Below are 57,054 nucleotides of genomic sequence, written 5' to 3'. Positions count from 1 at the left end.
CTTCGAGGTCGATAGCCTCCAGCGCTGGCAACGAGATCGCCGTGTATCCGTTCTGTGGATCAGTTATGCTCCAGTAGCCGCTGGCGATGCGCGTCAACCCTGTCAACAACCAGTTTCCGAGTAGGCGGAATCGTGGCATCTCTTTGCGGAGTTCCGAGTTCGAAAGACGGTCGCCTTTCGTGTACTCGGCGTCTCCAGCCACGATCGGGTCGAGAAACCGAGTCATTATATCGGGATCCATCTGTCCGTCCGCATCGACGGTAACGGTGATGTCCGTTCCGTCCTCGCGGGCCGCGAGATACCCCGTTTTGATCGCCGCACCGGCCCCTCGGTTCACCGCGTGCTGAATGGCGACGACGCCACTGACGGTGTCGTCACTCTCCCCTGCACGGGGTGCACGCTCGATGGTTGCGTGTGCTCTAATTTCGTCCCACGTACCGTCGGTCGAGGCGTCGTCAACAGCGTAGATACGATCCACGAAGTCGGGGAGCGAGTCGAGAACATCGCCGACGAACCCTTCTTCGTTGTACGCGGGCACGACGACGCCTATCGTGTGCCCTTCGTACATCTACACCCTCCGGTAAGCGAATCCGGCGTCGAATACTTTCTCGGCGTTGAACGCGCCAGTTACGTCGATGAAGACTGGGTCGTCGTTCATCCGGTCAGCCATGTCCTCCAAGTCGAAATCGTAGAAATCCTGATGCGGCGTGGCGAGGACGATGCCGTCGTATCCGTCGAAGGAGAAATCGTCGTCCTCCTCCACGGAGATGCCGAACTTCTCACGCATGAGTTCGTTGTCACCGTGTGGATCGTAACCGACGGTCTCGATGTCGAACTCCTGGAGTTGACGAATGATGCCGTCCACTTTGGACGTGCGGATGTCGGCCACGTCCGGCTTGTAGGTCAGCCCGAGGATGAGGACACGACTGTCTCGAAGCGTCTTTCCTGCCCGATTCAGCTCCTTTATCATCATGTTAGAGAGGTGGGCAGGCATGGCTTCGTTGACGTCACGGCTCTGCTGGATGAGTTTGGGCGAGAATCCAGACTGCTTGGAACGATGGATGAAGAAGTACGGATCGACGGGGATGCAGTGACCACCGACCAGTCCTGGGCGGTAGTCGTGGAAGTTCCACTTCGTCCCCGACGCTTCGAGGACTGAACGCGTGTCGATGTCCATATCCATGCTGTCGAAGGCCATCGCCAGCTCGTTCACGAGCGCGATATTCAGGTCACGCTGGACGTTTTCTACCACTTTGCTCGCTTCCGCGACTTCCATGGAGTCCGCTTTGTGAACGCCCGCGTCGATGACGGTCGCGTACAGTTCGGCGATATCGTCACGAACCTCGTCGTTCATTCCGCCCACGACTTTCACGACGTCGCGGAGACCGTGCTCCGGGTCGCCGGGCGTTGCGCGCTCCGGCGAGTAGCCGACGAAGAAGTCCACACCGCAGGTCAGTCCGGACGCTTCTTCGATTGCGGGAACGAGGACTTCACGGGTCGCTCCCGGGAAGACCGTCGATTCGAGAATGACGGTCGTGTCGGGGGAGATGTGTTCGCCCACAGTTTTGCCGGCAGCCACCACGAAGTCGAGGCTGGGTTGGTCGTTTTTGTCGACCGGCGTCGGAACCGCGATCATCACGTAATCCGCACGGGTGATCTCATCGGGATCGTTCGTGTACGTGATTTCGCTCTCAGCGATCGCCTCGTCTCCGAGGTCTCCCGTGGTGTCAGTGCCGCCGCGAAGGGTTTCGACTTTGCTGTCGTCAATGTCGAAGCCGACGACGCTGTACCCTTCTTGGTCGAATCCGACTGCCAACGGGAGTCCAACGTAGCCGAGACCGACGACACAGATCGTCGCTTCCCGGGCCTCTGTTACGTCGCTCTCATCACTTCCAGCGTAGTCCGGCTGGCTGTCGATGTCTCCTATCGTCGAGTTCATGGGTGATTGTCCTCCATTCGAGTGCTCCCCGGTATCGACTGATACCAGAGCGACCGGCAGCGAGGGAAAGCGGAGGTTGAGTTTCCTTCGATTCTCCGGTCGGACTTTCCTCGTTAAAATCCATCAAACCCTGTGGGCTTTATTATACACTGACTAATGGCCTCATGCCCGAAAATGGCGGTTTTTCAGTAGGAAGATATGCGGTGAGAGGGGAGATAACACACCACAATCCGCAGATAGATAATATCCACAACCAGTCACGCACGCGTAATAGCAAATAGATAAGCCACCCCCGAGTCAGCCGATCTTCGTGACTGACGGGTCCGATATGTTATGAAAATACATGCGGGTGGGTAATCGCAAGACTGCGGGATTATGAACTCGATACAACGGTTTGAATGGTAAACGAACAAGAACGAACAGTACGGGAAAGTGGGTGCAACATCCGGGAGCAGCTTCTCCGTTTATTACCTCCCCCAGGAACGGACATGTATGAGCGCAACGACACAACAGGTCGAAGAACAATCTAGCTCCATGGATACGACATCGTCCGTAGAGCTGAGCGAGGATCAAATCTACCATCTCCTACAGAACGAACGACGTCGTTACGTCCTTCGATATCTACACGGCTCGAACGGACAGGAATCGATGCGCGACATCGCGGAACAGGTCGCGGCATGGGAAAACGACAGCACCGTTCAGGCGATCACGTCCAGTGAACGCCAGCGCGTGTACATCCCGCTTTACCAGTCCCATCTGCCGAAACTCGACGAAGAGGGTATCATCGAGTACGACCAGAGTCGCGGGACCGTCGAAAAAACGGACATGGCCGACGTGTTGTACGACTACCTCGAACCGACCGTAGTTGCGGCGGATGACGACGAAGATGGGAGTGATGACGAGCAAACTCGCTGGGAACATTACTACCTCGGCGCATCCGGCATCGGCGTAACTCTGCTCGCCGGAGCGACACTCGGTCTGTCCCCGTTCGCGATACTCCCATCCAGTTCGGTCGGACTGGCGATCCTCGGCATGTTTTGGGCGTTAACAGTTGGACAGCGACTCGCGTGACGATCGACCAAACGACCGAGAGATAGGGGATGTTTTGCTGATTAGTTTTTTACTAATACAACTCATGTTTTCGTTTAGTTACACCTGTGAATTCGTCAGATCACCATGAACCGACGAATCTCGGTCGTAACCTACTAGTAAGGCAGGCTAAATACAAAAGGTATAAGCAGTAGAAATCCAACCCCAAAGGAAAAATACTCAGCGCGGAAATACCAAACATAGAACGGTTCACCTTACGAAACCGGAAGCCAGACTTCACACCAACATGACAAACAGGCAACTAGCCATCTTCTCCGTCTGCCTGCTACTCCTCGCCGCCGTCGCGCCGACCGCGTCCGCCGGTGCAACACCGGGAGGTAATCAATTCGTTATTCAGAGCGTTACGTACGCGGGTGCGGGCGTTGCCAAAGCCGGGGGCAACATGACGTATTTGTGGCGGTCAGCACCACACAACGAAACAGTAACAGTGTATACGGGGAACCGTTCCGGAACGCACGAGGTGTGTACGAATTTCCGTACGACGGGGAACGACACGACGAATTTGACGGGCACGAAGACGTGTCGGGAGGTATCCTTCTCCCCTAACAGCGTCCAACAAATCAATTTCAGCTTCGGGAGTATTTCGACGAACGCGAGCGGGCGACAGAACGCTGTTGCGACGGTCAAAGACGGAGAGAAGGTCATCGCACAGCAAACGGTTTCCGTCTATCTCATGGTGAAGACAGGCGATGACGATGGGGACGACCTGACCAACGAGAAGGAGATCAAGCTCGGAACGAACGTTACGAGCAAGGATACCGACAAGGACGGGCTCGAAGACGGCGAAGAAGTGAACAACTACGGGACGAACGCGACGAAAGCGGATACGGACGGGGATGGACTCCGCGACAGACAAGAGATAAGCATCGGTTCGAATCCGACTCAGGAGGATACCGACGCGGACGGGTTGTCCGATAAGCGCGAATACGAACTCGGAACGAACGTCAGTAACGCCGATACCGACGGTGATGGATTGACCGACGTTTCGGAAGTGAACGGCACGACCAGACCCACGATGGCGGACAGCGATAAGGACGGACTGAACGACAGCGTGGAGGTCGCAGGTGCCACGGATCCGATGAAACCCGATACCGACGGGGATGGGTTGGAAGATGGAAAAGAGAGGAAACTCGGGACCGATCCGACGAAAGTAGATACCGATGGGGACGGACTGGCTGACGGAAAGGAGAAAGAACTCGGGACGGATCCGTTGAAGCGAGATACCGACGGCGATGGACTGAGTGATGGATTCGAACACAGCTTCGGGACGAACCCGAACAGTCGCGTTCTCACTGGCGGCCTGTACCTCGTCTTCTTGAGTTTACTCGTCGGGATGGCGCTGTTGGTTCAGCGGAACGGAACCGAATGGCTACCGACGCTATTCGGGGGCGAGAGCAATCGGGACGGAGAGCCCAAACCCGAGCCACACCTACAGGATGGAAAAGTGACGACAGACGCTGATCGCGTCTTAAAACTCCTGCGAGAGAACGGAGGTCGGCTTCCACAGGGGGAAATCATCGAGCGGACGGGGTGGTCGAAATCGAAGGTAAGTCGCCTCCTTTCGAAGATGGAAGACAGAAAACAGGTGAGTAAGATAAACATCGGCCGGAAGAACATCGTCATCCTCTACGGACAGGAACCTGGAAAAACGAATAGCACGTCAGAAAAACCGCAGTAGAGACTGTTGAAACCGCTATTCAACGGGTAGTTCGGCGCCAAAATATCAAAATATACGACATTATAAAGACACATCTAAACAGAGTAGAACTGTATCAAAATCAAATACATTCGGTTTACATTCCTGCTAAGATACCCCCTTAATCAGTCTATAGTAATGGGGGTAGGGAGAAATGTCGAAGACAAGAGCCAGTCGTTTCCAGCAGTTGGGACGGCGGGGCCTATAGGACACACCCATGAACTACCTTGACACAATAGACGGACGTGCGACAGTTCGTTCTGGCTTGCTTCACGATACGACGGGGCGTGCCAGCTCGGAACGACAGTACGAGCAGTCCACAAGAAAAACGGAGGAGACGTAGGATGTGTGGAATTATCGCCCGTATTGGCGAAGGGGATGCGATTACGAAGCTCGTTACGGGACTCGAAAACCTCGAATATCGAGGCTACGATTCGGCCGGGGTCGCCGTCCAGAACGGGTCAGGGATATCGGTCTACAAGCGTTCGGGCCAGATCTCCGAACTGAAAGACAGCATCGTCGGGAGCGTCCCGAAGGGGAACATCGGAATCGGTCACACCCGATGGAGCACGCACGGACCACCGACCGACGAGAACGCTCACCCCCACACGAGCGAGACGGAAAACGTCGCCGTGGTTCACAACGGTATCATCGAGAACTACAACGAGCTCAAAGAGTGGCTCAAGGGAGAAGGCTACGAGTTCACGAGTGATACCGATACCGAGGTCATTCCACACCTCTTCGAATACTATCTCGAGGACGCGTCGAGCATCGAAGACGCGTTCCGCCAAACCATTCGCGACCTCGAAGGCAGCTACGCGGTCGCAGCGATCGTCGATGGCGTTCACGCCATCTACGCGGCCCGACAGGGATCGCCGCTCATCCTCGGGCTGGATAACAACGAGTACTACCTCGCCAGCGACGTGCCCGCGTTCCTCGACCACACTGACCGGGTCGTCTACTTCGAGGACGGCGACGTCGCCATCCTCGAACCGAACGGCGTGACGATGACCGACCTCGACGGGAACATGGTCACTCGTGACGTGGAACGGATCGACTGGGACCCTGAGGACGCCGGCAAAGGTGGCTACGAGCATTACATGCTCAAAGAGATCAACACCCAACCGAACGCACTCGCCAACACCATCGAAGGACGAGTGGAGGACGGGGAAATCAGCCTCGAAGACTTCCCGGACGGGACGTTCGCCGATGTAGACGATGTTCAGTTCGTCGCTTGCGGGACGTCGTATCACGCCGCGCTGTACGGACAGCAACTCCTCAATCAGTGTGGAATCCGTGCACAGGCGTTCCGAGCGAGCGAATACGTCGATTCGTCGGCCAGCACCATCACGGAGGACACGTTGGTCGTCGCCGTTACCCAGAGCGGGGAAACAGCAGACACCCTCAGCGCCCTGCGAGGTGCGAAGGAGAAGGGTGCACGAACCGTCACCGTAACGAACGTGATGGGTTCGACGGCGGCCCGTGAGTCCGACGACGCGCTGTTCATCCGAGCCGGACCGGAGATCGGTGTGGCCGCCACCAAGACGTTCTCTTCGCAAGCGGTCATGCTCTCGCTCCTCTCGCTACGGCTTGCCAAGGACATGGAAACGGCAACCCCACCGAAGGATCAAGCTGACCTTCTCCGCGACTTGGAGAAACTGCCCGAGCACGTTCAGGAAGTGCTCGACACCACGAACGCCAAACGGATCGCCAGCCGATACACCGGCAGCGAGGCGTTCTTCTTCATCGGTCGAGGGCTGAACAACGCCGTCGCAAAAGAAGGGGCACTGAAGTTCAAGGAGATCACTTACGAGCACGCCGAAGGGTTCGCCTCCGGGGAGCTGAAGCACGGACCGCTCGCACTCGTAACGCCGGATACTCCCGTATTCGCGCTGTTCAACGGCGAGAAGGACAAGAAGACGCTGCAGAACGCCAAGGAAGCACAAGCACGCGGCGCACCCATCGTCTCGGTCGCGTGTGCAGGCCACGATTCGGAGAAAATCTCCGATGCATTCCTCGAAATCCCCAAGACCCACACCGTCTGGGCGGGACTGCTGGCGAACATCCAGTTGCAGCTAGTGTCCTACTACGCGGCGAAGAATTTGGGTCGCCCGATAGACAAACCGCGAAATCTGGCGAAAAGCGTTACCGTCGAGTAATCGACGAAGGTAGTGTCATGGAACGCGGTCTATTTTTTGCGGATACGAACGGGAACGTGTTTGGAGTCGATACGCGTGAAACAGAGCGAGCAGTGCGAACGCCGCGATAGTTACGTACGCAACCGAGAGGACGAACGTACTATCGACGACCCATGCACCAACCACCCCGCACACGCTGAGAATTGCGAGCCAAAGATACCGAACGCTCCAGTCGGTCGTAGACATCGTCCGGAGGTCACACGGGAAGAATATTATTATCAGGTGAGTAAACGCGTGGCTAGTCGCCACATAAACGGACGAATTCGACGGTGAAAAAGAACAAACAGACAGATATGTGGAAATGCCTGAAAGTAGCAATATCGGCCGAGCCAAAACTTATTACTAGCATCGCTGAATAGTAACAAACGTCCCGTCGTCGCCGTGGCAGACGTCGGCAGGGACAGCTGTCATCCACTTTCATCCACATCCTTCTGCGCATCGAAGTTGAGAGCGACGGCTGCGGGGGAGGATCGGTCGATGTCGTCGTGAAGGAGGTACATTTCGTCTGTCGCGTTGGGATTATTACCCACTCGCGCAAGCGTCACTCCGCGTACTCAGCCACGAAGGCGTCGGCCGTCTCGAACACCTCGTCGGCGGCGTCCGGGTCGCGGGCCTCGGCGGCGATGCGAACCAGCGGTTCGGTGCCGCTGGCGCGGATGAGGAACCAGCCCTCGTCCAGTGATACGCGCACACCGTCGATGGTCGTAGCGTCGTCATAGCGCTCGGTGACGGCGGCCGAGAGGGATTCCATCAGACCGACCTTGTCCTCGACGTGGACGTTCTTCCGGCGGATGGGGTACTCGCCGACGTCGGCCGCGAGTTCCGACAGCGACCCGTTTTCGGCGACGAGTTCGGCGAGGCGGCAGGCCGCGAGGGGACCGTCGGGGCAGAGCGTCTGGTCGGCCCAGATCCACGCGCCGGACTGCTCGCCGCCGAAGACGACGCCGGGTTCGGTTGCGCGCTCGGCGACGTACACGTCACCGACCTGCGTCCGCACCACGTCTGCGCCCTGTTCGGCGAGGACGTCTTCGACGATGAGGCTGGTATCGACCGGCGTGGCGATCGTTTCGCCCTCACTGGCGTGTTGGCGTGCGAACAGGGTGAGCAGCACGTCGCCCGAGATGAAGTCGCCGTTTTCGTCCACGGCCATCATGCGGTCGGCATCGCCGTCGTGTGCGATTCCGAGGTCCGCGCCGATTGCCGTAACGTGATCACAGAGCGACTGGCAGTTCTCCGCCGTCGGTTCGCTCGGACGTGCGGGGAAACGACCGTCGGGTTGAGCGTTCAACGTCTCCACGTCACAGCCGAGTTCGTAGAGGGCGTCGGCGGTGGCCGCACCAGCACCGTTCCCGACATCGATGACGACGGAGAGATCAGCGGGCGAGACGGCCTCGGCGAGAGTTTTGACGTGTTTGTCGTGTGCCCCATTCCAATGTGTTTCTTCGCCGGTTTCGTCCCAGCTTGCGAGGTCGAACGCCTCGTCCTCGATGATGGATTCGATTTCCGCGCGTTGGTCCGCATCGAACGCTTGCCCGGACGGGTTCCAGAGTTTGATTCCGTTGTCCGTCGCTGGATTGTGCGATGCGGTGATGGAGACGCCCGCATCGGCGTCCTGCCACTCGACGCTTCGAGCGACGGTCGGCGTCGAGGCCAGACCGAGCATCACGACATCGGTACCACATTCGCGGAGACCGGCCGAAAGTGCATCCGCGAGGAATCGTCCGCTGTCGCGGGGGTCACGTCCGATAACGACGCGCTCGACGCCGGTCGAGGCGAGCGCTCGACCGACCGACAACGCGAGGTCTCCAGTGACTACTTCGCCGACAGGGCCGCGAATTCCGCTGGTTCCGAACATTGATTCGTACGACATCCGGGACGGCCAAAAGGGTTCCCTTCGGACGGGACTGTTCACCGGAAAGCAGGCATGAGTCGTCGGTTTTTACCAAATGAGAGAAAAGTTCACAACCGTCCGTCTACATAGAATGTGAGAGTATATCACGCAAAGGAACGAATAGTAACTCGAAACGAGTGAGTGGGGATGTACACGGGAATACTCGTGGCGACCGACGGAAGCGACAGGTCAGCCATCGCGTTGGAGCACGCTTTCGAGTTGGCGGCACAGTTCGACGCGACGCTCCACGTGGTGTACGTACTCAATACAGCGAACAGTCCGCTTGGACTCGACAACGTTCTCACCGACGTTCACAACCCACCGGGGGAAGCGCTCATCGAGGAAATCGTCCAGGAGGGACGGGAGCAGGGTCTCGCCATCGAAGGCCACGTCCTCAAAGGGGTTCCCCACGAAACGATCGTCGAGTATGCCATCGAGAACGGAATTAGTCTCATCGTCATCGCAACTCACGGTCGAAGCGGGATCGTGCGAGGGATGCTCGGCAGCGTCACCGAAAACGTCATCCGTCGCTCGGAGGTCCCCGTCCTCACGGTTCGAATCGGTAGCGCCGACGGCTGAGCGACCGAAGTGAACAAAATTTTGATGCTGTCGGGAGAATCCCGCAACATACCGGGGAAGACATCAGAGTTATATTTGAGCATGCTAAACAAAGAATTAGATGGGTCAAAAACGGGGAGTTGGAATACCATGTCGCGAGTAACGAACGAGCGATCGGGATTCTCTGCTGACAACGGGGAGATGATGTGATGAAATACTCCTTTCGGGAAGTTCTCTCATACCTCGGACCGGGATTCATCATCAGTGTCGCGTACATGGACCCCGGTAACTGGGCCACGAACATTTCAGGCGGTGCGAAGTTCGGATCAGCGCTCCTCTGGGTCATCGTCCTCGCCAGTTTCATGGCGATGGGAATTCAGATAGTTGCGGCGAAACTCGGTATCGCAACAGGGAAGGGTGTCGCACAGCTTTGTCGGGAGCGATTGCCCCAGCCTGTCGTTCTCGTACTCTGGACTGCTGCAGAACTCGCGATGATCGCGACGGATATGGCGGAAATCATCGGCGCAGCCATCGGTTTCAGCCTCATCTTCTCACTTCCGCTTTGGGCGGGCGCGATACTAGCGGGAATCAGTTCGTTCGCGCTTCTCGGGGTCAGAACCGCACACAAACGCGGATTTCGGTGGGTCGAACTACTCATCATGTCCCTGGTCGGCGTCATCTCGATCGCGTTCATCTTCGAGATGGCGCTCGCGCAACCGACCGCAGGAGAGATCACGAGCGGGCTTGCACCGAGTATCCCGAATGCGAGCGCACTGTACGTCGCTATCGGGATACTCGGTGCCACCGTGATGCCTCACAGCGTCTACCTCCACCCGTACATCGTCCAGGACCGTCGGAGCCGTCTCATCGAGGACGAAGGAGATACGGAAGAGGTTCACCGGCGTCACTTCGTCCTCGAAAGCGTCGATACCGTCATCGCGCTCTTCGGAGCCATGTTCGTCAATGCGGCGATGCTCATCGTTGCGGCGGCCGCGCTTCAGGGCACCGGCATCGAGACCCTCAACGAAGCGTACGTCACGCTCGATGGAGTGTTCGGTGGACAAGCCAGTTTGGCGTTCGGTATCGCCCTCATCGCCGCCGGACTCTCCTCGTCGCTCGTGGCGACGATGGCCGGGCAGACGGTGATGGACGGCTTCCTCGACCTCAACATCAACGTCTGGATTCGACGGTCAGTCACGCTCATTCCAAGTTTAGCCGTCGTGATCGCCGGGTTCGACCCGACGTCGGTGCTCGTCGCCTCGCAGGTCGCGCTGAGTTTCGAACTCCCGTTCGTCCTCATCCCACTCGTCTGGTTCACCCGGGAGGAGGGAATCATGGGTTCGTTCCGCAACTCGTCGCGAACGACGAGCATGCTCGGGATCGTCATCGCGCTCATCATCGTCCTCAACATCTGGTTGCTCTACTCGACGCTGTTCGGGTGACGTGTTCATCCGAAAAACCCGTAGAGTAGTTCGAAATCAATGCACCGATGGCCTCGTCGACGAACGCACCGACGAGAAAGGCGACGAGAATTATGGTGCCGATACGGAGCTTTCGGTCAGAAGCCACCGAATCTCAACAGAATCCGGATTCATACGATCAGACGGACGACGATGAAGAAATAGGTTCGGAGAGGGACGGAACCGGTTGCGGTCCATCGTCCGGAACGTGTGTCGGTTCCATCGGCTCTTCGATGCGGTATATCATCGCACCCTCGTTCTCGTAGACGAGTTTGTATCGATCCGAATCGACGAGGTGTTCACGCATCCACGGTTTCTGATATTCGTCGATGCCACGGACGGTGTAATGTCCTTTCGGGACGTACACGTAATCCGGGTTGACCTTGTTGGAAACCAACTTCTGGGTCAAGCAGGTTTTGCCCGGACAGCGAGATATCCGCTTGTACAAGCCGAGCTGATGCCGATACTTGGAGTGGCCTTTCCACTCGACCCCCCACGGTCCGATGAGAATCGTCCGGTCGGTCATGAGCGGGAACCACTCCGCGCTGTCGCCGAGGACGACGAAGTTAGCGCTCGGACTCGTGTTGTCCTGAGCCCACTGCATCGCAGCCATGTCGTCGTCGTCCACGAACGACGGCTGTGTCGAACTGCCGAGATGGGAGTGTAAATCACCCGCCGCGAACGCGACACCGACGCTCGAAACCAGGATTGCGAGAACCATGATGACGGCGAGCGGTGCGGACCGGGAGTATCGCGTCCGCTTCGACCAACGACGGACCAGCGGAACGATGACTTCGAACACGAGTACCGACGCCATCATCACACCGGCCGGGAACTGATATCGGAGTTTTCCGAGCATGTACGCGCCCGAAAGCATCCACAACGGGAGGAAAAACCGGCGCTTTGCGACGAGATATGCCGCACCGGCGAACGAGCCGATGAAGAAGATGGTCGGCATGCTCATGTCCAGCGGGTAGATGAACTGCTTGATCAGACGGTGCATTCCACCACCCAAACCAGTGTGTGTCCCGGAAGCGGCGGTAAAGATACTGGGACCGTGAATGGCGATGATTTGAAGCCACCATGGGGAGGATATGATCACCCCTCCCATGACGACGATTCCACCGTACACCAGTCCCCGGAGCGTTCGATTGAAACACGCGTACATCACGAGATACGTCGTCCCGAAAAAGACGGTGTAAACCGGATGGGTGAGTATGATCAGCCCGAAGAGGACAGCGGAGGCTAAGAGCCACTTTCTCTCTTCCGTTTTGAACAGTTTGATACCCGTGTACGCGCCAGTCACGACGAAGAGGAATGCGGGGGCACGAACGATACCGCCCGCGGAGAGGTGCCACTGAAGGACGGGCGGTGACACTGCGAGGAGAAGCGTGGCGAACCCTGCTCGCGGCGTCGAGTCGAGTATCTCACGCGAGAGATAGTAGAACGGCACGAGATACAGAATCGTGACGAGGCCAGGAAGGAAACGACTCAACGTGATAGGGTCGACGCCAGTCGTATCCATCAAAATTGCCGAAACGTAGTACATCAACGGTGGATAGGCGAACGGAACACCTTCCTGTGTATAAAGCGGGATTTGAGCCGGAAGACCGTAGCCGTGTGCACTTATCTCACGTGCGATTTTCATATAGAGGCCCGCACCGTACGCCGGGTACGGATGCGTCATGAGATACGTGAGATACACCAGTACTCCCGTCCCCATCGCTGTCGCGAGCCATGCACGTTCGTCGCTGGCAAGCTCAACTAACTTCGATACGGCATCCCATTTTTGTCGATCATTGATTTCATGTGACATCAGATTTCACTCCAACTTCGATAGTCGTTTGATAGTTTCCCCGACCGGGGTTCGCCGACACCCTCCGACACGCACCATTCGCTTTGTGAGTGGGATGGGCACCGATCTGTGAACCTAGTGGGCGAGAGAGTTGTTGCTTGTATGCAAGAGCGGCCGACTATACTTTCTTTCTGGCCGCGATGCTTACAATTCCTGCTCGTATTCCGTCTACGTTCGAAACGCGGTTCGGACATCGCAGTATCGAACACGTGGGAGGAGAGCACGGGGGGACGGCGATACGGCATCAGGGAGGGCATCTTTTTCATAGCGTGTACGTGGAGACTTTTTATTATCGCGTGACTAAGCCGTTCAAGCACTGTTTGAACGGTGAATGAACGATATAGTACGATCCTACTGGAAAGTGAAAGTCGCAGAACGATAATATGGAGATCATATATGGGAAAATACAGCACAGTATACTTAATTTTGTGGAATCGTTGATAGCATGGAAACTGCTCGCACGGCCCATTCGAGGTAAGGGAGCGATCGTGTCTCGGGTGATATCGATCGTATCCATTCGATAGTCAACCGACCGTGTTTGGAAAATAGGACAGATACAATCGGATAGTAGACAAAATAATACAAATGTCGATTTATCATATATGATGCATGGTATCATATAGCGCATACACACACACACCACGTTTCCAGTGAAATAGGAAAAAGGTGGGTGGAGGGTGCAAATGAAATGGGGGTTTGATGGAATTTCCATACCACAAAACGACAAGAAACGCTACTCACCCCCATATATCATGTGTTGAGAACATAGGATAGAGAATATATAAATATGTTTTAATTAGAATATATAGGGGGAAAGGAGACACCGAGTTTCCAGTGAAAATAGATGATTATAAACTTTTGATCCAGACGGAGAGGAAACGCCGAGAAGTCGAAAAGGAAGCGGATGAGAGGGAGTTGACAAACGGCAACAGTCACAAATAAATCATGAAATGGGGGAAGTGCGGTCAGCAGACAGACGCGATCTACAAGCCGTATAAGCACAAATTTCACCGGAAGCGAGGTGTCCAACGGAAAGAAAAGAAGCAGTTCTTGGATTTCCGATCCGAGCAAACGGGAACGAAATCACGGAGTGACAGTCAAGGTTACAAGAGAACGAAAGGGACGGTAAAAAAGAAGCGAGAATGACGGGAGAATCGAGAGAACGAGGGAATTCACTGGAAACGTGGTGTGGGAAACAGATCGATTTCACTGGAAATCAGGTGTGAGAACATCCACGTAAAGCGGGTGAAATACAACACGTTTTCTTTTCATTTTCGATCTTTTTCTCGCCATCAGCAGCTTCGGTCGCGTTCTCAAGACACCACGTTTCCAGTGAAAAACCCCCCTATGGACTCGAGAAAACATCTCAACCCCCGTTTCAACTCTAACTATTCGTGACATACGTCACGAATTTATCTTAGTCAACGACTAGCTTAATGGACTTTAACACATCTTGAGTATATATTTTTTTCTATGGCCATCCCTTAAATATCCTATCAGTTACATTATTCGAGGCAATTTTTACCTGATGTTCTCTTCCCTCCCCCACCTTTTCTGCCTATTTCACTGGAAACGTGGTGTGTGTCTCACTTCAATCTCATCCAAAACGACGGACATGAAAAAAACGGACCCGAAAAAAACGGACACCAAAACAACTGACCACCGATAGCGACCGACCAAAGTCTAGTGCAGAGCACGATCGCGGCTCAACCGAGACCAGCAGAACTCAACCGAACAACCCGATTTCTCATGTATCACTCATACCTCCGTTTCCGCCTCAACGGACCTTGCTCTGTGACGGTGATCTACATTCCTGTAACCGGCTCCCACCTCTCTTCGGCCCGGAACAGTAAAGGGATTTCACTGGAAACGTGGTGTCCATGAGCGATGCCGACTCGGACGAACTCTTCTCCCGGGAGGACCTCATCTTCGCCAAAAAGGAACTCCTCGAAATCAACCATCTCCCGACTCACGGGAGGATTGTGGGCCGAGACGATGAAATTTCTGCTCTAGCGAACGCCCTGAATCCTGCTTTGTTCAACCAATCTCCGAGCAACGTCTTACTGTACGGAAAAACTGGAACTGGTAAATCACTCTGTGCCAAACACGTCTCCCAGCGTCTCGTCGAAGAGGCTGACGAGGAGGGTGTCACCGTCGGTGTTGCTTACGTGGACTGTGCACAGGACAGCACCGAAACACAAGCCGTCCAGACGATTGCGAGTACAACGAACACCGAGGAGACGGACATCTCGATTCCTGACAAAGGAATCTCCACTTCGACATACTACAAGCGTCTGTGGCGGATTCTCGACGCTCTGTACGACGTCGTCGTCATCATCCTCGACGAGATCGACAAGTTGGAAAACGACGATATTCTGATGCAGCTTTCGCGTGCGGGTGAAGCAGGGAAACTACAGCACTGTAAACTCGGCGTCATCGGCATCAGCAACAAGATCAAGTACAAAGATCGGATGGACGAGCGGGTAAAATCGAGCCTCTGTGAGCGTGAATTCGTCTTCCCACCATACGATGCCAACCAGCTTCGAGCCATTATGGAGGCTCGTAGTGACGCGTTCAAACAGGGCGTTTTGGAACCGGGAACGATTCCGCTCGCCGCCGCTCAGGCCGCACAGGAACACGGGGACGCTCGCAAAGCGATCGATATCCTTCGATACGCAGGCGAACTCGCGCAAGCGGAGAACGCCGAACGGGTCCGGGAAGAATACGTGAAGAAGGCCCGCGAACGCGCGGAAAACGACCGATTTCGTGAACTGATCCGTGGTGCGACACCCCACTCGAAATACGCGCTCCAGGCCCTTGCAATCCTCTCGCTGGACAATCCTGACGTGGATGCGTTCCGAACCAGCCGGGTATACGAAGTGTACGAACAGGTCTGTCGCCAGGTGGATAGCGATCCGCTTTCAACCCGACGCGTTCGAGACTTGCTCCGTGAGCAAGCGTTCCTCGATGTTATCGAACAAGCCCGTCAGAGTGGTGGTAGTGCTGAAGGGAGTTATACCGAACATCGATTGCTGGAAGATCCGCAAGTCGTCAAAAAAGTGCTCGTCACCGAGTAGTAACTGATTCCCGACGGACGAAAGCAGTTGCTCGGGGACGAATGTTACCGAGGTACGTTTATTCTCCCCACAGTGCTCGACATCGTTTATCACAGAACGCATGGATTCGGAACCCGCTTCCATCATCACTGGCGAGAACTGGATGCCACTCGTTCGTCTCAACTATCGAACCGCAGTACGAACAGATATCCGTCCCTGTCTTCGTTTCGGTCTCTCTCGATATCCCTGTCTCCCTCGATACGAGACCCCCTCTTCTATCGTTTCTACTCATCGCTCTGTTCTCGATTAACACACACTTCCGTCATATTATATATTTTTCTATCTATTACTAGCCATAGAGCTTGATATCGATTATTCCAAAATATATATGATATCACTCATAATTCTGAACTACCTCATCTCGCTCCTCGGAGATTATTTCACGCTTCTAAATTTAGAAACAAAGTTCTCGGACTACACACGCAACTGTTGCCCGAACGCTCGAGCAAGGACACAATGTGTATTCTCTGCCATCGAAAACGGATTTGGCGTAACCGTTCAGGGGGACATACAGCACCGAGTCACGTTTCGACGTCCGTTCCTGATTCGGAATCGAAACGAAAATCCGTGTGATCGAACCCCGTGTCGTAGGCTGGTATGGGGTCGGATTTCCGTGCTTGACGGACCGTCAACTGGAAGGTCAGTATGCCGACGACGAGTAACGCGATATTCGCTGGTCCATTGTTCGCATAGACGAGATTGAATGTATGTGGCTTTTTAAGCACTGGGTAGAGCGGTTTGATTCCCATCGGCGTGATCACATCGCCAGCAAGATGACAACAGACCCCTCCGAACCCAGTGACGAATCCATAGAACGATTCTTCCCGTCTTCCAGCGAGCGCGAGCGGCTCGAAACAGTACACGATAAGGGCGAGTACTCCCCCTGCGAGGAGAGCCGCCCAAAGCGTATGCGTGAGTCCTCGGTGTGATAACTGTGCGATATGGAGGTCGATATCGGGTGCGATACCCATGGCCAGTGCTGTTACAGTTACTATTTTCGCCGCCCGTATTTTGTCGCGCGTAACTAATCCGAAAATGATGAATCCAAAGACGAACAGTACTATCCCGAAGTGACCGAGCGGGTTCATGTGGCCACCGGACGCTTGACATCCCCTGACATGCTCAAACGATCCTATGTACTGTCCCTCCCAAAACGTGCGGCTTCAACCGTGTAGACTTTAAGTTCCTCCTCGCTGGATTCTGTGTCGTTCCTTCACTGTCGTCAGCAATCCTTCTTCTCGACGGCTAACGTACTACCGATTAGTTGTTCCGTGTCCCTACGAAGTCGCTGTGATATCGCGGATGTCGATATATCGAGCTCGTGTGCGAGTTCGTTCTGCGAGATTCGACGTGGGATCTCGTAGTACCCGCACTCGAACGCCATCCGGAGCAGTTGTTTTTGCTTTTCAGTCAGCCCCACGACATCGGATTCCTCGTGGTCCGTCGCGTTACCAAGTTGATTGACACGGAACGTCACGTCGTTTTCCAGGCAGTACTCCCGGAACGAGACGAGTGCTTGGCGGGTTGGTATCTGCATCCTGACGACCCAACCGCCGTCCCCACTTTCTACGTCGAGGATACGCGCGTCGAGTTCCGGACAGCGTGGCGCGATGAGCTCGACGGTGGAAACCGGTTCCAGCCGATAGACTCGGCGTCCTTCGTACGTCTCGACGAGTACCGGCTCGGCAACCGTGTGGTCTTGTTGCAGTTCACGCTCGAACGTGTCGAACTCCTCGCCACGGACGGAAATAAAGAGATGCTTCGGCGTTGTCCCGGTCAAGTGTTCGGTTTCGATGGTGACATTAACGGCTTTGATAGTAGGAGAGAGGAGAAGATCAGGACCGGAGAGGGACACTTCGGCGACGATATCGTACAGTTGTCGTTCGATACCCGTCTCGTCGTTATTCGATACCGTCGGTGCCGGTTTTGTCAAACTGCCAGAATGTGGCTGGTTAGTGGCATTGTTGGATTCTCCACTCATCTCTGTAGTATATAATTAACGGCCGACTGATGGATGTTATAGCTATATTCGTAGCCCGTTCTCCCCCGGGCTTCAATATGTATAAATCGTGTCCCTGTTTCACTCGTCTTCGAACAGTATTGTTAGCAGGTTGCGCTCTGATGCCCGAAGATGGCGATTGAACGTCGGCTGTGAGACTCCAAGCGATTCGGCAATCTCTTGCCCGGTGCTTTCCCGTGGCCACTCGAAAAAGCCGCTCCAGTACGCCGTTTCCAACGCTTCCGATTGCCGATCGGTGAGGCGCTGGCGCAACTGTGCTCGAAAGTCCTGTTCGGTCTGTACCGGTCGGTCTCGCTTTCGACGGGCGATGAGTTCCGTGTCGCTGTAGCGATTTTGGAACGTTTCGACGAACAGACGAACGTCCGCCGTTTGTGGCAATTCGACGGTCAGTCTCGCTTCCCTTCCTTCCGCTGTCGCGGATTTTGGAATCGCTCCGTGGTCGAGCAGCAACGAGATTACGTTCGCCCCCGTCACTGTGCATTCGAACAAATCCTTTTTGTCATCACCGGTGACGTGTCGGATATCGTTGACGATGAGTGACTGGTCGGAAAACGAGACGACGGATTCCGGCATCGCTCCTTCCGTAGTGAAGAACAGTCGAAGCGTATCGTCCGTTTCGCGGATAACGCTCTCGAATTCGAACCGACAGTCGGCCATCTGGACGAACTTGATGAGCGTAAATTGCGGGTCACACACCCGGAACTCCAGCTCTACTGCGCTGTCACTCACCAGTGCTTTCTTGCTTTCGACGGCGTTGATGGCGTAGGCGATCGTTTTTCCGATGTCTTCGAGCAGGGATTTTTCTTCCGAATCGAACATATCCGGTCCGCCAGCATACACGGTGAGAACGCCATAGATACTCCCACCGTAGACGAGGGGAACGCTGATTGCCGCTCGATATCCCCTTTTGAGTGCTTCTTGTCGCCACGTTTCGTACGGTGGGTCACCGAGGAGATCATCGTCGATTGCTGGTTCCCTTTCCCGAGCCGCCGTCCATGCGGTCGTTTGTGCAGTCTCGGCCCCTGCTTCCGAGAGCTCGTCGAGAAACTCCTGTTCGTTACCGACCCACGTCCGCGCCGAGAGTTTGTCGGTCGTCGAGTCGTACTCCCCGATCCATGCAAACCGATAGGGGTCCGCGTTCGTTAACCGCTTGCAGACAGCGTGCTCGATGCCACTTCGCGTATCCATGTCGATGAGCGTTGTCAGTACGTCTCGAACGACCGATTCTCGGCGTTGTGTGCAGTTGAGTATCGCTTCAGTATCCGACAGGGCTGCTTCTTGCGTCGAAAGTTCCCACTCACGATCGAGACGGGTAAGTGCCGTCTCGGCGTTCGAAACGAGTACTTCTGTGAGTTTCGACTTGCTCTCGTCGTACTCGTTCTGCGAATCCTCGGTGACGATCAGTACACCGTGTTTTCCGAGCGGAAGGGCGAGACGTCGCCCGTAGTCATTTCGACTCTCGCTGCACGTTTCCCCTTCGAGAAATGCTTTCCACCCGAGTCCGGCGTCGATATCGAACAGTTGGTCGTCCGGTTCGGAAACGCCCTCCCATGCGACCGGTCGAAGTGCACCCTCTTCGCTGTCGTATCGTGCCACGATTGCGGACGAGTAGCCGAGTTCCGATTCCACAACGTTGGCCGTCGTTTCAGCGATCGCGTCCTCCTCTTCGGCGTCTATCAGACGTTTCTGTGCGTCTTGTACTGCCGAAAGTCGTCTATCGTGGTGAATCCGTTTCGCAGTATGGTTCATTCTACTCGCCAATGCACGGCCACCACCCGCTGCTGGTATCCATTCCGCGAGGTTGTTATCGAGGACGTTTTCGACGGCTCGGTCATCCGCATCGCAAAAGAGAAAACGCCTGATAGATGGGTGTGACTGTCGAACGTCCCGCAAGAACGAAACGACTCCCATTCCGCCGATCGCTGTCGTACAAACGACACAGTCGGCTATTTCGAGTATCTCGTGGATATCTTCGACGCTTGCCGTCGTTTCGACGGTGACACCCGATCGCTCTCGAAGCACCGTTGTCACTCCCTCGTCGTCGGGCGGGGAAACGAAGAGGATGCGAACTGCTTCAATCATTGTTTTCTTCCGTGAAGGGATACCTTGTACGACCGCTGACAACACCTTACTCTTCCGATTTCAGTCAGTTGTACGTTCTCCTATGGATAAAATGTACGGTTGTAATGTCTTAAACCCAGATATCTCTTTCAGATGGTTTCACGTCGTTCCGAATCCTCTAATGCTCGCATATACCGCTGGTTTTCCTGCTCTGCATATTGATTGCTCAAAAACGTACCATATTACTGTCTGTTTCAATTGCTGTCTGTAGTTGTGTGATAACAAATCATGTTCGGATGCGACGATAACGGAAGCCATGTCCTCCCCACCCGTTCGAACCGGAACGTCTGTCCGATAGAAGTGCCCTCGATCGGTGCTGGTAGATGCCGATTCTCGGACTCGCGACCGCGCGTCCTCGTGATCGTCTTCGTCATCCTTGCCGTTTTTTCCGATAGTGCTGAACTGATCCCCGCTTGACCCGCTCTTTGACTGTGAAACCCCTCCCTTTCTATCGGTTGACCATTCCGCACAGCCACCGGTTGTATTCCACTTCTCATTACCAATATAATCGGAATTGCTATCCGCCTCCCGAAAATCGCATGACTGCGGCCGATTCCCGAGGGGATATATTGCATAACGCTATACAAAATTAGCGAAGGGTTATTTACAGTTCTATAGAATCTGGTTTCTATCCCTGAAATATTCTCGCCGGTAACGTGAATCAATTGACAGTACTCTCGACGATCGGCTTCATTTCTCCGATTTCGTCGTTCTGTCTTTGCTTCGACTTGATCTCCTCCCCGATTGGCGGATCTTTACCTGTTCCCTCTCTGGAGAACGTCGCTATCGAGCGCTACCGCTGATCGTTATCGTGATCTTCCGATACTGCTGTGTAGGATTAGTCGGCGTGAGGGGCGACCGTCTCGGCCGTCTCGCTCATCAGTTCCGTCGTAAGATCGTCGGCTAGCGTGAGCACTGCTTCTCGGTGGTCGTTTTTCGAGTGATGAATAGAAGTAGGTCGTGTATTTTGTCCGTCGTATTCCGGGAAGTCAAATGTAGAGTCGGATTTGATCTCGAATCGTGTTCGTACTTCCGAAAGCAGTCCATGCAGATGAATGAGCTCTTGTTTTTTCATCCCGACGACAACTAACGACCGAACCCCTATAGTATTTCCTTGAGACAACCTCTCATACGATGACGCTCAAAACCCGCTGGGGGCGTTCTACCGCTCTTATTCATTTCTCACACTTTAGTCGGGTACACAAACTCTCGCTCACGATGTGCGGTTCACTTCGTGAAATCACTGTGAGAAACTGACCCTTTACGGAGAATCGTATCTCCCGTTGGTACTTTCACATCCGAGGTCATGATTCCTTCGGCGGATCCACCCGGTTTTTCGACGATGATTCGTCCGATCATCCCGAGCGTCTTATGCGGGATACAGTAGTAGTCGTGTGTTCCCACTGCCTCGAACGTGTGCTCGTATGATTCTCCCTTTTGTAGGACTTTGCTTCCCCACGCAGCTGCTCCTTCGGAATCCGATTGGTTTCGGCGTAGATGTTTCCTTTGTGGTAGGCCGTTGCGGAGTGGTTACCGCTTTTCGTGATGAACGTCACGCTGTCTCCCGGCTCGAGATACAACCCGACTGGGTCGAAGTAATTGCCATCCCCGTTGGTTTTCATCTCTACTGTCGCGTTACCCCCCTTCGGACCGGATGTCGGTGTTTTCACCTCGTCGTCCACACTGAACGCGGAACAGCCAGCAACCCCCGTGGCACCGACCGTTGCGACGAACTGCCGCCGTTTCATGTTACTATCATTTGTCGATCGAAATATGTTGTTTCCGATACCCTCATTCGACACTACTCGTCGGTTCTGTTGGCTGACGATCGAACTCGTTCTCCCGTTACTTTGCCACTCTTTGCCACTCTCTTTATGCACATGCCTCTCGAACTAGTTCAGGATGTTCGGTCGAACACGACGGTTTTGGACTGGGGTGGCTTTACTGGTAATTGGTGCTGCTCTACTCTTCGAAAGCTACATACCTGGATTCGACGGGCCAATTGTGCTGCTCGCAATCGGTGTGGTCGTACTCGCCGCCGGAACGCTCATGATCGCTGTCGAACGGGGACAGCGTCCCGTCTAAAGCCGTCGTACAGCTACTCCGGAGTTCCTCGCCCGCCCCTCCGTTAGTACCAATCGCGCCAAACCGGTTTTGCTAGACGAACCATCAAACGTTTGATGGTTTTTCTCTCTTTGCTAGTTTTGCTCACGGGTGTCGTTCGTACTCTCTTCTCCCTCCAATTCGGAATATTCGGCTTTTGGAGCCCGTAACCCGTCTTCCGAGCTTCCTTTGTGAATGTCTGACGCAGTTTTATGTGGTTTGGACGGTTTTTCGATTTTGTATGTCCGATACAGCCAAAATAGCCGTCTCGAATCAGAAAGGTGGGGTGGGAAAGACGACGGTGGCTATCAATGTCGCTGGGGCGTTGAGTCATCGGGGGAATGAGGTACTGTTTGTGGACCTTGACCCACAGGGGAACGCGACCGAAGGACTAGGGTTGGAATCGGAGTACGAGGCACAACCACCGACCCTGTTCGACGCGTTGACCGATCACGAGGTGCGCGGGGATGTCGATTCGCTCATCGTCGCCCACGAGGAGATGGATGTGCTTCCGAGCAATATCGATATGACCAGCGTCGAACCCGAACTGACGATGGCAATGCGCGGCCGAGAGCGGCTCGTACAGGTGCTTGACGCGCTCGATACCGACTACGATGTCATTATCATCGATTGCCCACCGTATCTCGGAAACCTCACTGACAACGCCTTGCTCGCCGCTAAAAACGTGCTCATCCCCGCACTTGCCGAATCGACGAGTAAACGCGCGCTGGAAATCCTGTTCGACCAGATGGAGGTACTGGAGGCGGAGTACGATACACAGGTTCGCGATCTCGGCGTCGTCGCCAATCGCGTTGAGGCGACCAACGAGGCGGATTCGATGCTCAAGTGGTTCGATGAGGCGTTCACCGATATTCCCGTTTGGGAGGTTCGAAAACGGGTAACCCTCCAACGTGCGTTCTCGGCTGGCTGTTCGATCTTCGAGTTCGAGGAGGAGTGTGATATGGCCGCCGTTTTCCTCTCTATCGCCGAGGACCTCGAACGTCAACTCGGGTTAGTGGAGGTAACCGCATGAGCGACGAGAGCCGTGCCGACCGTCTTCGGCGTCGTCGCCGTGCACAGCGCGAGCAACAGGGAGACTCCGAAGAATCGTCCACACAGTCCGAACGATCAAAGTCATCAGAACCATCAGAACCATCAAAACCATCCGAATCATCCGAACCATCAAAACCATCCGAATCATCCGAACTCTCAGAACCGAACGAAGCGTCCGCAAGCGACGAATCGGTCGAATCCTCCCAAACGCGGAACGTGGACGATACCACTGGTTCTTCCGCTGTGAGCGACTCCGAGAGCGTGAAAGCGACTCGCGTCGGCACCTACATGTATCTCCCCGAGAACCAACGTTCCACGCTCGACTTCCGCTACAAGGAGCTCAATCTCGCGTACGAACGAGCCGTCGGCGACGAACTAGAGAAGAACCGCCATTTCTATCCGCTGGTCGTACAGGCCGGACTCGAAGCACTCGACGGAGTGGATGGTGAAGAGATTAGAGAACGTCTCATGCAGTTCGAGTGAACGCTTACGCGTCGGTACTACTCTAAAAAGATCGGGGACCGTCGGAGGTTATTGGGCCGCTTCGAGGAGCGATTTGACCTTTTCCGCGCGCTCGTCGTTCGTGATGAACTTCTTGAAGCGCCATTCGAACGAGTCGAGGAGAACCTCGATACCTTCGTCCGTAATCGCATACTCGTTCGTCCGTTTGTCGAGCTCGCTCTTCTCGACCAGCCCACGCTCGATAAGCGTATCGAGGTTGGGGTATAGACGGCCGTGGTTCACTTCCTCATCGTAGAAGTCCTCGAGCTCGCGCTTGATAGCGAGGCCGTATCGGGATTCTTCTGCGAGGACTATCAGGACGTTTTGCTGAAACGCGGTGAGGTCGCGTGCGGTCGCCACGTTACTAACCGTTTCTGCCTCTGACATGGTAGTATGGTGTGATATTCTTTGACAGAGGTTATAAACCTTCCTACTTCAGACAATATTTATGCCCCCCTATTACAAATATTATTTAACAGTATCCGATTGATCGAAGATTATTGAGTTATGTCTGTAGATATTTGGCACAATACTCAAATACTGCTCTTTCTCCGATTCTTACACCCGTGATTTTTGTGCAGCGGACAAATATCTATCGGACGTCGCGTCGATGAACGTTTGGACACCTGTTACTATCCTCTGGCGTCATTCGACGATCTCTACCTGCTTTCGATCGCTTGTAGATGGCGTCGGCTGTTGTAATTCCGATCCCAACTCTTCGAGCGTGGATCCGGCCTCATTGATCGACTTGTCGGGCAAATCAAGTCGTATCTGTAGATTACAGTCGCGGCAACAGGCGTCTCCGACGATCCCCTGTTCGTCGTCCTGCCAAATGTCAACCCGAAAGTGCCGGTTGTCACAGTCCTCCGACGGACATTCTATCTCCCCGGAATTTAACATCGACTCGAGATTATCCTCGACGAGTTCAATAATATCAATCATATTCCCAACAAAGACTCCAAAATATTTAATGATACTGATCAATATCTATTTTGATAATTGGTTCTGACACTCCTTCACCATCCTTCCATCACTGGTATTGATGCTTCTATTGTCGTTTAATTGGTGGATAATAATGTGCTCTATCGACGTCGTGTTTAGTACGCCCTCATGTGGGCGTCTTGTGTGCGTTACGGTAAACGACTCGCTCGGCGTTGCCGGAGGCGATGGTAGTGGGCTGGCACCCCGCTTCGTGTCACCATCCTCCTACGAAAGTTCTCCTTCCGGGCGAACGTTTCCTTCCACTTGACGTAACTTCGATAGCGTACCTCCGCGTTTTACGGTCCATTCTGACGAAACGTGACGGAGAAGTTCCGCCCCGATTCGAATAGAAAATCCAACAATATGTGTTCTCCCCCAGCAGCCACGCCCAAGGGAGATGTTAAATGCCAGACGTTCACACGACTCCTGACATCTCATACTCATCGGGAATCAGGGTGCCCGATGTAGCCGACCTGTCTCGCAACTAGTCGGAAACTCCCGCGGGCAGTAAAAATTGGGCTGGATGTCTGAAGCGCTTAAACGCTTAGTGGATACCGAGCGCTTCGATCTGTTCTTGGTATCGATTTCGGATCGTCACTTCCGTCACTTGCGCGACGTCGGCGACTTCGCGCTGCGTTTTCTTCTCGTTGCAGAGAAGCGAGGCAGCGTAAATCGCGGCAGCAGCGTAGCCTGTCGGGGATTTCCCCGAGAGGAGCCCCTGCTCTGCGGTCGTATCGATTATTTCGTTCGCTTTCGACTGTACTTCTTCACTGACACCGAGATCGGAACAGAAACGGGGGACGTATTGCTTTGGGTCGACCGGCTTCATCTCGAGACCGAGCTCCTGCGAGATGTACCGATATGTTCGGCCGATTTCTTTCTGATCCACCCGCGATACCTCTGCAACCTCTTCGAGGCTTCGTGGGATACCCTCCTGCCGACATGCGGCATACAGCGTGCTCGTTGCGACGCCTTCGATGGAGCGTCCGCGAATCAGGTCTTCGGCCAATGCACGCCGGTAGATAACCGACGCGACCTCGCGTACCGACCGTGGAACACCCAGCGCGGATGCCATTCGGTCGATTTCGGACAGCGCGAACTGCAAGTTGCGCTCGCCCGCGTCTTTCGTTCGAATGCGTTCTTGCCACTTTCGCAGTCGGTGCATCTGACTGCGCTTTTCCGACGACAGCGACCGACCATACGCGTCCTGGTTCTTCCAGTCGATGGTCGTCGTCAGCCCTTTGTCGTGCATCGTCTGCGTGGTCGGTGCACCGACGCGCGACTTGCTCTGTCGCTCGCTGTGATTGAACGCGCGCCACTCCGGCCCGCGGTCGACGTGGTCTTCTTCGACGACCAATCCACAGTCATCACAGACGAGTTCGGACTGGTCCGCACTATTGACGAGGTTTTTCGACCCGCACTCGGGACATCCTTTGACCCCCTCCTCCTCGGTTTCGGTTTGCTCCGCGCGGCGCTCCCGTTGGCGAGTGGACCGTTTCATCAATGTTCTATACTCAATGCGAACATTTAAATCCCCGGATGGCACCTCATAGGTGACTTTCGGTTCCTTCTGACATCTCTGTCCCGGAAACACGAAGACGGCGACGTATTCTGGGTAATGTGTATATTATCTATGGTGTATAAAACGAGAATAGGGTTAGCAGCTAGGTTTTGCTAATCGAGAGATCTCGACCATCGTATCGTTGCTTTCGGGGTTCGAGTCGCGGAACGTCCAGGAACGGTCGAACGCCATTCCTGCTTCCTGTCCCTTCATGAGCAACTCGTTGAGAGCTACCTCGAAGTCGGCGGTGGTCGTATTCTTGGAGACGCTCGGTTGGTTTGGAGTTGGATCGGCTAGTTCAGGGCGCGGGGCGAGGCTCGTTATTTCCACCATCACATCGTCATATTCGGGCTCGTCATGACGGAACGTCCACGAGCGGTCGAGTTGGACGCCGTTTTCACGTGCTGTGGAAACGAGGACTTCGAGAGTTCGTTCGAACTCCTCGGGAGATGCTGCCCAGGCGGGTATGTGGTTTGCCTGGCTCATTTCATTCAGTGCTACGTACATCCCCCATATAAACTCGGAATGCCGTTCCGTGCAGTTTCGATATTTTTTACCGTTTGAAACAGTTTGAAACGGTATGGGAGGGCGTCGTCGGTTTATTATCTCGCCAGATTCTGGTTATACTAGTCATGAGCACGACGGAGCGACCTTCGATTAGTATCGATGACCGGGCTTCAGATGGGGAATCGGTAATCGAGGGGGAAATCTCGACGGACGACGTGTTCCACATCCTTCAGAGTCGACGGCGTCGTGCCGCGATTCGATATCTCCGCGAGACGGAAGGTCCGGTCGAGATGCGTGACCTTGCGGAGCAAGTCGCGGCGTGGGAGAACGAGACGACGGTCTAGGCGCTCACCCCGGATGAGCGTCAACGTGCCTATATTCCCCTCTATCAGTCCCACCTTCCCAAACTCGACGAAGAGGGCGTCATCGAGTACAACAAAGATCGCGGTATCGTCAGAAAGGCCCCGCTAGCAGCTGAGTTAGAACGGTATTTGTCCGTCGAGGAGTCATCGGACATCGAGACCGACGGTGATGAACACCGATGGGATACGTATTACCTCTGTGTCTCCTCGCTCGGATCGTTCTTACTAATCGGCGCGACGTTTCACTTTCCCCTTTTTACTCTCGTTCCCAGCATCGCAGTGGTCGCATGTGTGCTAGCTGCATTTTGGCTCGTGTCAGTTAGCCACTCCCTCTCCGTGTGATTTCCATGCAACGTGACGATAGTCGGGAGCAACGCGAACTGTCTCGTTTTCATCCCCTCTCAGCGTAATTCGTCTAAGCAGTTCTCACAGATGTCTACGCTCGCTCGAAGATACGCTTCTTGCTCTTGTAATTCCATTTCGATGCGCGTTACTGGGACGTAATCTTTGCAGTATGCACATCGTTCGATAGCGTCGACTCGGTTCGATACGTCGTGATTTCTCGGCATTATCTCCGCTCCCGTTGCAGTCCGATGGCCATCTGGTGAGGATATGAAAAGAACCCTCCAAAAGGTATGCGTTAGTAGTTCCGTACTTTAAGTACAAACGGACTACAACGGACGGAAAAAGGCGGTGCCGTCAGTCTGCGAGTTCTGCTGCTTCTTTCTCGCCAACGTACTGTGCTTCCCACTCCCGTCGTGCTTCGATCTCCCGCTGACCACGTCGAGTAAGGGTGTAGTAGTTCGTTCGGCGGTCGACTTGTCCTTTCTCGACTAGTCCTTTGTCCACGAGGGTGTCGAGGTTGGGGTACAGACGCCCGTGGTGAATGTCCTTCTCGTAGTAGTCTTCGAGTTCTTCTTTGATGGCGAGGCCGTGTGGTTCGGTCAACCCGTTGATGACGTACAACAGGTCTCGCTGGAAGCCAGTCAGGTCGTACATGTTCGACTCGATGTTATGTCTATGGGGTATTAGTTAAGTGCATGATAATGCTCGTCTTGCGCAGTGAAAATGGGCGTCCCCCTTTGTTTTTGAATTTGACAGTTCCTCAATCTTGACAAACATTCATCACTGTTGTCCGGTTTCTAAACGGTTATTCCCGAAAAATCCGCCCAAAAATGGCCCAAGATAATATATGTGCTGAGTCATCATGTGGCTATGATATGAAGAAGCAAGAGTTGATTCACATTCACGGACTGATTGCGGAGGTACGGGCCCAGTACGAGGAACGAAACGATCGAACCCTTGACTTTTCTGAGTACGAACGGATCGGTGTCAACCCGACATCGATACATCATTCAAAAACTGACCACCAGGAAGCCATCTTTGCGCTCATCAGTAGAATTACTGACAATATGACTACGAAAGAAGAGCAACTGACGTCACACGCTAACTGATAGCTTCTGTACCTCCGAAGTATCGTCGAATAGGTCTCCGTTATCGTCCGCGCGCCCGTTCTGACATCGCTTGTGCGAGCGTTACGAGTGAGAACATCGCAACGATACTCCCACCGATCGCTACGCCAGGTAATGCTGCGAGTATTGGGGCGCCGAGAACCGTTCCCACAAGGAGAATGGTACTGAGCACCGAGACACCCAGATAGTACGACTCCCACGACGGTTGTTGGATCGATTCTTCGTCGTCTTCCGTTTGCGTTTCGACGGTAAGGTACCGGTCGAGTTGATCCGCCAGCTCCGTTCGCTCGATCGTTCCCCTACTTTGATTGTATTCGATGATCCCTTCCTCGTCGAGTTTGGGAAGGTGGGACTGGTAAAGGGGGATGTACACACGCTGACGCTCGTCCGAGGTGAGCGCCTGGACCGTCGTCTCGTTCTCCCACGCTGCGACCTGCTCCGCAAGATCACGCATCTCGACGATTCCGTCATTGTCTTTGAGATAACGGAGCACGTGACGCCGTCGAGGGGTCTGGAGGAGATGGAAGATTTTATCCTTCGAAAGTTCCGGTTTAGGACTCACATCTGATGCAATACACGTGCTTCCGTTGTCCGCCTGGACTTCAGTAGCGCTCATGACGGATGAATTATCGCTAGAATGGGTAATAAACCAATAATGTTCTCCCGATTTGTTGCGAACGGTTGTGATAGATTGTTAGTTCAGTTAACGACCCTATAATATGTAAGATAACCACATCTGTTGCTTCTATTATTTGTGGGGGTACTAACACGTATCTCGATAGTCATCATGGCTGTTAGAGGATTAAAAATGGTGATTGAGGCTCTATGAAGACATTTCCCGCGGGGTTCTGTGTTCTTCATCCACCTGTCTGGGGATTATTGTCGGAATATATTTTTGAATTATCGGTCGTATTATCTTTGAATTGGTCTCTATCGTCGTCCGAAATGTCTGTTGAAACAATTGTGAACGGTATCCCTCGGCTCTTTTTTTACGCCCATTTTCCCATCAAATCACTCTCGGCGAACGGTTTCGGTTAACCTCTCTATAGTAATCAGGCGATAAGACGTAGAAAGATACGCCCAGCACGGAGGCGGGGTGTGACAATATCCGGCCGCGAGGGTCGTTAGCGCTCATGACTCCTATCTCCCTCGTGTTCAGTTCCATACCTTCTTAGAAACAATTCAAGAAATAATTCGAGATTTAATTCAATTACGAAAGGATGCCTTCCGATACGATTTCGAATATCTTCCTTTCGCGTTCATTTTGTTCCCTAAACTTTAAACCCAGGTAACGTAATACCACAACCGGATTTGATTCCTCGACAATGGCACATGGCGCATCCAATTCCGACAAGATACCCAATGAGCTAAACGATTCGTCGGAGGCCAGTATGCAGGATGATTCTTCGTCTACTTCCGCTCCGCAAACCCTCCTCGCCGAGATTTTCATTTCTCATGAACGTCTCGTTCTCGTTCCAACACTCGAATCGATCTCCGAACTGTCGGTTCAGATCGAGGGAACACCGGTATCCGACGGTTCGTTTCACTTCATGTCCGTCTTTGGGAACGATTTTTCGTCGTTCGAACGCTCCCTCGAGATTGACACGACCGTAAGCGAAGCAACCCTTTTTTCGACGTCTGCTGACCGACGAACGTACCGAATTCGACCATCACCGGATACGATCCCGCTCCTTCCGACGGCCAGCGACCTGGGAATTCGGACGCTCGATATCCAGAGCGGAAACGGAGGGTGGGTCGTTCGAATCCAACTCCTGTCGCGCGAGTCCCTCATCGATCTTCGAAAAGCGTGTCTGGAAATCGGCACTACGTTCCACGTCCGTCAACTGTACGATTCGGATTCGAATACGGATACCGACAGTACACGGTTGACCGAACGTCAGCGAGACACCGTTCTCACTGCCTATCGATCGGGCTATTACAACGTTCCTCGGGGAATCTCACAAGGCGAACTCGCGGCAGAACTCGACGTCTCGACGTCGGCGATTTCACAACAGTTACGACGAGCAACCAGGCAACTCATCGCCAGTACGTTCGCCGTCGATGAGGATTAAGCTTCGAACGGGGATTTCGATGCTTCCGGTTCGGAACCATTGAGGAAGACGAGATTCCCCCGTCCGATTTGGACCCGTGTTATCTCGTCGTTTTCCTCCATCTTCGAAAGCTTCCTGCTAACGGTCGACTTGGACCACGACGTTTCGGTCGTGATATCCGCCTGTTTCATTCGACCGCCGTACTGAATGAGAAGGGAACGGATCCGTTCTTCGTCGGTCAGCATCTCCTCGTCCGCTAAACTCCCGATCGGTGGCTGGACCGTCTCCGTACTCTCCTCTTCGCTTTCGGCCGGTTCCTCGACACTGGTTTCGGTGGCGGGTTCCTCCTTTTCCAGTTCCGGCTTCTTTCGGTCGAACAGGCCGGAAAGGATCGTTCGAATGGACGACAGTGGGCCAGTCGATGGTTGTTCCGCTTGCTCGGTTTCGTCCTCGGCTTCGGTCGTTTCAGCCGTTTCCGTGCTCGGAGTGTAGGTAGGTGTGGTCGTCCAATCGGCACCGCTGTCGGAAACCTCGACGACGACGTCGAACAGCGTTTTTAGGGTATTCGTGGTTTCTGGATCGTGGATATCGGGATCCATCTGGAAATATCCGACCGCTCCTGCAGCTTGTATTCGGTGTGTAAGTATGTGGAGATAGCGAAATGCAGTATCAAAATCGACGTATTCGAGGAGAACTGTTAGGGTTTGTACTGATACTACTGGTTGCGTTTCTCCGTCCGTCCACTCCTTCAGACGGTCACTCAATGGAACGATGATCTCCATCGGGTCGGTCGGGTCAACGACCTCCGTCGTCACGTAATCGGGAGTCTGTTCGTCATACGTCTCGGACTGGGCCATTCCACTCGCATGGATGAACCGTACTTCCCGTGGTGGTGCCCCGACACTCCGTTGCCAATCTTCGAGCCACTGTCCCGGTGGCTGCGTGTAGGTAACGGTTGCCAAACTGAGATTTTTGGGCCGCATCGAAGCTACAAGCTCCATGTGCGCCCGGTTGCCATCAGGGGTGAGGGGGGCAAGGACGAGAACGTTTGACGCTCCTTGAAGGTCTTCTTCTATCTTGCGAACGTTCATTTATTCCATTTCTCAATATATTCTTTCACTTCTATATTCTGGATAGTATCTATCATATTAAATGCACTGCGGCATGATATCAATGTATTGTTCTCCTACACTATCCTCTGATATACGTTTGCATTTCCAATTGTCGAAGCGATGATATCTTTGACAGTATCCGATTCGTGAATTGTAGGGCCCAAATATTGTCGTTCCGGTTTTTTCGGTGTAACTGTCGAGGATATCTTCGAAGTGACGTGGATAGACATGGAGGTAAATACGTGCTTACCCCGATGTTTCGTACCCGTCTATCGTCGTTCATACCTGCGAGTTGTTACCGACAACCCGTGTTCGTTTTAAGTCATACATCAGCCTACCCTAAAGCCAGTGTGTGACTATTACCATCCTTTATTAGCGACCCGGTTATCAAAAAGTATTGGCTTGCAAATGCAGGGTTACCCTTCGTGACGTAACGTGTTCGTGATAAGATTTGCGTACCCGCGCCGCAATCGCGTCGAAAGTGCGTTCGGTGAGATATCGAGTTCGCCAGCGACGTGTTCCAACGTTACCTCGCGGGGAACGTTGAAGTAACCGGAATCGAGCGCAGTCACGAGGGCTTCTCGTTGTTTCGGCGTCACTTCATATTTCCCGAACGCGTTCGGGTGTCGAGATTCGTAGAGTCGGGTCAACTGAAACGAGAGATCGTAGTTTTCACAGTAGTCGTGAAACTCCGTCAGTGACGATTCACTTGGAAACAGCAGTTTGAGAAACCAATCCTTTCCATCGCTGGTCGCTTCGAGGATACTGGCTTTCAGTTTCGAGACGGCGTGACCGACCGTTCCAGTACGCTGGCGCCATGAAACTCGGTAAAATCGTTCGTCGTCGTGCTCTTCCAGAACAGTCAGTGATTCGACAGTTATGTCGTCTTCAATTGCACGTTCGAACGATTCGAACGTCTCTCCACTCGCCCAGAAGTACGGAGTTACATATTCGCTGTCCGCAACGACGCGCTCGATCTCGACATGAATCGCGGAAACTCGTCGCAGTGTCTCGTGGAGGATGAACTCCTCTGCTGGCACGACGAACTCGGTCAAAACGCTCATCTCTCTATCCCATGCATGGTGTCGGCAATATTGTAGCTATCGGTGCCTCCTCCCGCCGTTTTCTCCCATCTTCGGCGCTATTATCGAAAAGCTTTTATCAAAATGGAGTCCATCCGTCTATTGATTGCAAGACAAGTGAGTGTAGTTCATGCATTATATTCGAAGTCACTGCCAACGTATAATTGATATCGCTACGTTTGATATAGCAATGGCAGTGAAACACCACGTAACCAATGTCTGACGAGCCAACTGTTCTCATTGCTGACGATGAGCATGCGATCACGGACTTGCATGCTCGGTGGCTTGAAGATTCCTACGACGTTAGGAAGGCGTACAACGGGACTGAAGCGCTAGATAAAATCGACGATTCCGTCGATATCGTCCTCCTAGATCGTCGGATGCCGGACTACTCCGGTCAGGAAGTCCTCGACAAAATCCGTGAGCTATCGATCGATTGTCGAGTTGCGATGGTAACTGCGGTCGAACCCGATTTCGACATCCTTGAACTCGGATTCGACGATTACATCTGCAAACCGGTTTCCGATCCGGAGCAACTTCGAGAGATCGTCTCCTCACTCGAAACCCGCTCGGCGTACGACTCACAGGTACAGCAGTTTCTCTCGCTGTCGTCGAAACGGGCCGCGTTGGAGGATCGAAAGGAAGCGAACGAACTCTCGCAAAACGAGGATTACGTCGCTCTCGAAACACAGTTGGCATCGCTTCGAAACGAACTTTCGTCCACGGCAATGGATTTGGACGACGATGACCTCCGCGCGGAGTTCCACAACCGTAACAGATCCGGCTCCAAGTTGATGGAGTCCGCAAAGCAGAACGACGCATCGGAGACGAAAAACTGACGGTTTTCGTTAAAGAGATGCCGTGTTGGATTATTCGATAGAATTATGAATAATGATCCCAAATCTGACAGGAAGAGGATGTCTATCATGCTTCCCTCTTGGACACAACTATGGGTCGTTTCGTCCGTCGCTCATTCACTACTCTCCACCCTCCACCGATCTCGTTCGTTGACGTCCAGCTGGAAACGACAACCATGAGCGAAAATAGGACAGCACAGGAGACCGAGTCCGTTTCGAAGGGGAGTGTTCTGTTGCTCATCGATCATCGACGGAACCGTCGACTGTTGGCCGACTGGCTCACGTCCGAATACGAAGTCGTTCTTCCGGAGAACGGTCTCGATGTGTCGTTTGACCTCTGTATCGTCGACGAGGCATCGTTCAGCCGACATCGTGATGAACTCGAACGCAGAAAGGAAGCCGCACTTCCCACGTTTCTCCCCTATCTGCTCGTCACGTCGACGACGTCCCCCGCACGGACACCGGAAGTGTGGCAGGGAGTCGACGAAGCCATCACGACACCTATCGAGAAGGCAGTCTTGCAGGCACGATTGGATGGGTTGCTCGAACGTCGACGACTATCGGTCGAAATCGAGCGGGAGAAAGAACAGAGCGAAGAGCGGTTTCGAACGTTGTTTCAGACCGCCCCCGACCCAGTCTTCGTTCTCGATGCTGATGGCAGAATCGAGGCAGTCAACGACGCGTTTTGCCGTGTCTCAGGACTCACTCGATCGACCGTGCTTGGCGAACGGTTGGAGAGTATCGACGCGTTCCCCAATGATTCGCTCGACAGGCTCGCCGCCGACATGCGTGGCCAAGGGCGAAATCCTGACCCTTCGCCCTACTCGGTGACGTACATGACGCCGGATGGGGAAACACGATATGCGGAAATCAATACCACTCTGATGCGGTTCGACGAGGAGATTCCCGAAATCATCGGTATCATCCGAGATGTCACCGAGCACAAGCGGCGAAAGCAGGAACTCCAGCGGCAGAACGAACGTCTCGACGAGTTCGCTAGCATGCTTGCTCACGAACTTCGTAATCCACTCGGAATCGCACAGGGATATCTTCGTGTCGCGGAGATGGAAGACTCGGAGGACGCGTTCGATGAGGTTCGTGGTGCGCTCGACCGAATGGAGCGAATGATAAACGAAATGCTGGACCTCGCACGCAAACCCGACGCACTCAACGACAAGGAAATCACCAAGTTTTACGATATCGTCGAGAACGCGTGGTCGCGTATCGCTCCGCCCGAGGCAACCCTCGTGTTGGAGAACGTCGAGGGTGAGATCTCGGCCGATATCGACAGGTTGAGTCAGGTTTTCGAAAACCTGTTTCGAAACGCCATCGAGCACGTCAGCCGGGACGTTACGGTTCACGTCAAACGCACTCCGAACGGCGTCTGTGTCGTCGATGACGGTCCCGGAATCGATCCGGACGAGCGCGAACTAGTGTTCAAAAGCGGCTACACGACGGACAACGGAACCGGTCTCGGTCTCTCCATCGTTCAACAGATCGTCGAAGCACACGGCTGGGAAATCGAGGTTTACGAGGGCGGTACGGGTGGCTCGAAGTTCGAGATCACGGGTATCGATTTCGAGTGACGGGTGGCTCTCGTCGCCCGCTATCGTGGAAACGAAATTCGTGGACAGACGTAGGATGACAGTCGCGCAAACCCCTGCGGATTTCCGCGTTCGAAACGACGGGAACCACCGAAAAGCCGTTGTTCTCATCCGAGTGAACTCGACTCGTCCTACGAGTGAAGCGTGTGGGTGCCAAAGCCGGAACTCGACGGCGTCAACGCCATTCCCTATCGACACGATGTTCGATCGTCGGATCCGCGGCGGCACCACGTTTTAGCGTCGCCCAACGGGTACACTTGGGACAGGCATAGACGATGCCGTCCTCGGTCCCCATCGTCCGTGCGAACGAAGGATCGACGTGTTCGTTTCCACAATCAGGGTTTCGGCAGTAGCGCTTCGAGTCCGTGTGCCGATTCCACACGCCACGTCGAACGGTATCGCCCGTGTTCTGCCACTCGGATTTAGCCATGGATACTCACCTTCTCGCGCGCGAGGCGCTCGCCCGTCTTTCTATCATGTAGCTTCCAAAATTCGGCGTCCATTCCGGGGAGCCGACTACACTGGTGACACCAGAAATGGCTGTTCGTCGTCTCCCAACTGGTGTGGCCGTTCGGGCACGTGTAGCGCCACTTCGTGATCGGGCCGTCGATGTCGTGGATACCCATACGCTGGCATACGACCATTCTTCAAAAAACTTCGAGCCTTATCCATGGTGAAAGTAATTCCTCATTCGTTCGTGACGTTTACCTCCGCTATCGTCCGTTTTCGGCCGCATACGGAACTACAGCTAAGTGAAAGTAAACCGCCAAGGTGACTACCCCGTTTTGGCGCATCTGGTGGTTTTGATGGTTTTGACGGTTTTGACAGCTTTGATGGATTTTCTATTTTTGTCGGTTTTGCTAGTTTTGATGGTTCTATCCCCAGAACGCTACCACGTTTCTCCGTCATACGCCATTCCCCAAAATGCCGTTTCGAGGCGCGTACTCGTCAAAAACGCATTCTCCATCGCATCATGCATTCCCGGTGATTCGTCCGCTTGTCGGTCCACGAACGTTCGCATCCATGCGACGGAGTCACGAAATTCGTCGCTCGTATACTTCTCGATGAACGGCGTGTATCGGTGCTCTCCGTCCGCGATGGTTGCCATGTGCTCCGCGACGTCGAGATATCCCTGACCGCACGGGTAGACGGCCGCTGCGAGTTCGGCGAGTGTTCTCTCGTAGGCCGTTCGCAACAGGTAGTTCGTGTACGCGAGACACGTCGGCGTTTTTTGAACCGCTTCGAGTTCGGCACGGGAAATTCCGTAGTCGGCGGCGAACGAGCGATGTAACTCCATTTCGTCCGCAAGAATCGTGTGTGCGACATCGAACGCGTGGGTCATCGTCGCCTCGTCACGTGCTTTGCAGCCGGCGACGGCGAACACGCGAGCGTAATCGAGCAGGTAGCGATAATCCTGCTCTACCCAATGACGGAACGCATCCGCTTCGAGCGTTCCGTTCGCCAGTTCGACGACGAATGGATGTGCTTTCTGCTCCTCCCACAGGTCGCTCCCCTTCGTGAGGAGATGGTCACTGAACGCCATGCTACCATATCAATTCTCAAGTGGTATAACTTGGTAGTGAATATTTGGAATCGCTGACGCCATCACCATCGGACAGCGCTGTCGGTCGATTCCCGGACAAATAAAAAGAGGGAAACGACCCTACAGTCGATCGAGGACTTCCGAGATGACCTCGTCCTTCGGTACCTGTTCTTCCTCGCCGGAGTCCATGTTTTGGACCGTGACGACGCCCTCGTTCAGGTCTCGTTCACCGACGACGACGGTGTACGCTGCGTTGATGCGGTCGGCGTAGCCGAACTGCTCGCCGACGCTCCGACCGGTCAGGTCGGTTTCGACGGTTAGCCCTTCCGCACGCAGTCCCTTCGCGTACTCCATCCCGATTTCGCGCACGGAATCGGAAATCGTCAACACGTAGGCGTCGGTCGACAGTGCCTCGTCGGGCCACTGGTCCAGTTCCTTCAACAACTGCATCGTCGTGGAGTAGCCGAACGCGAACCCGATTGCCGGAACCTCGCGGCTCCCGAACTGCTCGATGAGGTGGTCGTATCTGCCGCCGCCGAACAGCGCGCGGAGGTCGCTCTCGGTCGAAAACGCCTCGAAGACGAGACCGGTGTAGTAGTCCATCCCGCGCACAATGGAGAGGTCGAAGGTACACATCGACTCGACGCCGTAGGCCGAAAGCACGTCGTAGAGGTCGTGCATGCGGTCGATCGCGTCGTCAGCCCCATCGCCCTCGGGTGCTTTGTTCGAGAGTTCGACCAGTGCGCTCTCCATGTCTCCACTGATGGCGGTGAGTTCGTCGATCTCCTCGGCGGTTTCGCGGTCCACGCCTTCGAGTTCGAGGTTGTCGAGGAACTCCTCGCGGCTGATCTTTTCCTTCTTGTCGATGACGCGCATTACGTCCTTACTTCCCTCCACGTCCATCGCGTTGAGTAAGGCATCCAGCAGTTGTCGGTCGTTCAGCCTGAACTCCACCGAGTCGGCGACATCGAGTTTCTCGTAGATGGTGGCCGCACAGGCGATGATCTCCGCGTCCGCCTCGACCGATTCGACGCCGAAAATGTCGATGTCGGTCTGGAAGAACTCGCGGTCGCGTCCCTTCTGGACCGCCTCGTAGCGCCAGCGTTTCGAGGTGTCGAACCACTTGATCGGCGTGCCGAGGTCCTTTCGCTGTTGGACCAACCGCGAACGGGTCGGCGTCTGTTCGGGGATGAGCGTGACTTCGCGTCCGCCCTTGTCCTCGAAGCTGTAGGTCTGTTCCACGATTTCGTCGCCCGACTTCACCCGAAAGAGGTCGGTGGGTTCGACGCTCGGCGCGTCGATCTCGCGGAACCCGAACTCGCGGGCCGTCGCCTCGACGGTGTCCACGAGTTCGCGCCACGCCGCCCACTCCTCCGGGTAGCGGTCGTAAAAGCCTTTGAGGCTCTCGAATTCGTCCATGGTTCGCGTATCGAAGGCGAGCGCTTTACGTTTGGCTATCTCGTGTGTCCCCCCGTTCGAGCTCGAACGTCGCGACGATGTCGTCGCCTTGTCGCTTCGAGCCGACGAGTTCGAGGTCGATCCGCGTTTCGAACGGCGGCCCATCGACCGTAACGGTGTGGTACTCCCCTCCTTCGCCCAACGGGTGAACACCGCGTTCGTGCAGGTGGTTCAGAAACGTCTCGTCGAGCGGCCGTCCGAGCCATCGCTCGTCGATCTCCGTCGAATCGAGTTTCGCGACGCGGGCCTCGAATCCCCTGTCCAGGAACGTCCGGTAGGTCGCGGTCGGTTCCCGACCCCAGAGCGGAAACACCGGGGTCACGCCGGTGTTGTCACAGATCGATTCGACCCATTCCCTATCGGCATCGACGTCCACGGTTCCGAACACGCCGTACTCCTCGTCGAGCGATTCGAGGACGTGTTCGAACTGTACTTCGTACGTCTCCCACGTCACCCGTCGTTGCACGAGCGTCGTCCCGACACTGCGGGCCTGTCGCTGGACGAGTTCGTGGTACGACCCGGCATCGCGGTCGTCCCCTCCGTCGACCATCATCGTGACGAACCGCGAGACGTCGTACTCGTCCAGCGCCAAATGCCACGCCAGACTGCTATCCTTGCCGCCGCTCCACGAGCAAAACGCGTTCATCCGTTCTCCGACGGTATCCGCCGCGACGTGTTGAACGGTTCCGTTCGCGGTCGTCCGGGGGGCCCCGTCCGACAGACGGCGATTACCACCGCCGGATCGCGGTGTCTGTCGCGACCCAAAATCACTACCACCGCCCGCGACAACAGTCCGGCATGCGAATTACGGACTACGAACTGTTCGCCGTCCCGCCGCGTTGGCTGTTCCTTCGAATCGAGACGAGTGATGGACTCGTCGGTTGGGGTGAACCCGTCGTCGAGGGTCGTGTGAAGACGGTCCGCGGCGCAGTCGAGGAACTGATGGACGACTACTTGGTCGGCGAGGATCCGATGCCGGTCGAGGATCACTGGCAACGGCTGTATCGTGGCGGATTCTACCGCGGCGGTCCCGTTCTGATGAGCGCCATCGCGGGGATCGACCAAGCGCTGTGGGACATCCGTGGAAAGGCGTTCGGTGCGCCGGTGTACGACTTGCTCGGCGGCCCGGTCCGCGACCGGGTACGCGTCTACCAGTGGGTCGGCGGCGACCGCCCGGCGGGCGTCGCCGAGGCCGCTCGCGAGAAGGTGGATGCCGGATTCACGGCGCTGAAGATGAACGCGACGCCCGAACTCCGTCGAATCGACACGCCCGCGGCGGTCGATTCGGTCGGCGAGCGACTGGAGACGGTTCGAGAGGAAGTCGGCCCGGACGTGGACATCGGCGTCGATTTCCACGGGCGCGTGGCGAAGTCGATGGCGAAGCGACTCGCCGACGTCCTCGAACCGCACGACCCGTTCTTCATCGAGGAACCGGTGCTTCCGGAACAGAACGAGTTCCTCCCACAACTCGCGGCTCACACGTCGATTCCGATCGCGACGGGCGAGCGGATGTACTCCCGTTGGGATTTCAAGGAGGTGTTCGAATCGGGCGCAGTGGACGTGATTCAACCCGACCTCTCGCACGCGGGCGGAATCACGGAAACGCACAAAATCGCGTCGATGGCCGAGGCCTACGACGTGGCGCTCGCGCCACACTGTCCGCTCGGCCCGGTCGCACTCGCGTCCTGTCTACAGGTCGATGCCTGCTCGCCGAACGCGTTGATTCAGGAACAGAGCCTCGACATCCACTACAACGAGGGCGGCGACGTGCTCGATTATCTGGCCGACCCCAGCGTCTTCGACTACGAGGACGGGTACGTCTCGCTCCCCGACGCCCCCGGTTTGGGCGTCGAACCGGACGAGGAAACCCTGCGCGAGCGCGCCGGTCACGACGACTGGCACAACCCGGTCTGGCGACACGATGACGGCAGCGTCGCGGAGTGGTGACGGTTCGGTGTAATTCCGTTGCTTGCGTATCCATCCATCGGAAATGGTTGTGGTCACACACCAGTTGTAGAGTGTCTTGAGTCTCCTACGGAAGCAAGCTAAAGCAAAAAGCCACGATGTATTTAAAGAGATGATTTTTAGGAGTCGATTTTGTGACTAGTATCTAGTGTTCACACTACTTGAAGAGGTACTCCACACACAGATTTTGACGTTCGGAACTACTGTGCACAGAGAGGTTCAGGTTCACCAGTCTTGGACACGGCGTTGGTCGAGATTATCATTCAGTTCGGAAAATCGGTTATCGTCGATAAGGATATCGTACACGAGGTCAGAATCTTCGACAAGCCGATTGAGGAGATTGATGCCACCGGAACGACCTCGATTCTCCTTTTGGATGTCGATAAGGCCGAGAAATGCTTGCTCTTTCAAGATATCACGGAAGCGCCGCTCGGAGAGTGTGTCTAAATCGATTGTCCTGCAAATATTCGAATACTGGCGGTAGACGAGTTGTGTGGCGAATTCGTCTTGTGCCGAGTTGTTTGTGAGAATAGAGAGTGCTAAGAGCACTGCTTTTGCTTGTTGTGGAACCCCCTCGATAAGTTCCTTGAAGCGATCCTTTTCTGCTTCAGTACGCGCCTCTCGGACATGCGCTTCAGTTACCTGCTCTGCATCCTGCTTATATGCTAAATTGCCCGAATGACGAAGGATGTCAATTGCCTTTCGTGCATCACCGAAGTCCTGAGCCGCAAAAGCCGCACAGAGCGGGATAACGTCGCTCGTTAATACATCGGATTGGAATGCGTCTTTCCGGTTTTCCATGATCTGCTCCAACTGAGTGGCGTCATACGGTTGGAAGGCCATCTCCTTTGGCTGCAGACTCGACTTTACTCGTTCGTTCAGATCATCTGCCCATTCGATCTTGTTACTGATCGCGATAACTCCGATACGACAGGATGTGCTACCGGATTCACCGGCTCTAGACAGTTTCATCAATATGCTATCGTCAGTCATCAAATCTGCTTCGTCGAGGATGATGATGGCAACGTCATATTGGGAATCCAAGACTGTCCAGAGTCGCTCATAGTAGGCAGCAGTAGAGAGACCAGTTTCAGGAACTCGAAGCTGTGTTACATCCGGTTGGTTGTAATGGCGTGCAAGGGTCGAAACTGCTTGTGTCTCGGTGCTATGGGTTGAACAATCGACGTATGCTGTGCCAATACTGACCCCGTCTTTCGCTAACTCCTTTGCACGGGTTGTGACGTGGCGCGAAACCAGTGATTTCCCTGTTCCCGTTTTCCCGTAGATAATTACGTTTTCAGGTGAGTGCCCATTGACGGCACTTCGCAGTTCTTCCGCTAACATTCGAATTTCGTCATCTCGGCCGACGATCCGGTCGGCACTTGGGACGTGATCGATTTCGAGCAAGCCCTTATTTGAAAAGATGTTATCTTCTTGCTCGAAAATTTCACGAGCAACGTCGAACCCCTCACCACCATCTGTTCGTAGCTGGGATTGGTTTGGCTCGTTACCACGAGACTGGTTCATACACCAACTATTTGTAACAACTCACATATACCTCCTATGATATTATGGAGCCTCCTTTCCGACGTTAATTATTGTGATTATCGGCGTTGCAACGCATTTGGAGGCGTATTTGCAGTGGATTGTATTGAACTACGTTTCCGACGTATAGTCATCTGTTCTCCCCTTTGTTCCGATGTTTCTACCCGATTTAAGCGTTCTTGGGCTGTATTTCGATCTACTTTCCATTTATATATCATAACCTTGTTTCCGAAGTTTGAACCGGTTCTCCCCCCTCTTTTCCGATGTTCCCGAAATCTCATCGAAGGAATTCATTTTTCACTCCCTCCCCCCGTGTTTCCGACGTTATCCTCTAGTGGAGACTCTATACAGAGAACACCCACACCCCCCGTGTTTCCGACGTTTCTTCTAGCGACTTTCTAGACTTAGATTTCAATTAGAAAACACTCCCCACTCGTCTTCTAATTGCTGTGTGAGTGGAAACCAGTGACTTCAATTCCCTGTTCCGGTTAGTCATTGACTGCTTCCATAAAGAGACTCACATAGAATTTCGTAGAACGTCGGAAACGTGGGGGGCGTGTGCTTTCTTTTCTCCCAACAAAGAATACTGAAACTGACCTCCTAGAACGTCGGAAATGGGATTTCTCCATCTCACTTAAAAACTGTTTCCTTGGGAAACTCGGAAGTTCCGGAAACTCATCCTCCACTGCAAACCATCATACAACTTTGATCGACCCTGTTTTCGTTCAGGCGACGTATAACAAAACTCCATCCGGCCGACGAGGCTGTAAATGGGGTCCGTGGGTCTGGTTACCGGGAGGACAGTCGTACTACTACTCGTGCTGTCGCTCGTCGCTGGCACGTTCGCTCCGCAAGCGACGGCACAATCGTCGGGCAGACAGTCGTCAAGCGGGCCGCCAGCCGTTTCGGTTTCCATCGAGCGGCACGCGTCCCAATCCGGTACCGTTCGGTATCATCTCGATTTCGAGACACCCGACGACGGGAGCCACTTCTGGCTCATCAATTACACCGGAAACGTGGTGTCCTCGGATGGGTTCGTCAGCGACCAAACGGGGAACGGAAACCACGCACTCCGCTGGGACGGCGAGACTGACTCCCCGTCGATGACGATCACCACGAGCGTTCACTCCGGAAGCGGTCGCGAGTTCGCGGCGACCGACGACTGGGCGCTCGCACCGACGCCGAGGGTATCGGTTGCGTGGGAATCCATGGCCGCCGACGACTGGAGCTATTTTCACCCCCTCCAGGACGACTATCCGGATCGGAGCGTTTCGTTCGCCGATTCCGGCGTTCTCGGGTCGGCATTCACGTACGTCGGGAAGTACGACGAACACGTCCGTCACGCGGACGGGCAACGATTTCGGATGATCGTCGCGGCCGATGCGTCCCCCGCCGAGTCCCCCAAGTCGATTTTCGACTCGGTCAGCGCGGCGAGCAAACGGATTCCCGGCCAATCCCCGGACGACGTACTGATGTTCGTCCTCCCCGATCCGATCTGGCGCGGTGGGTACGCCTCGCCGAAGTACGGCGAACTATGGGTGCACGAAGACGCCCGTCTCGACGATCCGCAGAACCTCTGGTTACACGAGTATTTCCACACGCGACAGTCGTTCGAACTGGGCGATAAGATGGAGTGGTTTCGGGAGGCCAGCGCCGCCTACTTCGCGTCGGATTTGGCGATGAAGGAGGACGAAACCTCGAAATCCTCCGTTGTCGGAACGCTCTCGTCGAAATCGTACGACGCATCGACGCTCTCGAAACCGAGTACATGGGCCGACCGCGAGGTCCCGTACTATCGCGGGGCGCTCACCTTGTGGGTACTCGACGAAAAGATACAGCAGGCGACCGACGGGCGTCATAGTCTAATGGACGTATTTCATCGGATGAACGAACACAATGGGACGGTCACGTACGCCGATTTCCGGAATATCGTCGCCGATGTGGGCGGACGGTCGATGACACCGTGGTTGAACAAGCACGTCACGACGACCGCGAAACCACGGCTACAGGACCTCCAACAGGCCGACAATGCGGGATCGAACGTCGGCGGTGGTGATGGGTCACAGAAGGGTGGGAGCGCAAACAAACAATCCGGCGGTTTGAGCGGAATTCATTCCCCAGCAAAGACGGGTAACCTGTCTTCGACGCTCGTTTTCTGGGGAGGACTCGGGCTCGTCAGTTTGGTGTTCGGACTGACGGTGGCGCAGTACGCATCCGGTCTTGCGTCCCGGTTCCGCGGCGGAAAGGGGAAATAGGCCGGTTCTCCCATTTCGTCTTAGTGTGGCAGTTTCAGCAGCGTGGCCACGCCGACGAGTATCGTGGCGAGGATCTTGAGCCACACTTCGATGGCGGCCCCCCACACCTTCAGCAGTTCGCCGAGCCGACGCCACTTCGTCATCGAGTCGGCGGGCGATTCATCTCTCGAATCGTCTGACGGGGTCTCCCCCGTCGTCTCAGTACCGATTTTCATTCTCTGGATCGCCGATGAGAAGGATACGGCTCGAAGAAGCGACCTCCTCTCCGGAACTTAATTACACAGTATAGATATAAAAATCATTCTTCGTAAAATGGTGAATATTTTGCGAGCGGACGTGACACACTTCTCCGATTTCGTTCACTTCGGGAGGATGCTTTCGTACTTTGCCGCGAGCGGGTATCGCCATCCCACGCCGAACGCTTTCGGTGACACCTTGAGCACGGGAGCGGCCTGAAACCGTTTGTACTCGGATCGATGTAGCATCGAAAGTACTCGACGAACCGTTTCGCGGTCGTGTCCCGATTCGACCAGTTCGTCGGCGGTCAACCCTTCGTCCACGTACCCCACCAGAATCGAATCGAGAACCTCGTACGGTGGGAGGTCGTCCTCGTCGGTTTGATCCGCTCGAAGCTCCGCGGAGGGCGGCTTTTCGATGACGCGTTCGGGGATGGTCGTCTCGGATTCGTTCATCCGATTTGCAAGCCCGTAGACGAACGTTTTCGGGCAGTCCGCGATCGGAGCGAGTGATCCACACATATCGCCGTAGAGGGTGGTGTACCCGATGGCGAGTTCGCTCCGATTGCTGGTCGCGAGGAGGAGACGGCTCTGTTCGTTTGCGATCGCCATCAGCGTCGTCGCTCGAATTCGGGCTTGGACGTTCTCCTCCGTGACGCTCGGTTCCTCGTCGAGAACCGGTGCCAACTCCGTCTCGAACGATTCGAAGGTGTCCTCTATCGGTATGTCGAGGAAGTCGATATCGAGGTTGTCGGCGAGTTCGCGGGCGTCGATCTCGCTCTCGTCGCTGGTGTATCTGGTCGGCATGGCGACGCCGAGGACGTTCTCCGGGCCGAGCGCATCGACGGCCAGCGCGGCCGTCAGCGAGGAGTCGATACCACCCGAAAGCCCGACGATGACGTCCTCGAACCCCGTTTTGTGGACGTAATCCCTGATCCCAAGTGCAAGTGCCGACCGGATCTCTGCCGCTCCAACCGGGGGTTCGGGGGCGATGTTTACCGTCGCAGGCGATTCAGCGTCGAGTGGAACGTCGTAGACGGTGAAATCCTCCTCGAAGGCCGCGAGTCGGCATGCTATCGTCCCATCGGGTGCGACGACGAACGATCGGCCGTCGAAGATGAGCTCGTCGTTCGCACCGACCTGGTTCACGAAGACCAGCCACTTGCCGTGGTCGCTGGCGTGTGCGCCGAACAGTTGCTCTCGAAATTCTCCTTTCCCGCCGTAAAACGGACTGGCGGAGCTGTTCACGAGCAGATCCGCCCCCGCCGTTACGAGGTCTTCGATAGGGTCCTCGTCGTACTCCGGGCGCTCCCAGACGTCGGGTTCGTTCCACGCGTCCTCACAGATACTGACGCCGAGGTCGGTTCCGTCGCCGAGCGTGTGGAGCGGTTGGCTCGTCGCGGGTTCGAAAAATCGGTCCTCGTCGAACACGTCGTACGTCGGGAGGAGCCGTTTCTCGGTCCGACCGACGACCGTTCCATCGCGGCAGATCGCCACCGCGTTTTGCACTCCTTTCCCGTAATCGTCGGCGTTCCGCGCGACGAATCCGACGATAGCCGTGATGTCAGTCGCCTCCTCGGCGATCCGATTGAGAGCGGCGAGTTGTGTTTCGATGAACGACTCGCGTTTCACGAGGTCCTGGGGTGGATAGCCAACGAGCGCGAGTTCCGAGAACACGACGAGATCGGCGTTCTCCTCGCGTGCTCGACGGATTCCGTCCTTGATCTTCCGTTCGTTGTCCTCGATATCCCCGACGGTGTAGTTCGATTGTACCAGCGCGACCCGATGCATGTCAATATGTCCCACGGGGTAGTAGGGAGTCGAGTGGCAAAGGTGTGGTGTCGAAATTACGTTTTACGGTTGGTATGGATACTGGCAAAAGTGGTGTGTGGAATTTAAATGGCTCCATTACTGGCAATACCGGTTTCCTTTCCGTGATCGTGTGTACTCGTGATACCGCCCCACCCCTTGCCCACCGTATTCAGTGTCTCGGGTCATGAGGTACTCGGACGATTGTGGAAAGACACGCGATACGGTGAGGGGTGTGGCCGGAGGATAGCCCTTTTAGCTCATTATCTCGACGTCGTCATCGTCTCTCCATTTCGGCGGCCGAAAATAGTCCAGGCTCGTTTGCACGAACATCGCGGCAAACGTAAAGGTGCTTGCGCCCCTCGTTGTTTCATACCATGACGAAAGATTTGGACGTGTCGTGGCTTCACCTCACACCCGACGAGGAGGTTCTCTGGGCAGGTCACCGGAGTTTCTATCGGACGATTCCGTCGATTCTCGCCGGTATCGTCCTCGTTTTGATCGGTGTCGGTATCATCGGAAGCGGCTACTTCGGTTGGGCGAAGTGGCTCGGCGTTCTTCCGATTGTGGCCGGAATCGCGGTCGCCGTCCCACCGTTTCTCCGTTGGCGAAGCGAATGGTTCGTCCTCACGACCGAGGAGATATACCACAAGCGTGGCGTCTTCGCACAGGACGTGACACAAATGCGATTGGATCGTGTGCAGGATATTGCCTTCTCACAATCACTTCCGGAACGCATCTTCGATTACGGGACGGTGACGATACACACCGCTGGTACGTCGACGAACAATCTCGTTTTTGAGAACGTTTCCAACCCCCAATCTATCAACGGACTGTTGTCTGAACAGTTGGATAAAGTCTCTCCGCGGCAGTGATCTCTGAGTCGCTTATTTTCGACGTACAAACGTCGACAACAGTACATACGCGGTTTGAAACGATCTGAAACGGTGCACTACGAGTTTCTCCTTTTATTACCCCCCGGGGATATGGCCGAACCGAGGAAAGCGAAAAATGAGCCAAACTGACAGCGCCTCTCTTTGGACAGGTCCCCAAGAATTCGAGGGTTCTTTGAAGGCCCTCCTGGTTGCGGCACGCCGTGGTGCGGTCACGTTCGACCGCTCGTGGACGTTCCGCCGCGAGGACGATCATCCCGACCTCATGGTCGAAGTGACGCGACTGGCGAGTGACCCCGAGACCACACATACCTGTGGGGAGCACGCACCTACGATGGACGAAACGGAGTTCGAAACCAAACTGTCATCCCTACTCCGAGGCGCACATCGGTCCGGAATCGGCTTCGATCGTGCGTGGACCTTCCGGTGTGCTGATGGTCTCGACCTGATGGTTGAGATTACGCAACTCGCTAAACGGTGAAAAAGTCCTCTCCCTCCAAACGATCGATACCCCCGTTTTTACGCCGCTTCGATGTTCTGTAGCTCGCCGATCGGCTGTCGCTCCTCCGCAATCGGCTTGAGGCGGTCTACTTGGGGATCGAGCCATCCACCGACCCATTGGGTCTCGATGCGGAGATAATCTTCCGCGAAGGTTTTCACCAGTATGGTAAATCGGTCGTTCGTTCGGTCGATATCGTGCACGTGGCAATCGATAGTGACGTCACCGACGGTGACGCGGAGGGGGTCTTCGATTTCGAGGCCGACGAACGAGTCGACGAGATCGGAAACCTTGTGGCGGCTTTCGGTCGCACTCATTACAACTAGCGTTTCTTTCCCCATCTCTAAAAAGGGGGAATACGGTTTCACACTGTTCTATTCGTTTGTCGACAACAGGGAAACCGGTACCGTCTTGCGTTTCATCCGTTTTATCATAGAATATGTACCATTCTATCCATCCCTATATAAAAAGTGGGAGCACGAAGGTCAACATCTTTTACCGTGTCCTCGAAATGATACGTTAGAGATGGTTTGGGAGTGCCGCGACGTGAGCGAGGGAGAAGAATGAAGCAAGTTGCCAATCATAGGGTCAAGGAAGCTGACGGCTGTTACAGTGGTATTCCGATCCGTATCGAGGGTTATCGGCTCCAACGCAACGTCTACGGCGGGATCGAATGGTCGGATGGGGTTGAATCGGTGATCTGCCGTCGAGTCGGCGATCAGTGGCAAGCCCTCGTCGTTCGGAACGGGGAGACGCGAACGCTCTTCCCTGGACTCGGGTCACAAAACCACGCCCTGTGGTTGGCGCGTGAGTATCTGGAGTTCGGACAGACGTACGATGGTATGGATGTTTGGGAAGATCTCCCATCCCGAGAGCGGTCGAATCCGTTCCGTGACATGATTTCGTCCACGCAGAACTCGTTCCGCGTGTAGTCCGCTCGTTAGCCCGTGAATAATTATACGCCTTCTAGCGGAAGATACTGCTATGCAGGCAATCGTTCTGGCCGCAGGTGAGGGTACACGAATGCGACCGCTATCCGCATCGTGTCCGAAGCCCATGTTGCCGGTTGCAGAGGAACCACTTGTCGCTCACACGGCGCGCGCCGCCGTCGAAGCGGGTGCCGAAGAACTCGTTCTCGTCGTCGGCTACGAGGCTGACACCGTCCGGGAGTACTTCGGCGCGGAGTACGCCGGAATCCCGGTCAAATATTCGGTACAGGAAGAGCAACGTGGAACGGCCGACGCGGTTCGCGCGGCCCGTGAACACATCGACGGGCCGTTTGCCGTCCTCAACGGCGACAATCTCTATGATACTGCTGCCGTCAAACAGCTACTCTCGAACGGCCCCGGTGTGGGGACGTACCGAGTCGATGATCCTTCGAATTACGGCGTCATCTCGACGGATGGTGACCGTGCGACGGGTATCGTCGAGAAACCGGACGACCCGCCGACGGACCTCGCCAACACTGGTGCATACGTGTTCCCTGAAGAAGCGCGTGACTGGCTCGACGTTGGTGAGAGCGAACGCGGCGAGTTCGAAATCACGGACGTAGTGGAGCGCGTCATCGAGGAATACGACGTCACTGCCGTCGAAGTCAAACGATGGCTCGACGTGGGCCGCCCGTGGGAACTGCTCGAAGCGAACGAATGGAAAATCGGAGAGCTGGAACGCGATATCAGTGGGGACGTGAGCGATGGGGCCACGATCACGGGGGATGTAGTCGTCGAGGAGGGTGCAACGGTCAAATCCGGCGTCGTCATCGAGGGACCGGCGCTGATCCGTTCGGATGCAACCATCGGACCGAACGCGTACATCCGGGGTGCAACGCTCGTGGATGAAGGCGCAAAAGTCGGCCACAGCGTCGAGGTGAAAAACAGCGTCTTGTCGCCAGGTGCGACGGTCGGTCACCTCTCCTATGTCGGTGATAGCGTCCTCGGTCGTGACGTGAACTTCGGTGCGGGAACGAACGTGGCCAACCTCCGTCACGACGGTAAGTCGGTCAAACACACGGTGAAAGGTGACCGTGTTTCCACTGGACGGCGGAAGTTCGGTGTCGTCGTCGGCGACAACGTGAAAACGGGCATCAACACCAGTCTCTATCCGGGTGTCACGCTCTCGGAAGGTGCGATGACGCTCCCGAACGAGGAAGTCTCTCGGGACAAGTAACTCCGCGCTGTCTGTTATCTTCGGCTATGGAATGAAGTGAGAAGTAAAGGTGCGCGTTAGCACTACCGCATTTCCTCTCGGGCGAGGTCGGCTTCGGCGGGGTCGTTGGCACGTCCCTTCTTCACTTCGGTCGCAGTCATACATTCGAAACAGCCGTAGACTTCGTTTCGGTTGTTCCCGAACACGCGGGCGAATTGGGGGGTCACGAACGAACTGCAGTTACGACACTGTGTATCGGCCATCGTGCTACCGTCGACGTTTCGGGAACCGCTCATGTCTATCGACATTGTATCCCATGCTTCACAGGGTACCACTATTATTATCCAGCAATTAAGGAGGTGAAACTGACTGGAACAATGTCGAACTTCTGTAGTGTTCCAACCGTTTCACCTTGCCTGTGCGGGTTTTTTAAATATCGAACTAACTATACGAATCTTCTTCATGTGGCGACCGAGCACCGTTAGGTTTCGCGCCTTCGAGGTATACAATGTTGCCACGACCGACGCGCAATCGATTGATGTCACCCCTTTCTTCCATTCTGGAGAGCAGTCTGCTTACCTTCGACTTCGACCACCCGGTTTCCTCGACGATATCAACCTGTTTCATCCGGTCTCGATTATTGCGCAGGAGTTTCAACACTTGACCTTCGTCGGTGAGGATGTCTTCATCACCGTCGGCATCGCCCTCCTCTGATTTCGTTACCGGTATCGAGGTGGTTCCCGATTCGGGGACCGGTGTCGGTGGATCGGGGTCGTCACGACCGACCCGCCAGAGCAAGGCTGCAGCGCCGAAAATACCGATACCGACGACACCGACGAGCAGGAGTTGTATTCCCGAAAGACCGTTCGACTGCTGGTGTTTCGTTGCCGTCGTCGTTTTCGACGCTTGCGTAGTCGATCTCGCAACATTCGGGTTCATCGGCTCGGGATCCTTTGCATCGTTGACGCCGTCCCCATCGCTATCCGCCTTGTTTGGGTTCGTTCCGCTGAGTATCTCCTTTCCGTCGAGTATACTGTCGTTATCGCTGTCCTTGCTGACTGGGTTCGTTCCCCATTTGTTGACTTCCTCCCCGTCGTTGAGTCCGTCGCTGTCCATGTCCGAATCGTTGAGGGCGTCAGCTGGCCAGCCCTTTTTTTGTATTTTGTCGGCCTCGAACTCGTTCGTCAGGCGTCTTGGTCGTAGTCTCCCCCTTTCGTGATGACCGTCTGGTTGATCGTTCGACTGTCGATGATCGGAACGTCGCTTCCGAACGTGGGTCTCAGTCGGAAATAGAGCGTCCGTTTTCCGGTTTCGCTCGCGTTGGTACCGTTGAGTGTGACGGTCGTGGTCGAACCGTTTCCGACGGTCGCACTTTGACAGACGACGCTGTGGGGGTCCTTGCCGTTGTAACTTTCCAGTAGACAGACCGAATACTTCGACACGTTCGAATTTATACGGAATTTTACATCGGCGGTGTACCGTTCGGACTGCCAAACGTACGTCGTCTCGTTCGTTTTCGTGACGACGGCATCTCCGGTTCGATGTATCGAGATAATCCGTCCAGTATCTGTCCCGTCCGTACCCCCTGCTGTTGCCGGAACCACGGCGACACCGACGACGAGGAAAACGACAAGGATAGTATGGATAACCAACCAAATATGGTTCCGGTGGCCGAACATTTGTTTCGAGTACGTAGTCGGACGCTTAGTTCCTTCGCCATATAGTTCTACGTCAGACAAAATTGATATGAATGCATTCTAAATTATAAAAACATATAAAAACTGTCTCACAAGACGATTCGTTTCGGACGTTTGTCGTTAACGGAGGGCGATCTGCATGGCGGATATCATCGCGTACAGTCCGACGACGAATGCACCGAGAAGGTTGGTCGATGCGGCCGAGACGAGCGGTGCGTTCAACCACGCTGCCGCGAACGTTCCCGCGCTGACTGCGGTTGCCCAGCGGTAGTAACTGAACCAACGGTCGTTATCCGACTCGATGTCGATTTCGGTTTCCGATGTTTCGGACTCGATAGACGGTTCGAGGTATGGATCGAATTCGTCGGCCAGATCGTCACGTTCGACGATTCCACGACTCTTGTTGTACTCGATGATGCCTTCGCTGTCGAGTTTCGGGAGATGCGACTGATAGAGTGCGATGTACACGCGTTGGCGTTCGTCCGAAGCGAGTGCTTGAACGGTGGTGTCGTTTTCCCATGCGGCGACTTGTTCCGCGAGGTCGCGCATTTCCACGGGGTTGTCGTGCTCTTTGAGATACCGTAGGGCGTGTCGCCGTCGTTGTGTCTGAAGGATGTGGAAGATCTTGTCCTTCGTGAGGTTTTCCGGTTCGTTCTCGTTCGGCAACGACGGGGCTTCAGAGAGAGTTTGCGTCGTAGCGCTCATGTTTCTTCGACGGTATCCAGACGGGGACACATCATAAAATAGACCGACCCTCTCGCTTTCTTGCACGCCGTTGCATTCCGTTTACGTCTTGCGATTGTACAGTTTGAACGGAGTGAACCCACCGCGAATATATGCCTCTTCGGAGATATTTTATCGTGGGAACAAAATGCGTGCTATTGTCTAACTACCTGACAGTGATTGAAACAGCGTTAGCACCGTGAACGATACGATCACTACTCCCGTCGATTGGGTGGGTGTCAACCATCCAAGCGGGCCGAATCCAAGGATAGTACCGCCGAACAGAATCGTCGAGAGTACCGAGAGGGCCAGATAGTAGTGTGCGTATCGTGGTCGTGTCATCCGATATTTGCTTTAACTCCCTTGTAGACGTTCATCAGCAAGCCGGGTAGCTGTCGTACTTCCGGTTTACGCGACCGGCGAAGGTACCGGAACCCCGTCCTGAGCTGTCCTTCGTTCAGGAAGTGTCTAGCCAGAATGTAGTGATGCGCTCCAGTCACGTCTATTCCCTGTCGTTCTAGTTGCTCGACTTCTTTTGTGAACGTCCGACGGTAGTGTTCGTCAGCTTTTGCCACCGAATCCGCCGACGGTGACCCCGTCTCGTAGCGGAGGAGGAGCGTTTCGTTCACGCAGGCGAGTTTCCCGTGTTTGAGGACTCGGATGAGGAACTCAGGGTCCTGAAAGCGGGTGAACGACTCGTCGAACCCGTTGATTTCCCGGACGACCTCGCTCTTCACGATGAGCGTCGATCCCGCACTGGTGTGAAGATCGTCGCTCAACACCAGCCCGATGAGTTCCTTACCGCCCTCCGCACCTTCTGCTTTGTTTCGACGTGAAATGAACTCCGTCACCCATTTTATCGCCGGGTTCTGTCCGCCCGGGTGGACGGTTTCCGCCTTACAGTATGCCGCGACCCACTCGTCGGAGCGAAGTTCGAGGGTGAGAACTTGTTTTTCGAGTTTCGTGGGTAGCCACACGTCGTCTGAGTCGAGAAACGCCATGTATTCGCCCTCGGCATGCTCAATTCCCGTGTTTCGTGCGGCACTCGCACCCTGATTTTCGTCGTGTTCGAAGAACCGTATTCGGTCGTCGTCGTACGAATCGACGACCGAGGCTGTATCGTCGTCCGATGCGTCGTCGACGATGATGAGTTCCAAATCCTCGAGCGTCTGTGAAAGAACGCTCTCGACGGTTCGAGGCAAAGAGTGTGCACGGTTGTACGTCGGAACGATAACACTCACAGTCGGGGCCATTCGTTGCTCGTAGGTCCGTTCCCGCTGTGCTTTATTATCGACTTACTAATCGTGGAGGGCCACAGCGAGGAGGACGATCGCGACCAGCAGGAGCACCAGCGACGCCAAGGAGAGACCCGATGGCCCGACTCCTCCCGAGAATTTCGCCGCCTCGACCGCGACGAACGCGACGACTCCGCTCCCGACGATGTGAACGAGTTCGATCTCCCGCGTATCGCGTCCGCGACCGAGATGCTCCCCGACGTTGATGGCGTGTTCGCCCGCGTCCCACGCGACGACGGTTGCGGCACCCGCCACCAGTAACGTCCCGAGCGTTACCGCGTTGAAGATACCGGACGCGAGTACGCCGATGAAGACGAGTGCAGTACCGACTTTCACGAGCGTGCGCGACCCCGTCCCACGCACCGGTACGAGTGCCAGCGCGAGCACGAAGACGCCGATAAGCCCCGGAATCAACCGGATGAATCCGCTCAATCTAGCGATTCCGGCGGACGCGACGGCGAGCGCACCGACGACTCCGGCGACACCGACGACCCCGACCAACGCGCCCGAGATGAGCCACTCACGTCGCCAGAGACCGACCCCACCGGCGAGGGCAGCGACACCGGCGAGTTCGAGGACGAGTGCGAGTGATGACGCGCCGAGCTCCCACATCGCGAGCAGTGCGATACCGACTGCGAGCGCGCTCGCGACGCGTGTCGGTCGTTGGGTCGCAGTCGTGGTTCCGGTTACCGTGCTCATGCGTGTACCCTCCGTGGACGATTCAGCAATGCCGCGGCGAGCGGCGTCTCCGGATCCCACTCGATGACCGGAATATCCGCCTTTCGAAGCGCACTGAGTCGGTTTCTCCGTTCGACGCCAGCGAGCCGTTGGCCGACGCTTTCCTCGTCGGTTACGTCGGGGCTGATGACGCTCACGGGATGTCCGTACGCGTCGAGGCGACGCGCCGTCTCGATAATGGTTTGGTCCGAGAGCGGGGAGAGCAACACCACTTGTGCTGCGCTCGGAAGCCGCATACGGAGCTGTTCGAGCTGTTCCCCGTGGTCCGCTTCTTCAGTCGGCGGAAACGATGCGAACGCGGTATGTGTCGCAAGCAACTGTTGGGCATTCGCTCGATGTGACCGTCCCGCACCGGGTTCCAACCAGCACATCTCGCGGCCGAACGCCGCGAGACCGACGAGATTACGATCACGATGCAGCGACGCGAGCAGCTGTTCCGCCGCGGAAACGCTGTACGCAACCGCGTGTGGTTCGTCCGTTGCAGCCCGGTAGGCGACGGCCCGTGCGTCCACGAGGACGACGACCGTCGCGGCGTTCTCCTCGCGGTATTCGACGGTCGTCAAGGAGCCGGTTCGAGCGTATCGATTCCAGTCGATGCGGTGCATGGCGTCTCCGGCACGATACTCGCGGGTTCGGTAAAATTCGATGCCGCTCCCCCCTTTTTGCGCGACGATGCGACCGACCTGGTCGAGCGTCTTGTCCCGGAGCGAACTATCGGTCTCGGTCCCGGTACAGTCGAGTTCCGTATCCGCGGCCACGGTCGTTTCCACCTCGTGTGCGCCGCTCAGATCACGGGCGACGACGACGGCGGGTTCGAACGGGTGTTTCCCGTGTTTGGCTTGTACCCGATACGAAAAACTCACCGAGCGACCGGGCCAGAAGGCGACCCCTTTCCGCGGAGAACCACCGGAAACTGAGAGCAGTGCAGGTACTCCGTCCACGATGCGAACGTCGGGGAGGAACCCACCCTCGTTCGTCACCGTCACCGTTACCGTGACCTCGTTTCCAGGTCGTGGTGTACTGTTGCTGAGTCGACGTTCGAGTCGAAGGTTCGGCTCTGGCTCCCCCAAGACGCTCGGGTACGCCGCAAAGACGACGCCGATCACGCCGAGCAAAAGCATCGATGGACGGTTGACGGCGAGACCGACCGCACCGGCGGCGAGGGAGAGCGCGATGACACCGCGCCAACGATGTGTTTCGGTCATAGTCGCTCACCCCTGTCCGCGATCTCCATGGCGGTGCGGCGAGCGCAACGCTGGTGCCACGACCGACCGGTCAGGACGGTAGAAACACGGCTCCCGGTACCCACTCCCGAGACGTTGGTACCGCCAAGATAGGCCGCTACAGTCGGGTCGTCAGTCCACTCCCCCGATTCGACCAACTGTCGAGCATCCTTTCGAGTGCAGTTTTCGGCCCGCATCACGGTTTCGACGGCCGCCGCTCGAAGCCGTTTTTCGACGCTGCGCCGGTGCTTGCGACCGACGAACGGGAGTCGGAAGGACCACGACCCGATGGTCTCATCGAAGTCGTTTCCCGCGGGAGGAACCGTCACTGGCTCTTCGGGGGTGGGCATGTCGGCTTGAACGAGATTTCCGTCCCTACCGGAACCGAGGACGGGAATCGCCACGAGCAGGCCGAGCGTGCCGATGGCGACGACGAGCAGATAGTCGTTCCCGAGCGTCGCTACGAGCGAGTTAATCGGTATCGCGTTCGCACCGCCAGCGACCACGAAGACGAGCGCGAGCACTCCGACGAGTCCGAGCATGACACGGCGCCCGTTCATGATCCCACCCCGAGTCTGTCGGTTCCATGGTGTATTCGGGCGAGTCGGTCGTCAGTGATCGGTTCTCCGCCATATCGAACCTCTTCGAACGTGCGCGTCAGGGTACGAACAGCGTCCTCGTCGCCACCCGCGTCGATGGCCTCGCGTGCACATTCTCCGGGGGTTTTGGTGTGCGGTCGATCGACGCCGAAGCGTTCGACCATCGCCCACCACGCCTGTTCGATTTCGTTCGACGGGTCAGGCGTCGGTGCCGGTGTTGGTGTTCGTTCGTATCCCCCGGCGTTCCGCTCGTCCGACCCGCCGAACAGTCGGTTGCGGAAGCGAACGCCGGCCGCGACGCCGCCGACGATGACGAAGACCGGAACGATCCAGACCAACCATTGAACGAGTTTCCGGAGCAGCGCGAGGAGTTCGTCGAGGAACTCCATCTTCTGCCACGATGAACTCGACTTCGAGTGTTTTGCTTGCTTGTTCGCGCTGGATTGACTTTGTTGCTGGTTCGACTGCTGTCGCTGTTGATCGTTTGACTGTGATGCTGTCGGTGCTCCCTTCGATTGAGCTTCCCGTTTCAACTCCCCTGCGTCGGCCGGGTTGATGGGAAGTGACTTGTAATTGATATCGATGACGTCGTCGGGATTGGTGTGAACCGCCTTCCCGAGCGTCGAAGCTGACGTGCCGATGGCGAAGATACAACACAACGCGATGCCCGCTGCGAGGAGTCTATCCGTGTTCATATGGTATCCCCGTCGGTAGTTGGGTATCCGGTTCCACCGGTAACATGGATAGTGTATGGGTCCTTACCGGGTTAATTATAGACCTCGTAATGGATCAGTAGGCGCACCAGTACTCCGAAAAAAGACCGTTTCAACCCGTTGCAGAAGTGGCGATTAGTTGATGGTTTTACCGAGAATCCGCCACTTTCGAACCGCGATCAGCGAGCACTCGGTCGTACACATCAACGATCGAGTCGGCCATTTCATCGACGCTCAGTCCGTCTATTGCAGTTCGTCCGTCCGAAGGGTCACCCCGGGTGAGCACGTCTTCGACCGCGGAAACCAGTTCACTGTCAACGTCCGAGACGGTGCAGTTCGAAACGCCGTCGAGCACCTCACGAACGAACCCGACATCGGTCGAGATGATCGGCAGGTTACATGCCGCGGCCTCCTTGACGACCATCGGTCCGGCCTCCCGTTTCGAACTGACGAGGAGGACGTCGCTCGCGTTCATGTAGTACGGGATTTCCTCGTGTGGAACGCCGGA

At 55.4% G+C, this 57,054-nt stretch carries 55 protein-coding genes (1 of these 55 only partly in view); 19 read left to right on the top strand and 36 right to left on the bottom strand.

Annotation, left to right across the window (positions count from 1 at the left end):
- Together NKF25_RS23890 and NKF25_RS23885 are read right to left on the bottom strand one after the other, a co-directional pair.
- On the bottom strand, positions 1-568 hold the 5' portion of the coding sequence (locus NKF25_RS23890) for a glycosyltransferase family 2 protein (protein ID WP_253229114.1). Its footprint begins 389 nt before the window's first position; 568 of the gene's 957 nt are visible here — the first part of the coding sequence; it begins with the start codon at positions 566-568; the stop codon falls past the left edge of the window.
- Entirely contained in the window at positions 569-1,939 is a 1,371-nt protein-coding gene (locus NKF25_RS23885; protein WP_253229113.1) for a nucleotide sugar dehydrogenase, read from the bottom strand.
- A gap of 492 nt (positions 1,940-2,431) precedes the next feature.
- Between NKF25_RS23885 and NKF25_RS23880 the strand changes: the two genes are divergently transcribed.
- The 3 genes from NKF25_RS23880 (at position 2,432) to glmS (ending at position 6,904) form a co-directional block, all read left to right on the top strand.
- Complete coding sequence (locus tag NKF25_RS23880; RefSeq protein ID WP_253229112.1) at positions 2,432-3,010, top strand: hypothetical protein; 579 nt, start codon at positions 2,432-2,434, stop codon at positions 3,008-3,010.
- Between the two features lie 265 nt (positions 3,011-3,275).
- Positions 3,276-4,727: a helix-turn-helix domain-containing protein gene (locus tag NKF25_RS23875; RefSeq protein ID WP_253229111.1), complete on the top strand. Its 1,452-nt coding sequence runs from the start codon at positions 3,276-3,278 to the stop codon at positions 4,725-4,727.
- Positions 4,728-5,089: 362 nt separating this feature from the next.
- Positions 5,090-6,904 carry a glutamine--fructose-6-phosphate transaminase (isomerizing) gene (gene glmS, locus NKF25_RS23870; protein ID WP_253229110.1) on the top strand — a complete coding sequence of 605 codons (1,815 nt, stop codon included), beginning with the start codon at positions 5,090-5,092 and terminating at the stop codon, positions 6,902-6,904.
- A gap of 580 nt (positions 6,905-7,484) precedes the next feature.
- Here glmS and glmM read toward each other — a convergent pair.
- The gene (gene glmM, locus NKF25_RS23865) at positions 7,485-8,798 is read right to left on the bottom strand and encodes a phosphoglucosamine mutase (protein WP_253229109.1); all 1,314 of its coding nucleotides are present in this window, start codon (positions 8,796-8,798) and stop codon (positions 7,485-7,487) included.
- Between the two features lie 183 nt (positions 8,799-8,981).
- On the opposite strand from glmM, the gene NKF25_RS23860 reads away from it, so the two are divergent.
- Complete coding sequence (locus NKF25_RS23860) at positions 8,982-9,413, top strand: universal stress protein (protein WP_253229108.1); 432 nt, start codon at positions 8,982-8,984, stop codon at positions 9,411-9,413.
- A 188-nt stretch (positions 9,414-9,601) separates the two neighbouring features.
- The gene (locus tag NKF25_RS23855; RefSeq protein ID WP_253229107.1) at positions 9,602-10,834 is read left to right on the top strand and encodes an Nramp family divalent metal transporter; all 1,233 of its coding nucleotides are present in this window, start codon (positions 9,602-9,604) and stop codon (positions 10,832-10,834) included.
- Positions 10,835-10,991: 157 nt separating this feature from the next.
- Here the strand turns inward: NKF25_RS23855 and NKF25_RS23850 are convergent, their stop codons facing one another.
- Positions 10,992-12,668, bottom strand: a complete 1,677-nt coding sequence (locus tag NKF25_RS23850; RefSeq protein ID WP_253229106.1) for a glycosyltransferase family 39 protein — start codon at positions 12,666-12,668, stop codon at positions 10,992-10,994.
- 1,919 nt (positions 12,669-14,587) lie between these two features.
- Between NKF25_RS23850 and NKF25_RS23845 the strand changes: the two genes are divergently transcribed.
- A complete protein-coding gene (locus NKF25_RS23845) occupies positions 14,588-15,784 on the top strand; it encodes an orc1/cdc6 family replication initiation protein (RefSeq protein ID WP_253229105.1) in 1,197 nt (398 codons plus the stop codon).
- Between the two features lie 560 nt (positions 15,785-16,344).
- On the opposite strand, the gene NKF25_RS23840 is transcribed toward NKF25_RS23845, so the two are convergent.
- The 6 genes from NKF25_RS23840 to NKF25_RS23815 all read right to left on the bottom strand — a co-directional run bounded on the left by NKF25_RS23840 (position 16,345) and on the right by NKF25_RS23815 (position 21,712).
- Positions 16,345-16,911 carry a metal-dependent hydrolase gene (locus NKF25_RS23840; protein ID WP_253229104.1) on the bottom strand — a complete coding sequence of 189 codons (567 nt, stop codon included), beginning with the start codon at positions 16,909-16,911 and terminating at the stop codon, positions 16,345-16,347.
- A gap of 134 nt (positions 16,912-17,045) precedes the next feature.
- Positions 17,046-17,756, bottom strand: coding sequence for a helix-turn-helix domain-containing protein (locus NKF25_RS23835; protein WP_253229103.1), 711 nt, complete (start codon positions 17,754-17,756; stop codon positions 17,046-17,048).
- A gap of 147 nt (positions 17,757-17,903) precedes the next feature.
- Entirely contained in the window at positions 17,904-19,925 is a 2,022-nt protein-coding gene (locus tag NKF25_RS23830) for a bacterio-opsin activator domain-containing protein (RefSeq protein ID WP_253229102.1), read from the bottom strand.
- 877 nt (positions 19,926-20,802) lie between these two features.
- Positions 20,803-21,039 carry a UPF0058 family protein gene (locus tag NKF25_RS23825; RefSeq protein WP_253229101.1) on the bottom strand — a complete coding sequence of 79 codons (237 nt, stop codon included), beginning with the start codon at positions 21,037-21,039 and terminating at the stop codon, positions 20,803-20,805.
- Between the two features lie 152 nt (positions 21,040-21,191).
- Complete coding sequence (locus tag NKF25_RS23820; protein ID WP_253229100.1) at positions 21,192-21,368, bottom strand: hypothetical protein; 177 nt, start codon at positions 21,366-21,368, stop codon at positions 21,192-21,194.
- Positions 21,320-21,712: a hypothetical protein gene (locus NKF25_RS23815; protein ID WP_253229127.1), complete on the bottom strand. Its 393-nt coding sequence runs from the start codon at positions 21,710-21,712 to the stop codon at positions 21,320-21,322. Before NKF25_RS23815 ends, NKF25_RS23820 begins: the two co-directional genes overlap by 49 nt.
- Before the next feature lie 596 nt (positions 21,713-22,308).
- On the opposite strand from NKF25_RS23815, the gene NKF25_RS23810 reads away from it, so the two are divergent.
- A complete protein-coding gene (locus NKF25_RS23810) occupies positions 22,309-23,100 on the top strand; it encodes a ParA family protein (protein ID WP_253229099.1) in 792 nt (263 codons plus the stop codon).
- Between the two features lie 263 nt (positions 23,101-23,363).
- Positions 23,364-23,603: a hypothetical protein gene (locus tag NKF25_RS23805; RefSeq protein WP_253229098.1), complete on the top strand. Its 240-nt coding sequence runs from the start codon at positions 23,364-23,366 to the stop codon at positions 23,601-23,603.
- A gap of 48 nt (positions 23,604-23,651) precedes the next feature.
- Here the strand turns inward: NKF25_RS23805 and NKF25_RS23800 are convergent, their stop codons facing one another.
- The 3 genes from NKF25_RS23800 to NKF25_RS23790 all read right to left on the bottom strand — a co-directional run bounded on the left by NKF25_RS23800 (position 23,652) and on the right by NKF25_RS23790 (position 26,649).
- A complete protein-coding gene (locus NKF25_RS23800; protein ID WP_253229097.1) occupies positions 23,652-24,008 on the bottom strand; it encodes a PadR family transcriptional regulator in 357 nt (118 codons plus the stop codon).
- 1,138 nt (positions 24,009-25,146) lie between these two features.
- Positions 25,147-26,103, bottom strand: a complete 957-nt coding sequence (locus NKF25_RS23795; RefSeq protein WP_066139049.1) for a transcription initiation factor IIB — start codon at positions 26,101-26,103, stop codon at positions 25,147-25,149.
- Between the two features lie 156 nt (positions 26,104-26,259).
- Positions 26,260-26,649, bottom strand: a complete 390-nt coding sequence (locus NKF25_RS23790; RefSeq protein WP_253229096.1) for a hypothetical protein — start codon at positions 26,647-26,649, stop codon at positions 26,260-26,262.
- A gap of 146 nt (positions 26,650-26,795) precedes the next feature.
- Here NKF25_RS23790 and NKF25_RS23785 point away from each other — a divergent pair, with 146 nt between their 5' ends.
- A complete protein-coding gene (locus NKF25_RS23785) occupies positions 26,796-27,014 on the top strand; it encodes a hypothetical protein (RefSeq protein WP_253229095.1) in 219 nt (72 codons plus the stop codon).
- Positions 27,015-27,731: 717 nt separating this feature from the next.
- On the opposite strand, the gene NKF25_RS23780 is transcribed toward NKF25_RS23785, so the two are convergent.
- On the bottom strand, positions 27,732-28,031 hold the full coding sequence (locus NKF25_RS23780; RefSeq protein ID WP_066139052.1) for a PadR family transcriptional regulator: 300 nt from the start codon (positions 28,029-28,031) through the stop codon (positions 27,732-27,734).
- A 221-nt stretch (positions 28,032-28,252) separates the two neighbouring features.
- Between NKF25_RS23780 and NKF25_RS23775 the strand changes: the two genes are divergently transcribed.
- Positions 28,253-28,486: a UPF0058 family protein gene (locus NKF25_RS23775; protein WP_253229094.1), complete on the top strand. Its 234-nt coding sequence runs from the start codon at positions 28,253-28,255 to the stop codon at positions 28,484-28,486.
- 40 nt (positions 28,487-28,526) lie between these two features.
- Here NKF25_RS23775 and NKF25_RS23770 read toward each other — a convergent pair whose 3' ends face one another.
- On the bottom strand, positions 28,527-28,958 hold the full coding sequence (locus NKF25_RS23770; RefSeq protein ID WP_253229093.1) for a hypothetical protein: 432 nt from the start codon (positions 28,956-28,958) through the stop codon (positions 28,527-28,529).
- Between the two features lie 937 nt (positions 28,959-29,895).
- Here NKF25_RS23770 and NKF25_RS23765 point away from each other — a divergent pair.
- Positions 29,896-30,576 (top strand): helix-turn-helix domain-containing protein, encoded by a 681-nt coding sequence (locus NKF25_RS23765; protein ID WP_253229092.1) that lies wholly within the window; start codon positions 29,896-29,898, stop codon positions 30,574-30,576.
- Here NKF25_RS23765 and NKF25_RS23760 read toward each other — a convergent pair.
- Both NKF25_RS23760 and NKF25_RS23755 read right to left on the bottom strand, forming a co-directional pair.
- Positions 30,573-31,154 carry a hypothetical protein gene (locus NKF25_RS23760; protein WP_253229091.1) on the bottom strand — a complete coding sequence of 194 codons (582 nt, stop codon included), beginning with the start codon at positions 31,152-31,154 and terminating at the stop codon, positions 30,573-30,575. The two genes, NKF25_RS23765 and NKF25_RS23760, sit on opposite strands and share 4 nt — an antisense overlap.
- 929 nt (positions 31,155-32,083) lie before the next feature.
- A complete protein-coding gene (locus NKF25_RS23755; protein ID WP_253229090.1) occupies positions 32,084-32,731 on the bottom strand; it encodes a helix-turn-helix domain-containing protein in 648 nt (215 codons plus the stop codon).
- A gap of 233 nt (positions 32,732-32,964) precedes the next feature.
- Here NKF25_RS23755 and NKF25_RS23750 point away from each other — a divergent pair, with 233 nt between their 5' ends.
- Entirely contained in the window at positions 32,965-33,588 is a 624-nt protein-coding gene (locus NKF25_RS23750; RefSeq protein ID WP_253229089.1) for a response regulator, read from the top strand.
- Positions 33,589-33,782: 194 nt separating this feature from the next.
- On the top strand, positions 33,783-35,192 hold the full coding sequence (locus tag NKF25_RS23745; protein WP_253229088.1) for a PAS domain S-box protein: 1,410 nt from the start codon (positions 33,783-33,785) through the stop codon (positions 35,190-35,192).
- 193 nt (positions 35,193-35,385) lie between these two features.
- Here the strand turns inward: NKF25_RS23745 and NKF25_RS23740 are convergent, their stop codons facing one another.
- The 5 genes from NKF25_RS23740 to NKF25_RS23720 all read right to left on the bottom strand — a co-directional run bounded on the left by NKF25_RS23740 (position 35,386) and on the right by NKF25_RS23720 (position 38,857).
- Entirely contained in the window at positions 35,386-35,640 is a 255-nt protein-coding gene (locus NKF25_RS23740; protein ID WP_253229087.1) for a hypothetical protein, read from the bottom strand.
- Positions 35,633-35,836, bottom strand: a complete 204-nt coding sequence (locus tag NKF25_RS23735) for a hypothetical protein (RefSeq protein WP_253229086.1) — start codon at positions 35,834-35,836, stop codon at positions 35,633-35,635. The genes NKF25_RS23740 and NKF25_RS23735 overlap by 8 nt, the downstream gene beginning before the upstream one ends.
- A gap of 263 nt (positions 35,837-36,099) precedes the next feature.
- Positions 36,100-36,753 (bottom strand): thiaminase II, encoded by a 654-nt coding sequence (gene tenA / locus NKF25_RS23730; protein WP_253229085.1) that lies wholly within the window; start codon positions 36,751-36,753, stop codon positions 36,100-36,102.
- A gap of 120 nt (positions 36,754-36,873) precedes the next feature.
- Positions 36,874-38,172, bottom strand: coding sequence for a histidine--tRNA ligase (hisS, locus tag NKF25_RS23725; protein ID WP_253229084.1), 1,299 nt, complete (start codon positions 38,170-38,172; stop codon positions 36,874-36,876).
- A gap of 25 nt (positions 38,173-38,197) precedes the next feature.
- Positions 38,198-38,857 carry a diphthine--ammonia ligase gene (locus NKF25_RS23720; RefSeq protein ID WP_253229083.1) on the bottom strand — a complete coding sequence of 220 codons (660 nt, stop codon included), beginning with the start codon at positions 38,855-38,857 and terminating at the stop codon, positions 38,198-38,200.
- 152 nt (positions 38,858-39,009) lie between these two features.
- On the opposite strand from NKF25_RS23720, the gene dgoD reads away from it, so the two are divergent.
- Positions 39,010-40,158 (top strand): galactonate dehydratase, encoded by a 1,149-nt coding sequence (dgoD, locus tag NKF25_RS23715; protein WP_253229082.1) that lies wholly within the window; start codon positions 39,010-39,012, stop codon positions 40,156-40,158.
- Between the two features lie 243 nt (positions 40,159-40,401).
- Here the strand turns inward: dgoD and NKF25_RS23710 are convergent, their stop codons facing one another.
- The gene (locus NKF25_RS23710; protein WP_082837686.1) at positions 40,402-41,703 is read right to left on the bottom strand and encodes an orc1/cdc6 family replication initiation protein; all 1,302 of its coding nucleotides are present in this window, start codon (positions 41,701-41,703) and stop codon (positions 40,402-40,404) included.
- Positions 41,704-42,491: 788 nt separating this feature from the next.
- Here NKF25_RS23710 and NKF25_RS23705 point away from each other — a divergent pair.
- Complete coding sequence (locus tag NKF25_RS23705; RefSeq protein WP_253229081.1) at positions 42,492-43,976, top strand: glycyl aminopeptidase; 1,485 nt, start codon at positions 42,492-42,494, stop codon at positions 43,974-43,976.
- 20 nt (positions 43,977-43,996) lie between these two features.
- On the opposite strand, the gene NKF25_RS23700 is transcribed toward NKF25_RS23705, so the two are convergent.
- Entirely contained in the window at positions 43,997-44,191 is a 195-nt protein-coding gene (locus tag NKF25_RS23700) for a hypothetical protein (RefSeq protein ID WP_253229080.1), read from the bottom strand.
- 144 nt (positions 44,192-44,335) lie between these two features.
- Positions 44,336-46,003 carry an NAD+ synthase gene (locus NKF25_RS23695; RefSeq protein WP_253229079.1) on the bottom strand — a complete coding sequence of 556 codons (1,668 nt, stop codon included), beginning with the start codon at positions 46,001-46,003 and terminating at the stop codon, positions 44,336-44,338.
- 395 nt (positions 46,004-46,398) lie between these two features.
- On the opposite strand from NKF25_RS23695, the gene NKF25_RS23690 reads away from it, so the two are divergent.
- Together NKF25_RS23690 and NKF25_RS23685 are read left to right on the top strand one after the other, a co-directional pair.
- Complete coding sequence (locus NKF25_RS23690; protein WP_253229078.1) at positions 46,399-46,896, top strand: PH domain-containing protein; 498 nt, start codon at positions 46,399-46,401, stop codon at positions 46,894-46,896.
- Positions 46,897-47,032: 136 nt separating this feature from the next.
- A complete protein-coding gene (locus NKF25_RS23685; RefSeq protein WP_253229077.1) occupies positions 47,033-47,395 on the top strand; it encodes a hypothetical protein in 363 nt (120 codons plus the stop codon).
- A gap of 38 nt (positions 47,396-47,433) precedes the next feature.
- Here NKF25_RS23685 and NKF25_RS23680 read toward each other — a convergent pair whose 3' ends face one another.
- Positions 47,434-47,730, bottom strand: coding sequence for a hypothetical protein (locus NKF25_RS23680; RefSeq protein ID WP_253229076.1), 297 nt, complete (start codon positions 47,728-47,730; stop codon positions 47,434-47,436).
- A gap of 246 nt (positions 47,731-47,976) precedes the next feature.
- Here NKF25_RS23680 and NKF25_RS23675 point away from each other — a divergent pair, with 246 nt between their 5' ends.
- Positions 47,977-48,345 (top strand): hypothetical protein, encoded by a 369-nt coding sequence (locus NKF25_RS23675; protein ID WP_253229075.1) that lies wholly within the window; start codon positions 47,977-47,979, stop codon positions 48,343-48,345.
- A 52-nt stretch (positions 48,346-48,397) separates the two neighbouring features.
- Positions 48,398-49,579, top strand: coding sequence for a bifunctional sugar-1-phosphate nucleotidylyltransferase/acetyltransferase (gene glmU, locus NKF25_RS23670; RefSeq protein ID WP_253229074.1), 1,182 nt, complete (start codon positions 48,398-48,400; stop codon positions 49,577-49,579).
- Positions 49,580-49,641: 62 nt separating this feature from the next.
- On the opposite strand, the gene NKF25_RS23665 is transcribed toward glmU, so the two are convergent.
- From NKF25_RS23665 to NKF25_RS23620, 10 genes are all read right to left on the bottom strand, one after another.
- Positions 49,642-49,821, bottom strand: coding sequence for a hypothetical protein (locus NKF25_RS23665; protein WP_253229073.1), 180 nt, complete (start codon positions 49,819-49,821; stop codon positions 49,642-49,644).
- A 178-nt stretch (positions 49,822-49,999) separates the two neighbouring features.
- A complete protein-coding gene (locus NKF25_RS23660) occupies positions 50,000-50,674 on the bottom strand; it encodes a helix-turn-helix domain-containing protein (RefSeq protein ID WP_253229072.1) in 675 nt (224 codons plus the stop codon).
- 68 nt (positions 50,675-50,742) lie between these two features.
- Positions 50,743-51,000, bottom strand: a complete 258-nt coding sequence (locus tag NKF25_RS23655) for a hypothetical protein (RefSeq protein WP_253229071.1) — start codon at positions 50,998-51,000, stop codon at positions 50,743-50,745.
- A gap of 375 nt (positions 51,001-51,375) precedes the next feature.
- Positions 51,376-51,960, bottom strand: a complete 585-nt coding sequence (locus NKF25_RS23650) for a hypothetical protein (RefSeq protein ID WP_253229070.1) — start codon at positions 51,958-51,960, stop codon at positions 51,376-51,378.
- 356 nt (positions 51,961-52,316) lie between these two features.
- Positions 52,317-53,231 (bottom strand): glycosyltransferase family 2 protein, encoded by a 915-nt coding sequence (locus NKF25_RS23645; protein ID WP_256487814.1) that lies wholly within the window; start codon positions 53,229-53,231, stop codon positions 52,317-52,319.
- Between the two features lie 45 nt (positions 53,232-53,276).
- On the bottom strand, positions 53,277-53,972 hold the full coding sequence (locus NKF25_RS23640; protein ID WP_253229068.1) for a hypothetical protein: 696 nt from the start codon (positions 53,970-53,972) through the stop codon (positions 53,277-53,279).
- Positions 53,969-55,216, bottom strand: a complete 1,248-nt coding sequence (locus tag NKF25_RS23635; protein ID WP_253229067.1) for a DUF58 domain-containing protein — start codon at positions 55,214-55,216, stop codon at positions 53,969-53,971. Before NKF25_RS23635 ends, NKF25_RS23640 begins: the two co-directional genes overlap by 4 nt.
- Positions 55,213-55,794, bottom strand: coding sequence for a hypothetical protein (locus tag NKF25_RS23630; protein ID WP_253229066.1), 582 nt, complete (start codon positions 55,792-55,794; stop codon positions 55,213-55,215). The genes NKF25_RS23635 and NKF25_RS23630 overlap by 4 nt, the downstream gene beginning before the upstream one ends.
- Positions 55,791-56,528 (bottom strand): DUF4129 domain-containing protein, encoded by a 738-nt coding sequence (locus NKF25_RS23625; RefSeq protein ID WP_253229065.1) that lies wholly within the window; start codon positions 56,526-56,528, stop codon positions 55,791-55,793. Before NKF25_RS23625 ends, NKF25_RS23630 begins: the two co-directional genes overlap by 4 nt.
- A gap of 166 nt (positions 56,529-56,694) precedes the next feature.
- Positions 56,695-57,054, bottom strand: a 360-nt coding sequence (locus NKF25_RS23620) for a glycosyltransferase (RefSeq protein ID WP_253229064.1), incomplete at its 5' end; no start/stop codon positions are given.

This window comes from Haladaptatus sp. AB643 (assembly GCF_024136975.1).
GTDB lineage: Archaea > Halobacteriota > Halobacteria > Halobacteriales > Haladaptataceae > Haladaptatus.
The sequence above is the reverse complement of the archived record's forward strand: the minus strand, read 5'-3'. Positions and strand labels throughout refer to the sequence as shown.

What these genes read in the sequence shown, in the direction of transcription:
- NKF25_RS23885 (WP_253229113.1), bottom strand. Translation starts at nt 1,939, where the DNA reads ATGAACTCGACGATAGGAGACATCGACAGCCAGCCGGACTACGCTGGA.
- NKF25_RS23880 (WP_253229112.1), top strand. Translation starts at nt 2,432, where the DNA reads ATGAGCGCAACGACACAACAGGTCGAAGAACAATCTAGCTCCATGGAT.
- NKF25_RS23875 (WP_253229111.1), top strand. Translation starts at nt 3,276, where the DNA reads ATGACAAACAGGCAACTAGCCATCTTCTCCGTCTGCCTGCTACTCCTC.
- glmS (WP_253229110.1), top strand. Translation starts at nt 5,090, where the DNA reads ATGTGTGGAATTATCGCCCGTATTGGCGAAGGGGATGCGATTACGAAG.
- glmM (WP_253229109.1), bottom strand. Translation starts at nt 8,798, where the DNA reads ATGTTCGGAACCAGCGGAATTCGCGGCCCTGTCGGCGAAGTAGTCACT.
- NKF25_RS23860 (WP_253229108.1), top strand. Translation starts at nt 8,982, where the DNA reads ATGTACACGGGAATACTCGTGGCGACCGACGGAAGCGACAGGTCAGCC.
- NKF25_RS23855 (WP_253229107.1), top strand. Translation starts at nt 9,602, where the DNA reads ATGAAATACTCCTTTCGGGAAGTTCTCTCATACCTCGGACCGGGATTC.
- NKF25_RS23850 (WP_253229106.1), bottom strand. Translation starts at nt 12,668, where the DNA reads ATGTCACATGAAATCAATGATCGACAAAAATGGGATGCCGTATCGAAG.
- NKF25_RS23845 (WP_253229105.1), top strand. Translation starts at nt 14,588, where the DNA reads ATGAGCGATGCCGACTCGGACGAACTCTTCTCCCGGGAGGACCTCATC.
- NKF25_RS23840 (WP_253229104.1), bottom strand. Translation starts at nt 16,911, where the DNA reads ATGAACCCGCTCGGTCACTTCGGGATAGTACTGTTCGTCTTTGGATTC.
- NKF25_RS23830 (WP_253229102.1), bottom strand. Translation starts at nt 19,925, where the DNA reads ATGATTGAAGCAGTTCGCATCCTCTTCGTTTCCCCGCCCGACGACGAG.
- NKF25_RS23825 (WP_253229101.1), bottom strand. Translation starts at nt 21,039, where the DNA reads ATGAAAAAACAAGAGCTCATTCATCTGCATGGACTGCTTTCGGAAGTA.
- NKF25_RS23815 (WP_253229127.1), bottom strand. Translation starts at nt 21,712, where the DNA reads ATGAAACGGCGGCAGTTCGTCGCAACGGTCGGTGCCACGGGGGTTGCT.
- NKF25_RS23810 (WP_253229099.1), top strand. Translation starts at nt 22,309, where the DNA reads ATGTCCGATACAGCCAAAATAGCCGTCTCGAATCAGAAAGGTGGGGTG.
- NKF25_RS23800 (WP_253229097.1), bottom strand. Translation starts at nt 24,008, where the DNA reads ATGTCAGAGGCAGAAACGGTTAGTAACGTGGCGACCGCACGCGACCTC.
- NKF25_RS23795 (WP_066139049.1), bottom strand. Translation starts at nt 26,103, where the DNA reads ATGAAACGGTCCACTCGCCAACGGGAGCGCCGCGCGGAGCAAACCGAA.
- NKF25_RS23790 (WP_253229096.1), bottom strand. Translation starts at nt 26,649, where the DNA reads ATGAGCCAGGCAAACCACATACCCGCCTGGGCAGCATCTCCCGAGGAG.
- NKF25_RS23785 (WP_253229095.1), top strand. Translation starts at nt 26,796, where the DNA reads ATGAGCACGACGGAGCGACCTTCGATTAGTATCGATGACCGGGCTTCA.
- NKF25_RS23780 (WP_066139052.1), bottom strand. Translation starts at nt 28,031, where the DNA reads ATGTACGACCTGACTGGCTTCCAGCGAGACCTGTTGTACGTCATCAAC.
- NKF25_RS23775 (WP_253229094.1), top strand. Translation starts at nt 28,253, where the DNA reads ATGAAGAAGCAAGAGTTGATTCACATTCACGGACTGATTGCGGAGGTA.
- NKF25_RS23770 (WP_253229093.1), bottom strand. Translation starts at nt 28,958, where the DNA reads ATGCGTGATCTTGCGGAGCAGGTCGCAGCGTGGGAGAACGAGACGACG.
- NKF25_RS23765 (WP_253229092.1), top strand. Translation starts at nt 29,896, where the DNA reads ATGCAGGATGATTCTTCGTCTACTTCCGCTCCGCAAACCCTCCTCGCC.
- NKF25_RS23760 (WP_253229091.1), bottom strand. Translation starts at nt 31,154, where the DNA reads ATGGATCCCGATATCCACGATCCAGAAACCACGAATACCCTAAAAACG.
- NKF25_RS23755 (WP_253229090.1), bottom strand. Translation starts at nt 32,731, where the DNA reads ATGAGCGTTTTGACCGAGTTCGTCGTGCCAGCAGAGGAGTTCATCCTC.
- NKF25_RS23750 (WP_253229089.1), top strand. Translation starts at nt 32,965, where the DNA reads ATGTCTGACGAGCCAACTGTTCTCATTGCTGACGATGAGCATGCGATC.
- NKF25_RS23745 (WP_253229088.1), top strand. Translation starts at nt 33,783, where the DNA reads ATGAGCGAAAATAGGACAGCACAGGAGACCGAGTCCGTTTCGAAGGGG.
- NKF25_RS23740 (WP_253229087.1), bottom strand. Translation starts at nt 35,640, where the DNA reads ATGGCTAAATCCGAGTGGCAGAACACGGGCGATACCGTTCGACGTGGC.
- NKF25_RS23735 (WP_253229086.1), bottom strand. Translation starts at nt 35,836, where the DNA reads ATGGGTATCCACGACATCGACGGCCCGATCACGAAGTGGCGCTACACG.
- tenA (WP_253229085.1), bottom strand. Translation starts at nt 36,753, where the DNA reads ATGGCGTTCAGTGACCATCTCCTCACGAAGGGGAGCGACCTGTGGGAG.
- hisS (WP_253229084.1), bottom strand. Translation starts at nt 38,172, where the DNA reads ATGGACGAATTCGAGAGCCTCAAAGGCTTTTACGACCGCTACCCGGAG.
- NKF25_RS23720 (WP_253229083.1), bottom strand. Translation starts at nt 38,857, where the DNA reads ATGAACGCGTTTTGCTCGTGGAGCGGCGGCAAGGATAGCAGTCTGGCG.
- dgoD (WP_253229082.1), top strand. Translation starts at nt 39,010, where the DNA reads ATGCGAATTACGGACTACGAACTGTTCGCCGTCCCGCCGCGTTGGCTG.
- NKF25_RS23710 (WP_082837686.1), bottom strand. Translation starts at nt 41,703, where the DNA reads ATGAACCAGTCTCGTGGTAACGAGCCAAACCAATCCCAGCTACGAACA.
- NKF25_RS23705 (WP_253229081.1), top strand. Translation starts at nt 42,492, where the DNA reads ATGGGGTCCGTGGGTCTGGTTACCGGGAGGACAGTCGTACTACTACTC.
- NKF25_RS23700 (WP_253229080.1), bottom strand. Translation starts at nt 44,191, where the DNA reads ATGAAAATCGGTACTGAGACGACGGGGGAGACCCCGTCAGACGATTCG.
- NKF25_RS23695 (WP_253229079.1), bottom strand. Translation starts at nt 46,003, where the DNA reads ATGCATCGGGTCGCGCTGGTACAATCGAACTACACCGTCGGGGATATC.
- NKF25_RS23690 (WP_253229078.1), top strand. Translation starts at nt 46,399, where the DNA reads ATGACGAAAGATTTGGACGTGTCGTGGCTTCACCTCACACCCGACGAG.
- NKF25_RS23685 (WP_253229077.1), top strand. Translation starts at nt 47,033, where the DNA reads ATGAGCCAAACTGACAGCGCCTCTCTTTGGACAGGTCCCCAAGAATTC.
- NKF25_RS23680 (WP_253229076.1), bottom strand. Translation starts at nt 47,730, where the DNA reads ATGAGTGCGACCGAAAGCCGCCACAAGGTTTCCGATCTCGTCGACTCG.
- NKF25_RS23675 (WP_253229075.1), top strand. Translation starts at nt 47,977, where the DNA reads ATGAAGCAAGTTGCCAATCATAGGGTCAAGGAAGCTGACGGCTGTTAC.
- glmU (WP_253229074.1), top strand. Translation starts at nt 48,398, where the DNA reads ATGCAGGCAATCGTTCTGGCCGCAGGTGAGGGTACACGAATGCGACCG.
- NKF25_RS23665 (WP_253229073.1), bottom strand. Translation starts at nt 49,821, where the DNA reads ATGGCCGATACACAGTGTCGTAACTGCAGTTCGTTCGTGACCCCCCAA.
- NKF25_RS23660 (WP_253229072.1), bottom strand. Translation starts at nt 50,674, where the DNA reads ATGGACAGCGACGGACTCAACGACGGGGAGGAAGTCAACAAATGGGGA.
- NKF25_RS23650 (WP_253229070.1), bottom strand. Translation starts at nt 51,960, where the DNA reads ATGAGCGCTACGACGCAAACTCTCTCTGAAGCCCCGTCGTTGCCGAAC.
- NKF25_RS23645 (WP_256487814.1), bottom strand. Translation starts at nt 53,231, where the DNA reads ATGGCCCCGACTGTGAGTGTTATCGTTCCGACGTACAACCGTGCACAC.
- NKF25_RS23640 (WP_253229068.1), bottom strand. Translation starts at nt 53,972, where the DNA reads ATGAGCACGGTAACCGGAACCACGACTGCGACCCAACGACCGACACGC.
- NKF25_RS23635 (WP_253229067.1), bottom strand. Translation starts at nt 55,216, where the DNA reads ATGACCGAAACACATCGTTGGCGCGGTGTCATCGCGCTCTCCCTCGCC.
- NKF25_RS23630 (WP_253229066.1), bottom strand. Translation starts at nt 55,794, where the DNA reads ATGAACGGGCGCCGTGTCATGCTCGGACTCGTCGGAGTGCTCGCGCTC.
- NKF25_RS23625 (WP_253229065.1), bottom strand. Translation starts at nt 56,528, where the DNA reads ATGAACACGGATAGACTCCTCGCAGCGGGCATCGCGTTGTGTTGTATC.